Annotated in this window: 59 protein-coding genes and 7 pseudogenes (2 of these 66 cut by a window edge); 14 read left to right on the plus strand and 52 right to left on the minus strand. The window is 62.1% G+C overall.

Annotated elements, in window-relative coordinates; translation table 11 throughout:
* On the plus strand, positions 1 to 730 hold the 3' portion of the coding sequence (locus tag G6P99_RS33970) for a helix-turn-helix domain-containing protein (RefSeq protein ID WP_165125091.1). 215 nt of this gene lie to the left of the window's left edge; the window shows 730 of its 945 coding nt (coding positions 216-945); its start codon lies off the left edge, out of view; it ends in the stop codon at positions 728 to 730.
* 162 nt (positions 731 to 892) lie between these two features.
* Here the strand turns inward: G6P99_RS33970 and G6P99_RS33975 are convergent, their stop codons facing one another.
* Positions 893 to 1,363: a hypothetical protein gene (locus G6P99_RS33975; protein ID WP_205751525.1), complete on the minus strand. Its 471-nt coding sequence runs from the start codon at positions 1,361 to 1,363 to the stop codon at positions 893 to 895.
* Positions 1,315 to 1,917, minus strand: a complete 603-nt coding sequence (locus tag G6P99_RS33980; protein ID WP_205751526.1) for a hypothetical protein — start codon at positions 1,915 to 1,917, stop codon at positions 1,315 to 1,317. Before G6P99_RS33980 ends, G6P99_RS33975 begins: the two co-directional genes overlap by 49 nt.
* A 137-nt stretch (positions 1,918 to 2,054) precedes the next feature.
* On the opposite strand from G6P99_RS33980, the pseudogene G6P99_RS33985 reads away from it, so the two are divergent.
* The 5 genes and pseudogenes from G6P99_RS33985 to G6P99_RS34005 form a co-directional block, all read left to right on the plus strand.
* Positions 2,055 to 3,062, plus strand: a pseudogene (locus G6P99_RS33985) (IS1380 family transposase); the annotation flags it as partial.
* Between the two features lie 1,330 nt (positions 3,063 to 4,392).
* Complete coding sequence (locus tag G6P99_RS33990; RefSeq protein ID WP_256434709.1) at positions 4,393 to 4,515, plus strand: hypothetical protein; 123 nt, start codon at positions 4,393 to 4,395, stop codon at positions 4,513 to 4,515.
* A gap of 434 nt (positions 4,516 to 4,949) precedes the next feature.
* On the plus strand, positions 4,950 to 5,141 hold the full coding sequence (locus tag G6P99_RS33995; protein WP_165125094.1) for a hypothetical protein: 192 nt from the start codon (positions 4,950 to 4,952) through the stop codon (positions 5,139 to 5,141).
* Between the two features lie 513 nt (positions 5,142 to 5,654).
* Positions 5,655 to 6,086: a hypothetical protein gene (locus tag G6P99_RS34000; RefSeq protein ID WP_165125097.1), complete on the plus strand. Its 432-nt coding sequence runs from the start codon at positions 5,655 to 5,657 to the stop codon at positions 6,084 to 6,086.
* Positions 6,087 to 6,171: 85 nt separating this feature from the next.
* On the plus strand, positions 6,172 to 6,417 hold the full coding sequence (locus tag G6P99_RS34005; RefSeq protein WP_029085257.1) for a DUF768 domain-containing protein: 246 nt from the start codon (positions 6,172 to 6,174) through the stop codon (positions 6,415 to 6,417).
* Positions 6,418 to 6,469: 52 nt separating this feature from the next.
* Here G6P99_RS34005 and G6P99_RS34010 read toward each other — a convergent pair whose 3' ends face one another.
* Together G6P99_RS34010 and G6P99_RS34015 are read right to left on the minus strand one after the other, a co-directional pair.
* Entirely contained in the window at positions 6,470 to 6,715 is a 246-nt protein-coding gene (locus G6P99_RS34010; RefSeq protein WP_029085258.1) for a DUF6894 family protein, read from the minus strand.
* 263 nt (positions 6,716 to 6,978) lie between these two features.
* Positions 6,979 to 7,182, minus strand: a complete 204-nt coding sequence (locus tag G6P99_RS34015; protein WP_165125100.1) for a hypothetical protein — start codon at positions 7,180 to 7,182, stop codon at positions 6,979 to 6,981.
* Positions 7,183 to 8,226: 1,044 nt separating this feature from the next.
* On the opposite strand from G6P99_RS34015, the gene G6P99_RS34020 reads away from it, so the two are divergent.
* From G6P99_RS34020 to G6P99_RS34030, 3 genes and pseudogenes are all read left to right on the plus strand, one after another.
* Positions 8,227 to 8,394 carry a hypothetical protein gene (locus G6P99_RS34020; protein ID WP_165125103.1) on the plus strand — a complete coding sequence of 56 codons (168 nt, stop codon included), beginning with the start codon at positions 8,227 to 8,229 and terminating at the stop codon, positions 8,392 to 8,394.
* Between the two features lie 694 nt (positions 8,395 to 9,088).
* Positions 9,089 to 9,292 (plus strand): hypothetical protein, encoded by a 204-nt coding sequence (locus G6P99_RS34025; protein ID WP_210292686.1) that lies wholly within the window; start codon positions 9,089 to 9,091, stop codon positions 9,290 to 9,292.
* A gap of 500 nt (positions 9,293 to 9,792) precedes the next feature.
* Positions 9,793 to 9,990, plus strand: a pseudogene (locus G6P99_RS34030) (transposase); the annotation flags it as partial.
* Positions 9,991 to 10,069: 79 nt separating this feature from the next.
* Here G6P99_RS34030 and G6P99_RS34035 read toward each other — a convergent pair.
* Positions 10,070 to 15,079, minus strand: a complete 5,010-nt coding sequence (locus tag G6P99_RS34035) for a Ulp1 family isopeptidase (RefSeq protein WP_246709690.1) — start codon at positions 15,077 to 15,079, stop codon at positions 10,070 to 10,072.
* Positions 15,080 to 15,337: 258 nt separating this feature from the next.
* Between G6P99_RS34035 and G6P99_RS34040 the strand changes: the two are divergent.
* Positions 15,338 to 15,517 (plus strand): annotated as a pseudogene (locus G6P99_RS34040) (transposase); the annotation flags it as partial.
* A gap of 170 nt (positions 15,518 to 15,687) precedes the next feature.
* Here the strand turns inward: G6P99_RS34040 and G6P99_RS47940 are convergent.
* A pseudogene (locus tag G6P99_RS47940) lies at positions 15,688 to 16,248 on the minus strand (transposase); the annotation flags it as partial.
* Positions 16,249 to 16,700: 452 nt separating this feature from the next.
* On the opposite strand from G6P99_RS47940, the pseudogene G6P99_RS34050 reads away from it, so the two are divergent.
* Positions 16,701 to 18,067: pseudogene (locus G6P99_RS34050) on the plus strand (HlyD family secretion protein).
* The gene (locus G6P99_RS34055; protein WP_165125106.1) at positions 18,064 to 20,010 is read left to right on the plus strand and encodes a glycosyltransferase; all 1,947 of its coding nucleotides are present in this window, start codon (positions 18,064 to 18,066) and stop codon (positions 20,008 to 20,010) included. Before G6P99_RS34050 ends, G6P99_RS34055 begins: the two are co-directional and overlap by 4 nt.
* Positions 20,011 to 20,108: 98 nt before the next feature.
* On the opposite strand, the pseudogene G6P99_RS34060 reads toward G6P99_RS34055, so the two are convergent.
* A pseudogene (locus tag G6P99_RS34060) lies at positions 20,109 to 20,361 on the minus strand (ACT domain-containing protein); the annotation flags it as partial.
* Positions 20,362 to 20,673: 312 nt separating this feature from the next.
* Positions 20,674 to 20,817: a hypothetical protein gene (locus tag G6P99_RS34065; protein ID WP_224497165.1), complete on the minus strand. Its 144-nt coding sequence runs from the start codon at positions 20,815 to 20,817 to the stop codon at positions 20,674 to 20,676.
* A gap of 193 nt (positions 20,818 to 21,010) precedes the next feature.
* Here G6P99_RS34065 and G6P99_RS34070 point away from each other — a divergent pair.
* Positions 21,011 to 21,220, plus strand: a pseudogene (locus tag G6P99_RS34070) (transposase); the annotation flags it as partial.
* Positions 21,221 to 21,230: 10 nt separating this feature from the next.
* Here G6P99_RS34070 and G6P99_RS34075 read toward each other — a convergent pair.
* From G6P99_RS34075 to G6P99_RS34275, 41 genes are all read right to left on the minus strand, one after another.
* The gene (locus G6P99_RS34075; RefSeq protein ID WP_224497164.1) at positions 21,231 to 21,488 is read right to left on the minus strand and encodes a hypothetical protein; all 258 of its coding nucleotides are present in this window, start codon (positions 21,486 to 21,488) and stop codon (positions 21,231 to 21,233) included.
* A complete protein-coding gene (locus G6P99_RS34080) occupies positions 21,485 to 21,889 on the minus strand; it encodes a helix-turn-helix domain-containing protein (protein ID WP_029085690.1) in 405 nt (134 codons plus the stop codon). The genes G6P99_RS34075 and G6P99_RS34080 overlap by 4 nt, the downstream gene beginning before the upstream one ends.
* Positions 21,890 to 22,255 carry a hypothetical protein gene (locus tag G6P99_RS34085; protein ID WP_156929198.1) on the minus strand — a complete coding sequence of 122 codons (366 nt, stop codon included), beginning with the start codon at positions 22,253 to 22,255 and terminating at the stop codon, positions 21,890 to 21,892. It lies immediately after the preceding gene.
* Positions 22,248 to 22,913, minus strand: a complete 666-nt coding sequence (locus G6P99_RS34090; protein WP_156929197.1) for a hypothetical protein — start codon at positions 22,911 to 22,913, stop codon at positions 22,248 to 22,250. Before G6P99_RS34090 ends, G6P99_RS34085 begins: the two co-directional genes overlap by 8 nt.
* A gap of 335 nt (positions 22,914 to 23,248) precedes the next feature.
* Positions 23,249 to 25,147, minus strand: a complete 1,899-nt coding sequence (locus G6P99_RS34095) for a collagen-like protein (protein ID WP_051346915.1) — start codon at positions 25,145 to 25,147, stop codon at positions 23,249 to 23,251.
* Positions 25,144 to 25,488, minus strand: coding sequence for a hypothetical protein (locus tag G6P99_RS34100; RefSeq protein WP_029085687.1), 345 nt, complete (start codon positions 25,486 to 25,488; stop codon positions 25,144 to 25,146). The genes G6P99_RS34095 and G6P99_RS34100 overlap by 4 nt, the downstream gene beginning before the upstream one ends.
* A gap of 3 nt (positions 25,489 to 25,491) precedes the next feature.
* Entirely contained in the window at positions 25,492 to 26,076 is a 585-nt protein-coding gene (locus G6P99_RS34105) for a DUF4376 domain-containing protein (protein ID WP_029085686.1), read from the minus strand.
* A 12-nt stretch (positions 26,077 to 26,088) separates the two neighbouring features.
* Entirely contained in the window at positions 26,089 to 27,384 is a 1,296-nt protein-coding gene (locus G6P99_RS34110) for a hypothetical protein (protein WP_029085685.1), read from the minus strand.
* Positions 27,385 to 27,399: 15 nt separating this feature from the next.
* The gene (locus tag G6P99_RS34115; RefSeq protein WP_051346914.1) at positions 27,400 to 28,167 is read right to left on the minus strand and encodes a YmfQ family protein; all 768 of its coding nucleotides are present in this window, start codon (positions 28,165 to 28,167) and stop codon (positions 27,400 to 27,402) included.
* Positions 28,167 to 29,279 (minus strand): baseplate J/gp47 family protein, encoded by a 1,113-nt coding sequence (locus tag G6P99_RS34120; protein ID WP_084518904.1) that lies wholly within the window; start codon positions 29,277 to 29,279, stop codon positions 28,167 to 28,169. Before G6P99_RS34120 ends, G6P99_RS34115 begins: the two co-directional genes overlap by 1 nt.
* A gap of 3 nt (positions 29,280 to 29,282) precedes the next feature.
* On the minus strand, positions 29,283 to 29,801 hold the full coding sequence (locus tag G6P99_RS34125; RefSeq protein WP_051346913.1) for a phage GP46 family protein: 519 nt from the start codon (positions 29,799 to 29,801) through the stop codon (positions 29,283 to 29,285).
* Between the two features lie 3 nt (positions 29,802 to 29,804).
* Positions 29,805 to 30,569, minus strand: coding sequence for a phage baseplate assembly protein domain-containing protein (locus G6P99_RS34130; RefSeq protein ID WP_029085683.1), 765 nt, complete (start codon positions 30,567 to 30,569; stop codon positions 29,805 to 29,807).
* Positions 30,570 to 30,580: 11 nt separating this feature from the next.
* Positions 30,581 to 31,651, minus strand: a complete 1,071-nt coding sequence (locus G6P99_RS34135; protein ID WP_029085682.1) for a phage baseplate assembly protein — start codon at positions 31,649 to 31,651, stop codon at positions 30,581 to 30,583.
* Between the two features lie 5 nt (positions 31,652 to 31,656).
* Positions 31,657 to 32,325: a hypothetical protein gene (locus G6P99_RS34140; protein ID WP_029085681.1), complete on the minus strand. Its 669-nt coding sequence runs from the start codon at positions 32,323 to 32,325 to the stop codon at positions 31,657 to 31,659.
* Positions 32,322 to 32,873, minus strand: a complete 552-nt coding sequence (locus G6P99_RS34145) for a DNA circularization N-terminal domain-containing protein (protein ID WP_029085680.1) — start codon at positions 32,871 to 32,873, stop codon at positions 32,322 to 32,324. Before G6P99_RS34145 ends, G6P99_RS34140 begins: the two co-directional genes overlap by 4 nt.
* The gene (locus G6P99_RS34150) at positions 32,870 to 35,269 is read right to left on the minus strand and encodes an N-acetylmuramoyl-L-alanine amidase (protein ID WP_165125111.1); all 2,400 of its coding nucleotides are present in this window, start codon (positions 35,267 to 35,269) and stop codon (positions 32,870 to 32,872) included. The genes G6P99_RS34145 and G6P99_RS34150 overlap by 4 nt, the downstream gene beginning before the upstream one ends.
* On the minus strand, positions 35,269 to 35,463 hold the full coding sequence (locus tag G6P99_RS34155) for a hypothetical protein (protein ID WP_165125113.1): 195 nt from the start codon (positions 35,461 to 35,463) through the stop codon (positions 35,269 to 35,271). The genes G6P99_RS34150 and G6P99_RS34155 overlap by 1 nt, the downstream gene beginning before the upstream one ends.
* Positions 35,433 to 35,837 carry a phage tail assembly protein gene (locus tag G6P99_RS34160; protein WP_165125115.1) on the minus strand — a complete coding sequence of 135 codons (405 nt, stop codon included), beginning with the start codon at positions 35,835 to 35,837 and terminating at the stop codon, positions 35,433 to 35,435. Before G6P99_RS34160 ends, G6P99_RS34155 begins: the two co-directional genes overlap by 31 nt.
* Before the next feature lie 26 nt (positions 35,838 to 35,863).
* Positions 35,864 to 36,229 carry a phage tail tube protein gene (locus G6P99_RS34165; RefSeq protein ID WP_051346911.1) on the minus strand — a complete coding sequence of 122 codons (366 nt, stop codon included), beginning with the start codon at positions 36,227 to 36,229 and terminating at the stop codon, positions 35,864 to 35,866.
* A gap of 32 nt (positions 36,230 to 36,261) precedes the next feature.
* Entirely contained in the window at positions 36,262 to 36,663 is a 402-nt protein-coding gene (locus tag G6P99_RS34170) for a phage tail sheath C-terminal domain-containing protein (RefSeq protein ID WP_165125117.1), read from the minus strand.
* A 6-nt stretch (positions 36,664 to 36,669) separates the two neighbouring features.
* Positions 36,670 to 37,830 (minus strand): phage tail sheath subtilisin-like domain-containing protein, encoded by a 1,161-nt coding sequence (locus G6P99_RS34175; RefSeq protein ID WP_165125119.1) that lies wholly within the window; start codon positions 37,828 to 37,830, stop codon positions 36,670 to 36,672.
* 25 nt (positions 37,831 to 37,855) lie between these two features.
* Positions 37,856 to 38,173, minus strand: coding sequence for a hypothetical protein (locus G6P99_RS34180; RefSeq protein WP_156929196.1), 318 nt, complete (start codon positions 38,171 to 38,173; stop codon positions 37,856 to 37,858).
* A complete protein-coding gene (locus G6P99_RS34185) occupies positions 38,170 to 38,814 on the minus strand; it encodes a hypothetical protein (protein WP_029085677.1) in 645 nt (214 codons plus the stop codon). The genes G6P99_RS34180 and G6P99_RS34185 overlap by 4 nt, the downstream gene beginning before the upstream one ends.
* 1 nt (position 38,815) lies before the next feature.
* Complete coding sequence (locus tag G6P99_RS34190; protein ID WP_029085676.1) at positions 38,816 to 39,172, minus strand: head-tail joining protein; 357 nt, start codon at positions 39,170 to 39,172, stop codon at positions 38,816 to 38,818.
* Complete coding sequence (locus tag G6P99_RS34195; protein WP_029085675.1) at positions 39,163 to 39,531, minus strand: hypothetical protein; 369 nt, start codon at positions 39,529 to 39,531, stop codon at positions 39,163 to 39,165. Before G6P99_RS34195 ends, G6P99_RS34190 begins: the two co-directional genes overlap by 10 nt.
* A complete protein-coding gene (locus G6P99_RS34200) occupies positions 39,524 to 40,168 on the minus strand; it encodes a phage head-tail connector protein (protein ID WP_029085674.1) in 645 nt (214 codons plus the stop codon). Before G6P99_RS34200 ends, G6P99_RS34195 begins: the two co-directional genes overlap by 8 nt.
* A complete protein-coding gene (locus G6P99_RS34205; protein WP_205751527.1) occupies positions 40,168 to 41,637 on the minus strand; it encodes a hypothetical protein in 1,470 nt (489 codons plus the stop codon). Before G6P99_RS34205 ends, G6P99_RS34200 begins: the two co-directional genes overlap by 1 nt.
* Positions 41,564 to 43,018: a phage portal protein gene (locus G6P99_RS34210; RefSeq protein ID WP_051346909.1), complete on the minus strand. Its 1,455-nt coding sequence runs from the start codon at positions 43,016 to 43,018 to the stop codon at positions 41,564 to 41,566. Before G6P99_RS34210 ends, G6P99_RS34205 begins: the two co-directional genes overlap by 74 nt.
* The gene (locus G6P99_RS34215; RefSeq protein WP_029085673.1) at positions 43,015 to 43,362 is read right to left on the minus strand and encodes a hypothetical protein; all 348 of its coding nucleotides are present in this window, start codon (positions 43,360 to 43,362) and stop codon (positions 43,015 to 43,017) included. Before G6P99_RS34215 ends, G6P99_RS34210 begins: the two co-directional genes overlap by 4 nt.
* 32 nt (positions 43,363 to 43,394) lie before the next feature.
* Complete coding sequence (locus G6P99_RS34220; RefSeq protein ID WP_165125121.1) at positions 43,395 to 45,494, minus strand: phage major capsid protein; 2,100 nt, start codon at positions 45,492 to 45,494, stop codon at positions 43,395 to 43,397.
* Between the two features lie 63 nt (positions 45,495 to 45,557).
* Positions 45,558 to 45,836, minus strand: coding sequence for a hypothetical protein (locus G6P99_RS34225; protein ID WP_165125123.1), 279 nt, complete (start codon positions 45,834 to 45,836; stop codon positions 45,558 to 45,560).
* Positions 45,776 to 45,901: a hypothetical protein gene (locus G6P99_RS34230; RefSeq protein WP_256434713.1), complete on the minus strand. Its 126-nt coding sequence runs from the start codon at positions 45,899 to 45,901 to the stop codon at positions 45,776 to 45,778. Before G6P99_RS34230 ends, G6P99_RS34225 begins: the two co-directional genes overlap by 61 nt.
* 13 nt (positions 45,902 to 45,914) lie before the next feature.
* Positions 45,915 to 46,226, minus strand: a complete 312-nt coding sequence (locus G6P99_RS34235; protein ID WP_165125125.1) for an HNH endonuclease — start codon at positions 46,224 to 46,226, stop codon at positions 45,915 to 45,917.
* Positions 46,223 to 47,722, minus strand: coding sequence for a terminase large subunit (locus G6P99_RS34240; RefSeq protein WP_224496649.1), 1,500 nt, complete (start codon positions 47,720 to 47,722; stop codon positions 46,223 to 46,225). The genes G6P99_RS34235 and G6P99_RS34240 overlap by 4 nt, the downstream gene beginning before the upstream one ends.
* Positions 47,723 to 47,774: 52 nt before the next feature.
* Positions 47,775 to 48,266: a phage terminase small subunit P27 family gene (locus G6P99_RS34245; protein ID WP_165125129.1), complete on the minus strand. Its 492-nt coding sequence runs from the start codon at positions 48,264 to 48,266 to the stop codon at positions 47,775 to 47,777.
* Positions 48,187 to 49,014 carry a hypothetical protein gene (locus tag G6P99_RS34250; RefSeq protein ID WP_205751528.1) on the minus strand — a complete coding sequence of 276 codons (828 nt, stop codon included), beginning with the start codon at positions 49,012 to 49,014 and terminating at the stop codon, positions 48,187 to 48,189. The genes G6P99_RS34245 and G6P99_RS34250 overlap by 80 nt, the downstream gene beginning before the upstream one ends.
* Positions 49,011 to 49,208: a hypothetical protein gene (locus G6P99_RS34255; RefSeq protein WP_165125131.1), complete on the minus strand. Its 198-nt coding sequence runs from the start codon at positions 49,206 to 49,208 to the stop codon at positions 49,011 to 49,013. The genes G6P99_RS34250 and G6P99_RS34255 overlap by 4 nt, the downstream gene beginning before the upstream one ends.
* Positions 49,205 to 49,900 (minus strand): ParB/Srx family N-terminal domain-containing protein, encoded by a 696-nt coding sequence (locus tag G6P99_RS34260; RefSeq protein WP_165125133.1) that lies wholly within the window; start codon positions 49,898 to 49,900, stop codon positions 49,205 to 49,207. Before G6P99_RS34260 ends, G6P99_RS34255 begins: the two co-directional genes overlap by 4 nt.
* Before the next feature lie 528 nt (positions 49,901 to 50,428).
* Positions 50,429 to 50,668 (minus strand): hypothetical protein, encoded by a 240-nt coding sequence (locus G6P99_RS34265; protein ID WP_165125136.1) that lies wholly within the window; start codon positions 50,666 to 50,668, stop codon positions 50,429 to 50,431.
* A 76-nt stretch (positions 50,669 to 50,744) separates the two neighbouring features.
* Positions 50,745 to 50,978 (minus strand): hypothetical protein, encoded by a 234-nt coding sequence (locus G6P99_RS34270; RefSeq protein WP_165125139.1) that lies wholly within the window; start codon positions 50,976 to 50,978, stop codon positions 50,745 to 50,747.
* A gap of 115 nt (positions 50,979 to 51,093) precedes the next feature.
* On the minus strand, positions 51,094 to 51,699 hold the full coding sequence (locus G6P99_RS34275) for a hypothetical protein (RefSeq protein WP_165125142.1): 606 nt from the start codon (positions 51,697 to 51,699) through the stop codon (positions 51,094 to 51,096).
* Between the two features lie 149 nt (positions 51,700 to 51,848).
* Between G6P99_RS34275 and G6P99_RS34280 the strand changes: the two genes are divergently transcribed.
* Entirely contained in the window at positions 51,849 to 52,844 is a 996-nt protein-coding gene (locus tag G6P99_RS34280) for an AraC family transcriptional regulator (RefSeq protein WP_165125145.1), read from the plus strand.
* On the opposite strand, the gene G6P99_RS34285 is transcribed toward G6P99_RS34280, so the two are convergent.
* The 3 genes from G6P99_RS34285 to G6P99_RS34295 all read right to left on the minus strand — a co-directional run.
* Positions 52,832 to 53,047 (minus strand): hypothetical protein, encoded by a 216-nt coding sequence (locus G6P99_RS34285; protein WP_165125148.1) that lies wholly within the window; start codon positions 53,045 to 53,047, stop codon positions 52,832 to 52,834. The genes G6P99_RS34280 and G6P99_RS34285 overlap by 13 nt on opposite strands.
* Before the next feature lie 12 nt (positions 53,048 to 53,059).
* Positions 53,060 to 53,560 (minus strand): hypothetical protein, encoded by a 501-nt coding sequence (locus G6P99_RS34290; RefSeq protein WP_165125150.1) that lies wholly within the window; start codon positions 53,558 to 53,560, stop codon positions 53,060 to 53,062.
* 176 nt (positions 53,561 to 53,736) lie between these two features.
* Positions 53,737 to 53,937, minus strand: the 3' end of a protein-coding gene (locus G6P99_RS34295; RefSeq protein WP_165125153.1) for an AAA family ATPase. Its footprint extends 1,041 nt past the window's final position; only the last 201 of its 1,242 coding nucleotides appear in the window; the start codon falls outside the window, past its right edge; its stop codon occupies positions 53,737 to 53,739.

Below are 53,937 nucleotides of genomic sequence, written 5' to 3' on the forward strand. Positions count from 1 at the left end.
AGAGTGGATTATCCAAATCCTGAACTCCAAAATCCAGCCTCGCATTGACCGCGTGAGCGTTCAGCGGATTCCGTTGAGCGACAAAGGCCACGGATTTGTCGTTTCCGTCGAGCCGACCTTGACCGGCCCTCACCAAGCCCCGGACAAGAAATACTACAAGCGCTTTGAACTCCATGCCGTGCCGATGGAGGATTATGAAATACGAGACGTCCTCCGGAGGTCCACTATGCCTGACCTTGCGCGTGCGCTTCACGCTGAGCTGGCCGATCTAGTCGCGAGATGCTGCTTCGATTCGGAGAACAAGTGGCGTCAGTATTGGCCAGCGAGTGCGCAAGGCACTACCTTGGAAAAACATGAACTGCGGAGCTTTGCACCGGCAGAACCAACGATATTTGCCAACGCCTCGGGCGAGCTGGGGTTACTGGGCAAAGATGCCCCGTTGCGTCTGGTTCAATTCTATAACAGCTTAGCTGCGCTGCGACGGGATATCCGCGACATTGCCGATGGTCTAACTGGCAACCCGGCAAACGCGAGGCTCGTTCGGCAGGTCGCGCAACGCTTCCTTTTCACCCTTCAACCCGGGCTTGACGCCCTTCGCGCGCTGGAACATTTGGTACCGGATGCGGAGAAGGTCGAGGAAGCCGCGATTAAACCTTACGACGCCACTCGCCAGATTGGACCGGCGCCCGATGGGACTCTTCAGGATCGTATCCATCAACTTCTGCGATAGAAAGAACTTCCAATCTTTGCGCCGATGAGTCTCTTCGAGATAACCATTACGTCCCGTGCTGGTACCACCGTCTCGACCGCGTTCGACCAGCTTGCGGCACACGGCCGAGCTTGACTGTGCCTATTTATTGAGGGAGGAGCGATGGCTGATTTGCCGACGTTATCAGTCATCCTCCGGTATCGTTTTCAAAACGGCCTCGGCGTTTTCTGGTACTGTCTTAAATAGTGTTTGGAGGTCACTCAAGCCCAACACCGGAGCGGAACGCATTTGATCCTTTGCAGTAGCCTTCGAAACGTCGATCTCGTTGAAGCGGGCCTCCATCTTTCTGAAATGGGCGTAGCAGCCAATATCGATCGCAAATGCTTGGAAGTTTCCTGTCTGTGATTTGTGCGTGAGAGCGCTTCCGGCTTGATGGATGATGCGATAGTCAACGAGGCGGCTGAAAAGCGTTCTCCAGTTCTCGTCCTGCTGGAGCAGTTGCTCGGGTATTAGAAAGATGTTCGTTTTTTTTGCTAAGCAGAACTCCCTTAAAACATAGATACCGGCAATCAAGACGTTTTGTTCGTCGATTTGCGAATCTTGCTTTAGCTCCTCAATTCGCCGCTCCAGATTCGATCTACTGAGAACGCGCACCTCGTCTTTTCCAACTCACTATTCAACGCATTCTCATTAGCAGTCGTCTGTCTGATATCTTCCTCTTGAACATCTGGTGACTGGTGCATCGTCGCCAGTTTGGCGCGGATACTCTTGATGATTTCCTTGGTTCTCCTCTTCCTACCGAACCAACCGGAAAGATGGGAATCGATTTCTTCGAACAAGGACGACAGGATTTCGATCAGGACATTTGGAAATGTGTGCTGTTTGAAATCCTCACAATTCAGATAGATTGCTTTGATCTCTGGCGGAAGCTGCTTCGCAGAATCATGAAGCAATAGCGTCTTTCCACAACCGCGCCGAGCAAAGACGGTGTGATTTTGCCTTGCGCTAATATCCTCCATCGCGTGCCCGACGTTAATGTAAGTAATGGCCTCGTGCCCCAACTGGACACGTAAACCCTCAGTTATCAGCTGACGCAATTTAGCGAGCTTCTTTTGGTCAACCACTAGACCCCCCACCGACATTCCATTGCTGGTTGTAAGATGGCGGAATTGTCCGCGATCGTCGAGAGAAACGTTGCGCGAACTCATTACACTTTCCTCTAGCCCGCCTTATTCGTCAGAGTGCGCCTGAGAGGCTGGCGAGCGTGGTGTAAAGCGCTAATGCGGCGTAGGATTTGGTTGCAAAGCCAACCCCATCACCTTCAGCCGCGAACACCACGCCCGCCATGACCGACGATACGATTCCGCCCTTCTCGTTTCCAGCCGTTCACGCCAAGAAAGTCACAGCCGCCTTCGATGGCGGTCGGCTGGCCTCGAACGGGGGCGTGATGCTTCTGGCGATGGCCGAGCGGCGTCTCGGCTTGGCCGACAATCTGGCCCGGGTGTTCCCGGATCGGCGCGATCCGACGCGGGTCGTGCACAGCCTTGTCGATATGTTCCGCGCGCGCATGTTCGCGATCTGCTGCGGCTACGAGGACGCCGACGACCTCGATCATCTGCGGTCCGATCCCGCATTCAAGCTGGCCTGCGGACGGCTGCCGGACACGGGTCGCGATCTGTGTTCCCAACCGACGCTGTCGCGGCTGGAGAATGCTCCGCGCCTGCGCGACGTGATCCGACTGACCTACACTTTGGTCGACGCATGGATGGATAGCTACCCGCGCGAGCCGGCATCCGTCACGCTCGACATCGATGATACCTGCGATGTCGTCCACGGCCATCAGCAGCTCTCGCTGTTCAACGCTCATTATGACGAACGCTGCTTCCTGCCGATCCACGTCTACGACACGGAGAAGAGCCGGCCCGTGGCGGTCGTGCTGCGGCCCGGCAAGACGCCGGGCGGCGTCGAGGTGCGTGCCCATCTGCGCCGCCTGATACGGCATATCCGGACGCGGTGGCACAACACGCGAATTACATTCCGTGGCGACAGGCGCTATGCTCGGCCGGAGGCAATGGCGTGGTGCGAGACCAACGGCATCGACTACATCTTCGGTCTGTCCGGCACCAAGCCGCTCGCCAGAAAAGTCGACGAGGCCGCCGACGACATCCGCACGCGACGCGCCATCGAGAACCTGCCGGGTCTGCGTGGCTATACCGAGACGCGCCACAAGGCAAAGTCCTGAGATCGCGAACGACGCACCGTCGCCCGTATTGAGGCGACGATGCTCGGCCTCGACATCCGTTTCGTCGTCACCAGCCTCGATGTCGGCTCGGCCGAGTGGATCTACGACAGCCGGCGGGCCTTTTCCTGTTTGAGCGCTCCCCTCAGCGCCACCAAGCATTATTCAGCTTGGGGGCGTTGTTTGATTCGGTGGCCTATTTCGCGTCTGCGAGTGGCAAATAGAAAATCCCAGCGCTCCGGCGTGAAGGCGCTGGGACTTTAAGGGTGAATGGAACGGGGCTGGGAAAAGTTCATCCACCCGATTGTCCAATTTCCCTGACCCGGATTCGTTCCTGCACAGTGGCCTGTTTTGATTTGGCGAGTGGGACGCTATTCGTTCTTTCCAAATCAACGAGTGGCGCGACAAAGGATTCAGCGTTCACCCCATGAAATGGGACGGGATAACGATAGCCGGTTGCGCCTCAATCGCACTTTCCGTGCTGATCCTAATTGTCATCTTTACGATGTAGTCGAGCGCTCCCCTGCAAGAGAGGAAAAGTGAGCAATTTTGCTCAGACCCCACGATGAGGATATGCAATTCGTGCCTTACCGGGGTTTTGCAAACCCACCCGGGGCGGGAAGCCGCCGCCCGCGATACATTTAAGCGGGCGGCGTTTTTATGTGAAGCGAGGCCGCCTCAGTTGGGTAGTGGGGGCGGTCATTCCGCAGCCTTCTTCGCTAGTTCCAGTCCTTGCTCACGCCCCTCGGAGATGCCTCGGGCGATTGCACTTATGATGCGGTTCGGGCTCGCCCCGCCCATCCCTTGGAAGGGCCGCAAGGCGTTATGAATCTCCCGGGCGCGCATCAAATCTGCTTCTGTGACGTTCGGCTTTGACATGATCGAAAGATGCGCCGTTGGTAGTCAACATTCCAGCCCAGAACCCCGCCACAATTTCGGGAAGCCCGTTCCATTGCAGGCCGGGCAGATACATCCTTTGATCTTCGGCTGCAGTTGAAGTTTTCCGGCCGCCTCAGTTGGGTGGCACTATTTGTCAGGCGCGATCACCGCAGGCAGCGGCTGCGTAGGCAGGATATCCGTATCGGTCTGGCGCCCACGCGACAAAGCCAACGCGAACGCCAATACGACTGCTGTTATGATGATCGCCCCACGCATACGAACGTCTTTGTTCCCTCCGGGCAATATGCACAATCTGACAGAAGTCGAAGGCCGCCCCAGTTGGCGGCCTTTTTCCACGGTATCAGGCTTGGTTCAATTTTTCCCAATTTGAATCCGGGAACGCCCCAATTCGCTAACGACACGTCAATTTCTTTTGGCACGTGAGCAATATTGACCAGCCTTGGAACGTCGGCTGTTCCAACCTCCGGCCATCACCGCCCTGTAACGGCGTCTGCCGGTGACTGAGAGCGTTCGCGCTCCCCGCCCAGAGACAAGGGAGCGTGGCATGATCGAACAACCCCATTACGATTCATATTCAATCCCAGCACGCGTCAGTCTTGGCATCGCTATTTTCGGCGGCACTCTGCTTATCGCGGTGATGCTTACGGGTGCCTTCATCGTGCACTGAGGCCGCCGCAGTTGGCGACCTCTTTTACAATCAGACAACCGCCGCGCCGCGTGCTTTGTCCGCCAGTGAAAGAGTCTACACGATGCAACGCAGCGATCAGTGGACCGAGTTAGTTTCATGCCCGAACTGTGGAATGTCAGGGGCTGCCCGTCTTTCGAAGGCCAAAAAGGGAGCCTTTGATTATAGGGTGGAGGCCATTCCTGCGGGCTTTAAAGTGAGTCGCTTGGAATTCGGTAACACCTTCTTCTGTGGGGCATGCGATCAACCGGCGCGTACCCAGATAACAAAGCAATGAGGCCGCCTCAGTTGCGCCACTGAGAGCATCCCCGGCCCCGCGCTGGATGAGGCCACGGGGCCGGGAGCCAGCGGACCGGGAGAAAGGAAAACCGAAACCCCCGGTCCTATCCGATCAGAGATCAGTACGGGGACATGCCATGATCCATCGCGAAGCCGTGCCTGTCGGGCACACCTCACCCTACAAGCGCATCGAGATCGCGCACCTTGGACGTAAGACCATCATCACATCAGACGAGCTGGCAATCTCGGGTGATCGCCTGCCTGATCTTGCCGCGTATCGATACGATGAAGACTTGCGCGCCTATCTGCTCAAGGCCCGATACGGCTGAGCATCGGCTGCATAGACATTGAGGGCATTACGCAAAAGGTTCTTCCGGAGGCCCCCCGGCTTGAACGGGTCGTAGTTTGGGGGAGATGATCCCCGATCCCGCCCAAAAGAGCTGTCTTAAAAAACGGGACCGGAGACCATGCCCTTGTCCGTCCCCCGCCCCGGAAAGGTTTCGGGGTGCGAACGATGCGGCCGATCATGCTCTATACCCCGGCCGCACATTGGTTAGAGCGAGCCGGGACCGGGGTCACGTTCGCTCAATTGGATCGGGCGGCCCTCAGTGGCCCGCCCGTTGCGCGCGATAGACACGGTTGAATTCCTGCAGCCGCCCGGTGCCTTTGAGCGAATCCATGAATGCGTCGAGTTTCTGGACCGCGTCCTGCGCGCGCGAGATCGCTATATCGTGCGGCGTCAGCGTCTCGTGCCAATGTGCCGCCGCCCGTTCAAGCGCGGTTAGGCCGTCGCTGCACCGGGCCGCTCGCCTGCCTCTTTGCGAGCCTGCCGCGACACGGCGATGGCGTTTCCCTCCCGCACCCAATTCACCGAGACGGCGCGCGGGTCGATCTTGGTGCCAACGCGGAACGAACAGATGCCGGTCATGCCCGCCGGCGCGTCAAAGCTTAGCGCCGTTTCCTGCCCCAATGTCTTGATAATTTGCGTGCGCTCCGCAGCTGCGGAATCAATGCGCGATGCCCTGGCGCCGCAAGCCCGCTCACTTCCTCCGCTACTGGTCCGGTCCTGTCGATCGAAACGCCGGCTTCAAGACCGTTTTGGTGTCGCTTGCGATCACCCCAACGGCCGGCTGAAACTCGCCGATCTTCCGGATTGGGACTGGTCCGATATCTCGGCGCACCTCAAGTGCACCGCGTGCGGCAAGGTTGGTTGGGTCGATACCCGGCTAGACTGGGGCGAAGTGATCAATTTCGCCAAAGGCGTCTCTGGCTGACTGCCGAACGTCGGGTCTGCTGGCCTTGCTGCGTTTGCTCACCGGCGCTAACGCTGGTCTTGGGGGTTGGCGGAGAGGATGCACGATGAGCAAGGCGCGCGAGTTTATCGATTTCTGGATCGAGAATAGCGTTCACGCTGTCGAACAATATCGGACTAACGGCGCGTCGCAGGATGTGGCTGAGCTGAGCCGGCGCCTCATCGATGCTGCCAAGGAACAAGGTATCCCGGAAGCGGACCTGCAGGCTGAGATCGGCGATATCTCCGACTACATCGCAAGCCAGCTAAAGGCGGCGAATAGAGCTGAGAGCGAACGGCGTAAGCCTACCTAGACGCTTGTGGCAAGGCCAAGGCCGCCAACTGAGGCGACTCTGGGTTGCGAGCTTACTGCAACTTCTTTTCGATCTCGAAGGTGAACTTGAGCTGCATCACAGGGCCCTTGTCGTCTCGGACCTCTATCGCCATGCGGTGGTTGTGTACGCGCTGAGACTGATACACGGTGTCACGTACCATATCCGCCACCGACTTAGCAGCCTCCATTTGCGCGGCCTGCATGCTGTTGAGTTCCAGGCCCTCCTCATCGGGGGCCAACTCCTCACCGTCGCGCAGATCAAAATAATAGCGCGTCATGCTTCGCCTCACTGCTTTACTTGTCAAAGCAGGCAGGCAGAACAGGTTCCTGACGCGAGGCTAATGCCTTTTAGGGGCTGGAACCGTCTCTATCGCTATCATGTCAGCATCCCGAAGTGTCACGCGCCGCCCGGTCGCAGCGGCGATTTTTCGAGCCACCATCCTCGCGGTTTCATCGTCGGCAAGGTCGAGAGCGAACAGTTCCCGGGGCTTAATGTCGGGACTTACAACGTCTCCGATGATGGGACGCTGGTTCGTCCGCTTCACTTCGAACTCTGCGAGCCAGCGGAGGAAAGCCATTCGTCTACATGTGAGGCGGTTTCCATCTGCCGGGCCTTTTCGAGCGCCGCCTCCTTGGCCGCGCCAACAGGCAGTTCGGTGGCCATCGCCCGCAGGCGCTGTCCTTCGTCACACAGACGTTCTTGAAGGGATTGGTCTTGTTTGAAACGCCGCCGCTTGATGACCATGGGGCGCTCCTTTCCTGTTCGAGGAAGGCGGGAGCGCTAACGGGGCGGTCTCATCACCGATAAAAGCCACTGATCCGGGCGGTGATAAAGGCTAACGTACGCCCCTTGGCTGCAGTTCCAAAGGAACTTCGTCACGGCTACGTGTCCCCGCCGCGGTGTCGCGAATTGGATGGGATCGATTCCTCGGACGCCCGGGATGGCTAGTCATTTGGTCTATTGTCTGAGGTGATTGCTGACACGTCGCATCGTTCGCAAAACAGATCGATGCTAGCGAGATTGCTAGGCTGATTCACGACTTTAAAGCCTCGTGGAAGCTGCTCCACCATGGTTGTCTGGCCCGGCTCATCAAGTTCGGCCAAGTTGGCAACGCCGGTAAGCCCACAACGCGGGCACTTTAAGTAAGCCTTGAAATGGTCCCTCGCGGTCATCCGCCAAATATGCGGTTCGAGGCATAGATTTTCCAGCCCCGGCCGCCATCGCCTCATGCCGCGATTGCTAGCGACTCCCATTAACCGGTGCCCATCCTCGGGGGCGCATCAACCGAACGAATGATCGAGCCTCGCTTGCCGCAAGCTGTGCAGGTGAAGCGCGGCTCGAGATCGGACAGCCGCAGCTCGTCCGGCCATGGCTGCGGTCGACGAAGCCGCGGCGGAAACGCTGCATTGAAAAACGTTCTGAGCAGAACTGATTGCGGCTCGAGTGGAATTAGGAACGTTCAGTACAGCGTCCAGTTGGCGAAGGGGTAAGGTTGACGCGCATAGGAACGAGCGCAGCGCGCCGCGGGTTGTCAACGCGTCCGGTGCCGTCTCTCGCGGCGACGCCGGGATGCCCAACTCGGCTCCAGCTTGCCCCCCTCGCTGGGGCCGTTTTTTTTTTGAATTGGTTGCTCATGCCCGACATTTTGATCCGTTGCCCTGAGACCGGAAAGCTCGATAGCTTGGGTCTGGCGGGGGAAACCCGGTGCCGCACTTAGGGCCTGTACTCATTGGGGGGAGCGCTACCGAACTCGCAGTCACCGATAAATGCCGAAGGCCGCGCGGTGATATGCATGTATTTCACCTCGACAAATGCAGAGGCGTCGACAAGGACGGCGCATCGCCGGCCGAATACAGCGCCGGCCTCAAATATGCCATCGAGCATGGCTGGCTGGAGAAGCACGAGAGCGGGACCTACGTGAAGATCCTGCACGCGGGGAGCGACTTGCTCGCGTGAGATGCCCCAACTGAGGCGGCCTTCGTCTTCCGTCAAATTTGATCGTTAAGCTACCCCAGCAACCATAGGGGCCTGTGCATTGAGGGAGGCTGGCTGCTGGGGCCTTCTACCGGCCCGTTGGTGCATGTGGGCCAATGCCGATTTACTGCCCATACATTGCGATGCCGATGACAACGAGTGGGCTCAGCCCCAACAATACGATGCAGATGCTTCCAAGGAGACTGTCACTGCCCATGACACAACCTCCACTCCGAAGTTGAAATTTGATCTGCCAAAACAAAATCGTGATCGATTAAAAAACCGGCCTCAGAGCGGTACACGCCGTTTGGCGAAGCCGAAAGTCCTCTCATCCGAGCATTAGCCACGCCACGCTGGCGATCAGGGCGACAAACGACACCGCCGCTGTGCCTCTCTGATAAATAGTGTACGTGTCCCTGAGGCGGCCTACCGCGAAGCGCCGACTGGTAGACGTCCTCAAGCACGCACATTTCGGCAATATATTAGCAGCCATCCGTCAGCTCTCCAGCTTAAGAAATTGTGCGCCATGCCGACCAAGCGCCACCCGAATTAAGGGGGCGCGGCATGAATTGTGCTGATGATTAGCTGCTGGGAATTTCAATGTCCCGGTTCGGGAACAAACGGTCATCAGGTGTGTATTTTTGAGACCGGTGACCGCTCATTTTGGGAGGTATCGTTGCATTACACAGCGCTCCAACAAAACAGGTTCCTCGTTCGGAGAGGAAGCGGTGACGACTGGATGGTTTATGATCGGGAACTCAAGGGGCCAGCGCAGCCAAAGAAAAATGGCCCATTCGCCGAGAAGCTAACCAAGGACCAGGCCCAACAACTGATGCAGATGCTGACTGACGACCTGACCGGCGCCATGAAGGCGGTATAGTCATATCGGATACCGGTCCGCAGCAAAATCTGAAACGGACCGCGAACAGATGACAGCTGTGTTACCTACTAAGGTCTATGAACAGAGTTGGGCACAGCGAACGAGGCGCGGCAAAAAAGCGGCGCCCCGGTGGGTTAAAACTTAGCCGGCTCAAATTCGACATTGGCTACTGGGCCTTAAGCGCGAGCCACCCCGGCAGCCGTCGCGGAACGATCGGCGAACAGCTCAAATGCCGGCGCACTTGAACGCCTATCACGCTGAGCAGGACGATGTTCGAGGCGATCGAATCGCGGTCGGTACGCGTGATGGTTCTTTTAATCTTGACGCTCCTCAGGACCGCTCTGCCCTTTTGGCACCACATCCCTATCCCTCTCGGTTGTGCGCGGGCGTGGCGTAGACTTCGGCATACCGGCCTGACCGCCGTGCTTTCCGCCCTGATCTTGGACGCCCTCCGCGTCATTTTCTTTAGACATCACGCTCTCCTCGGTAAGAGCAATGGGTGCGCGCGCGGCCAAGCCGAGAATCTGATCAAGCTGCATAAGACACAGCTCGCCTCCGATCGCACCAGCTGCCGTTCGGCGCTCGCCAATCAAGTCCGCCTCGTTCTCCACACCGCCGCTTATTGGCTGATGCTGACCGTGCGCGACGCGATTCCCAAAGCCCGGGAATTGGCCACAGCCGAGTTCGCGACGCTGCGCTGGTTCCGGTCCTTCGTGCCCGGGGGCCCAGGCCGTCGGCGTGAGCCGCTCCAGCCTGAGCTATCCGCCCATGGCGACATCAGCCCCTGAGTCGGTTCTGCAGTGCCTGCCGATTGGCAACGAGGTTGCTGAGGTTCAGCAGGTCTGGTTCCCGTCCTTGCTCCAATTGCCTAACCAGCGCCCGCGTGCCGTCCACCACGAAGACGCCGCAATCATACCCGTTCCGCTGCCGGGCCATGCCGGCTGGCTCCAGGCGGAGGTCCAGCCGACCTGCGAGATGTTCTGCATCCTTGTGGTTGAGTCCCCCGTAGGAATCGTAGTGATAGGCGACCGGCCGCCCACGGTCTCTGCGATCAACGAACAGCAGCGACCAATGGTTGCCGAGACTATTAGGATCTTGAGGATCGGCATTAATCACGGGCAGGAACAGGAAGTCGGCTGTATCGTTACCATTATCGTAGACGATGCGCTGGAATTCGGTTCGCACGAAGCCATCGTCGTTAGAGCGCAGATAATTTAGGACGATGAGGGGATTCACGAACCGCGTCCGGGCGGCGAGATCCGGATGGTTCCTCTGCAAATCCTGCTCCTGGAGCCGGTAATCCCTGTCGATATGCTCGTCGCCCAGCCATTCCGTGTCCTCGAGCATCAGCCCGCGGCCGTGGGACGAGGCTGTCGGACCTAAAGCCCCGATCTGAGCATCAGCGGAGGTGCTCGGAAACGGCCGTACAGAATTAGCATCGTCGCGTGATTCGGACGGCGTGGCCGCAGTCAGATCAACCAATGGAAAACCACGGTAGGTGTCTGAGCGAGCCCCGGCAGCGGGCGCCGGCGCAAAGTGAGCATCGTCGCGCAACTCGGACGGCGTGGCCGCATCCAGATCAACAAAAGACTCAAGACCGCCGTAGGTGTCTGAGCGAGCCCTGGCAGAGGGCGCGGGCGCAAAGTGAGCATCGTCGCGTGATTCGGACGACGTGGGCGCATCCAGATCAACAAAAGACTCAAGACCGCCGTAGGTGTCTGAGCGAGCCCTGCTGGTTGATGGTGAGGCCGGTTCTTGCATCTGCCGCAGCGCCAGCTCCTCGCGCAACCACGCCAAAGCTTCATCATCCGAGAAGGCTGGCGCCGGAGAAAGCCCCTGCGGCGAGCCGGGCTGTCGAGCGCCCTGGTGATGACCCGGTACTGGCCCGGCAAACGGCGGCGGAAAGTCAGGCGCCGGGCTCCAAGCATTGTCACGCAACTCGAACGGTGCGGGCGGATTCGGATGAACCGCTGCCTCAAGACCGCCTTCGATGTCTGAAGGAGCCCTGGCAGAGTGCGCTGACGCTGCTTCCAGGGTCGGCCACATACTCCAATCAAAGTTGAGCGGCATCTGCGGCGACCAGGTTGAGGTGGACCTGGCCGGTTCCTGCTCTCGAGCTTGGACTATCTCCTGCGCCTGCTCAGGGGGAACCCCGGACCACGGTGGGCCGTCTTCCACCATCAAACGCAGATCCTGATCGTAACCTCCCTGCGGCGCGCTGTGCGCAGGGGCGCCTCCGACGTACGTCGCGACCGCATGCGGCGCCGTGGCATCTTCGTGCCCGCTCGCCTGCATCATCGGCTGCGCCTGCCATGGCGATGCACCCTGTTGATGGGTGGGGGCCACCGACGTCAGCAGGCGACCGCCTGAATTGGCGATCTCGCTCAGCTGCCGCTCGCCGGCAAGGCCGTGCAGATTGTCTAGGGTCCTCGGCCTCTTCGCTGGCCGCAACTCAGCTGTGTCATGCTCATCGTTGATGAGGACCTCCTCGCTTGGCAGGAGGTTGCTCCTGGCAAGTGCAGCCATCGGCTCGTCCAGGAACGGCTGGCGGTGGTCGTAGCCCCAGTTCAAGGGACGAATGGTCTCTCCGGGATCCGATGACTGGTCATGGCGCGCGGCTGGCTCGAGAGATGACGACGGGCCGGGTTCGTCCATCAGCCCCAAAAGCAAATCCTGATCGTAGCCTTCTGCAGGAAGCCGCTCCTTTGGCCAACTGCCCGCGTCCTGCGACGCGCTGTGCTGCGCAGCGGCGCCGCCGACGGGCATCGGCTCCATCAGTGCCGCGTCTTCGGGATCAGGAACGGGGGAAATATGGCGCTCGAACTCCATCGCTTTAGCGCCGGCCTGCGATTTTCGGAGATCGGCCAGCGCGGCACCGATACGCCGATTACCCCCGGCGTCCTTCCTATAGCGCTTAACATCTTCATCCAACGTGTTGCCGGAAAGCCGACCAGCAATGCCCTTCTTGTTGTTTTCACGCAGGTAGTCACTGAAACGGCGTAGAGCAACTGCATACGTCTTGCTGGTCCCTGTCGCTGCTTCGTTTTTGTACTCTTCGATGAGAGCCACGTCCTGGGGGGGAGGATTTAGCTCAGCGCGGCCTGTGATCGGCCCGACTCCGCCCGTCGACTGGAAGGTCCGGAGATGGTCTATTGCCGGACGGAGTCTCCTGTTATGACCCTTTTCGATGGCCTCGCGCGCATCATCGGTCAGCGACTGGTCGTCGAGCCGAGCAGCAATCGGATCTTTGTTATTTGCGAAGAGCCAGCGGCCAAAGCTGCGAAGAGAACTTACATAGGCGTAGGCGGTTTGGTTGGCGGCGTTGCCATTGCGGAGGGCCTCCTCAAGCCCCGAAATAAGGCGAGCGTCCTCGGAATAAAGAGGCTCCATGCTCCGCCCTATCAAAACCCCAGCTGACTGAGCCGGCTGCAGCGCCGAGGCGGCCGGCATTGCTCCACCACCTCCATTTGAATTGGCGATCTCGCTCAGCTGCCGCTCGCCGGCAAGGCCGTGCAGATTGTCTAGGGTCCTCGGCCTCTTCGCTGGCCTCAACTCAGCTGTGTCATGCTCATCGTTGATGAGGACCTCCTCGCTTGGCAGGAGGTTGCTCCTGGCAAGTGCAGCCATCGGCTTGTCCAGGAACGGCTGGCGGTCGTAGCCCCAGTTCAAGGGACGAATGGTCTCTCCGGGATGATCCGATGACTGGTCATGGCGCGCGGCTGGCTCGAGAGATGACGACGGGCCGGGTTCGTCCATCAGCTCCCAAAGCAAATCCTGATCGTAGCCTTCCGGGAGGACCAATGGCCGACTGCCCGCGTCCTGCGACGCGCTGTGCTGCGCAGCGGCGTCGCCGACGCGCCACGGCTCCATCAGTACCGCGTCTTCGAGATCAGGAACGGGGGAAATATGGCGCTCGAACTCCATCGCTTTAGCGCCGGCCTGCGATTTTCGGAGATCAGCCAGTGCGGCACCGATATTCCGATTACCCCCGGCGTCCCTATAGCGCTTAACATCTTCATTCAACGTGTTGCCGGAAAGCCGAGCAGCAATGCCCTTCTTGTTGTTTTCACGCAGGTAGTCACTGAAACTGCGAAGAAAACCTGCATAAATCTTGCTGGTCCTTGTCGCTGCTTCGTTTTTGTACTCTTTGATGAGAGCCACGTCCTGGGGGTGAGGATTTAGGTCAGCGCGGCCTGTGATCGGCGCGACTCCGCCCGTCGACTGGACGGTCCGGAGATGGCCTATTGCCGGACGGAGGTTCCTGTGATGACCCTTTTCGATGGCCTCGCGCGCATCATCGGTCAGCGACTGGTCGTCGAGCCGAGCAGCAATCGGATCTTTGTTATTTGCGAAGAGCCAGCGGCTGAAGCTGCGAAGAGAATATACATAGCCGTAGGCGGTTTGGTTGGCGGCGTTGCCATTGCGGAGGGCCTCCTCAAGCCCCGAAATAAGGCGAGCGTCCTCGGAATAAAGAGGCTCCATGCTCCGCCCTATCAAAACCCCAGCTGACTGAGCCGGCTGCAGCGCCGAGGCGGCCGGCATTGCTCCACCACCTCCATTTGAATTGGCGATCTCGCTCAGCTGCCGCTCGCCGGCAAGGCCGTGCAGATTGTCTAGGGTCCTCGGCCTCTTCGCTGGCCGCAACTCAGCTGTGTCATGCTCATCGTTGATGAGGACCTCCTCGCTTGGCAGGAGGTTGCTCCTGGCAAGTGCAGCCATCGGCTTGTCCAGGAACGGCTGGCGGTCGTAGCCCCAGTTCAAGGGACGAATGGTCTCTCCGGGATGATCCGATGACTGGTCATGGCGCGCGGCTGGCTCGAGAGATGACGACGGGCCGGGTTCGTCCATCAGCTCCCAAAGCAAATCCTGATCGTAGCCTTCCGGGAGGACCAATGGCCGACTGCCCGCGTCCTGCGACGCGCTGTGCTGCGCAGCGGCGTCGCCGACGCGCCACGGCTCCATCAGTACCGCGTCTTCGAGATCAGGAACGGGGGAAATATGGCGCTCGAACTCCATCGCTTTAGCGCCGGCCTGCGATTTTCGGAGATCGGCCAGCGCGGCACCGATACGCCGATTACCCCCGGCGTCCTTCCTATAGCGCTTAACATCTTCATCCAACGTGTTGCCGGAAAGCCGAGCAGCAATGCCCTTCTTGTTGTTTTCACGCAGGTAGTCACTGAAACTGCGAAGAAAACCTGCATAAATCTTGCTGGTCCTTGTCGCTGCTTCGTTTTTGTACTCTTTGATGAGAGCCACGTCCTGAGGGTGAGGATTTAGCTCAGCGCGGCCTGTGATCGGCGCGACTTCGCCCGTCGACTGGACGGTCCGGAGATGGTCTATTGCCGGACGGAGTCTCCTGTTATGACCCTTTTCGATGGCCTCGCGCGCATCATCGGTCAGCGACTGGTCGTCGAGCCGAGCAGCAATCGGATCTTTGTTATTTTCGAAGAGCCAGCGGCCGAAGCTGCGAAGAGAACCTACATAGCTGGAGGCGGTTTTGTAGGCGGCGTTGCCATTGCGGAGGAGGACCTCCTCAAGCCCCGAAATAAGGCGAGCGTCCTCGGAATAAAGAGGCTGCTTGCTCCGCCCTATCAAAACCCCAGCTGACTGAGCCGGCTGCAGCGCCGAGGCGGCGGGCATTGCTCCACCACCTCCACTTGAATTGGCGATCTCGCTCAGTTGCCGCTCAAAGGTCGCCGCATCTGCGGACGGCGCCGCGGGTGAACTCTCTTGCGGGCCCGTGCTGTCCGATTGTTCACGCACCCACTTGATCGAGGGGAAATCCATCCCTTCTCCCTTTCAAAATATGAACCGAGCCTTCGATCTGACATGCTGGGAATCGGCAACAAACCACCCTTTACAGCCCTCGACAGGCACGCACCGTGAGCATCGGCAGCCGATGTGCTTCCAGTGCGACCAACCCTGTTAAATGGGGAAGCTGTCGAGAAACTGATGACGACAACGTGCCTCGAGCATGGTGCATGACCTGCGCGCTTCGCCGTCAACAGCCGATAGACCGAAGATTCAGAGACAAAATACTGCTTCTCAATTCCCAAAGTCCGGGAATTGGCCACTGCCGAGTTCGCGACGCTGCGTCTTCGGCTCTTGAAACTCGCTGCCCGTGTCGTCGAGACCACGAGCCGCATTCGCCTTGCGTTTGCCGCGGCATGTCCCGAAGCCGACCTGATCCGCGGCTTGCCAGGCGCGCTGCTGCCGCTCGGTCCTGGACCGGCGGGGCGTCCGCCCCCCGTTCGCCCAACCCTACACCTCAAGCGCGTTGCAAAGTACGGGTCGTCAGGCGGTGAAAAGCCGAAGGCAATCCCGCGCGCCTCGTCAGAGCAGATGTGCGGCCACATCAATCGGACTAAAAAAAGCACTCTCACGAATAGGACGGGCTAGCCCTGAAGGAGATCGAGCTTAGCGCGCCCGTACATCTGCCGTTTGACCAGCTTGAGTTTGGTGATCTGAGCTTCCACTTGGCCATTGGACCATGGTTGCGTGATAGCCGCGTGCACCGCGCCCTTATCTTTGGCGATGCCATTCGCGAACGAGCCAATGAGGCTCCGCTAGGATTCATCTATCCAAGGTTCGAGCTCGATCTCGCCCCTCTTTCTGATCATCGCGTGGAAGCGGCCAACGAGAGCGTGGGCATCGGCCAGCATAGGAACGCTTTGTTCAATAGCGGCAACCGTTACGGTCTCGGCCTTGCTTAGGTGGTCGCGCTTCGTCGTCAACAACTGCGCTATCGTCCTGGCGGCGGGGACCTTCTGCAATTGTTGACGGCTGATAGTCTCGGCGCGTCGCCGTCGCGTGGCCCATTCCGCCACCACGCGCAGCGATCCCTTAAAGCCTTGCCCTCTCAAACGGCGCCAGAGTTCGGCACCGTTGCGACAGCCGCCTGACCACTGCGCGTCCAGGAACGGCAGGTGCCCATCCAGGGTGCTTTGACGTAATCGAGAACGGCCGCTGCAAGTGGCATCGAGCGCGGCACGCTCACAGGTGTGAGGGAGACGACAAGCGCTCTGCCTGTTTGTGAATCGACGCTGAACATTGCCCCCGCACGCGCGAAGTCAATCAAGCACTTGGGACGCCGATCGGCGTCCGGACCCCACGCCGATTCACAGTGTCTTCCGTCAGCGTCGAGCCTTGCAACCGCTTTACGAGAGCGCGCGGTTTCGTCGCACCCTAAGTAGAAACTGACTGCTGCAAACGTCTAGGTTGTTTGCAACCCTCGGCTTGGGCCCCAGAAACCCAAGATAGCATCAGTGGCCATCAATGGGCCAGCGTATAACGCCCCCGTTCGGTGGGACGGTGCGCCTATGTCGAAGGGGCACCCCAAAAGCACATTGGCCGTTCAGGATTACGGTTTCTGAACCCCGCGCGCACTGACAGTTCAGGTCCGGTCATCATGAATCAGGAACAGCAGAAGCCCGTTCCCGAAGATCATACGTCCGTCAGCAAGGACGAGGAATCGGGCGCACGGGGGTTGCAGCGCGATTTGCAGGACCGCTTGCAGCCGGCGGACGACGAGCCGGTCAGCGAGCCTGTCAATGATAGCGCCCCCCATCCCGAAGCGCCTGCAGGCTCGGGCCGGTGGGTTCGGCGCCTGCTCAAGGTCGGCATTGGCCTCGCCCTCGTCGCGATCTTCGGATGGCTGCCGCTGAAAGCCGTGCTGCAGACCTCGAGCGTCGAGGCCGTGGTCAATGCCAGGATCGTAACCCTGCGCTCGCCGATCGACGGCACCGTGAGTGCGAAGCCGCAGAGCTCCACGCAGCTCAGTGTGGTCCACGAAGGCGATACGATCCTTCATGTCGTCAACGCGCGCGGCGATCGGGTGCGGCTCGACGATCTCCGGCGGCAGATGTCCCGGATGGAGAATGAGCGCCCGAGTCTCGCCGCAAAGCTTGCGGCCCGCCGAGACGTCGCAACAGGACCTCGCGCGCCAGGCGGCCCAGTTCCGCGACGGCCGCATCCTCCAGCTCGAGGCGCGGATCGCCGAAATCCAGACCGCGATCGAGGCCGCGGCCCGCGCGACGGGAAGAAGCGACGGCGGCGGTTGAACGCGCCTCGTCGCTGGTCAAATCGGGCAGCGTCTCGACGGTCGAAATGGCCCGGCTGACGCGCGAGCAGGCGATCGCCCATCAGACCGAGATAGGCGCGCAGCGCCGGCTCGACGCCGCCAAGGTCGAACTCACCGCGGCAAGGAACGGCACCTATCTTGGCGACAGCTACAATGACCGGCCGAGTTCCGTGCAACGCGAAGAGGAGATGCGCCAGCGCGTCAGCGATCTGCGCGCCGATCTGGTGCATTCCGATGCGGAGATCGACTGGCTCACCCACGAGATTGCCTCGGAGCAATTGCACTACATCAACCGGGCGGAAGCCGACATCAAGGCGCCGGTCGCCGGACGCATCTGGGAGATGATGACGTCGCCGGGCGAGGACGTCAGGGCCGGGCAGCCCCTGCTCAAGCTGCTCGATTGCACCGGCGCAGTGGTCACCGCCAATGTCACCGAAGGCGTCTATAACCGCCTCAGGCTTGGTGAGCGGGCGAGCTTTGAGCCGAACGACGGCAGCGCTTCGATCAAGGGTGAGATCGCCAACCTCACCGGTGCATCGGGGGCGCCCGCGAACCTTGCGATCAATCCGGATGCGCTGAACAAGGAACCGTACCGGGTGACGGTCTCGATGCCGGAGCTCGACACCACGGGCAAGGATTGCGTGGTCGGCCGAACCGGGCGGGTGGTGTTCAACACGGACGCGGCAAAGTCATGATGGCGGCATTCGCGCCCGGGCTGGTCGCCTTAGGCGCCTGCCTTGCGATCCTGCCGCTGCTCCGGCGCGAGCAGACGCTGGGGCGCGTCATGATGACCGGCATATCGTTCCTGCTGCTGTTGCACTACTTCGTCTGGCGGGTGACCCAGAGCCTGCCGCCGTTGGGGCTCACCGCCGACGCGGTGGTCGGCTATCCCTTCGTGGCGGCCGAGGCGGCCTCGATGATCGCGGTGTGCCTGTCGCTGCTGTTCCTCAGCCGCACCATCGACCGCTCGCCCGCGGTCAATGCCATCCTGCGTCAATCCAAGGCGTTGACGGATGCGCCGCGCGTCGACGTCTTCATCTGCACCTACAATGAAGAGAAGGCGATCCTCGAGCGCACCATCATCGGCGCCACCGGGCTGAACTATCCCGATTATCGCGTCTGGGTGCTCGACGACGGACGGCGGCTCTGGCTGCGCCGGCTCGCCCAGGAGCTCGGCTGCAACTATCTGACCCGTCCGGACAACCGCCATGCCAAGGCCGGCAACATCAATCATGCGCTCCAGCACGTTTCCGGGCTGCCGGACCGGCCGGAGTTCGTCTCGATCCTCGATGCGGATTTTGTCCCGATGCCGGACTTCCTAACGCGGGCGATGAGCCTGATGCAGGACGGCACCGTCGGCGTCGTGCAGACGCCGCAGCACTTCATCAATCCGGATCCGATCCAGACCAATCTCGCCGCAACCGACGTCTGGCCCGACGAACAGCGTTTCTTCTTCGACATCCTGATGCCGGCCAAGGACGCCTGGGGCACGGCATTTTGCTGCGGAACCTCATCGCTGATCCGCTTTTCCGGCCTGATGCAGATCGGCGGCTTTCCGACCGATTCGGTGACGGAGGATTATCTCGTCACGCTGCGCCTGAAGGAAAGGGGATTGCGCACGGTCTATCTCAACGAGCGCTTGACCATCGGTCTCGCGCCGGAGGGATTGAAGGAATACATCACCCAGCGCGGGCGCTGGTGTCTCGGCTTCATGCAGATCTTCAGGGGCCGCAGCGGGCCGTTCTCGCGGCAATCGAAGCTCGCCTTCATGGACCGGCTGTCGCTGGTCGACGCCTTCATGAGCTGGGCGGCGCTCTATGGCACCAAGGTTTTCGGCCTCGTCGTGCCGTGGCTCTATCTGCTGTTCGGCATCAAGGCGGTTCACGCCGATCTGTTCGAGCTTCTGAAGTACTTCATGCCGTTCTATGTCTGGCACGCCTTCACCATGGCTTGGATCTCGCGCGGTCGCTCGCTCGCGATCATGACCGACGTGTCGCAATGCATCGCAGCCCCCGCGGTCCTGAAGGCGGTCGTGATCGGCCTCGCCAAGCCGCAAGGCCACAAGTTCAAGGTGACGGCCAAGGGCGGTGACCGCGATCGCCGCTTCATCGAGTGGCCGCTGCTGCGGCTCTATGGCAGCGCCTTGCTCATCACGCTGCTGGCGATCGCCTACGCATTCATCCTGCATGTGCGCGGCGACAGCATCGCCTATGGGGGGCTGGCGCTGGCCTGGAGCCTCTATAATTGCGTCGTGCTCGCGATCGTGTGCTTCATTTGCATCGAGCAGCCGCGGCGTCGCAAGGCCGAGCGCTTCGAGCGTGACGAGCCGATCCTGATTCACGAAGGTACGGAGCCGCGGCTGGTCCGGATGGTCGACATTTCGATCTCGGGCGCGCGCTTCATCGATCCCGCCCCTCCCGCAATCGGCGCCTCGATCAAGTGCAATGTCTACGGACAGAACGTGGCCGCGCTCGTGGTCCGCCGCACCCGCGATGGCTTCGGCGTCCGCTTCGAGGACGCGGTTGCGACGCGGATCAATGTCGTGCGCGCATTCTATGCCGGCGAATATGTCCGCGCCTTCCGCAGTGTCCGCGCAGCGCCGGTCGGCAAGGCCCTGCTGATGCGGCTGTTCGGCTAGAGCGGCATGAATGAGGTGGGCCTGCAGCAGTCCCATCCGTCGTCATTCCCCGATGCGCAATTGCGCATCGGGGAATGACGACGGAGAGAGGCGACGCGTCAAGCCGCCGGCTTCGCCGCCTGGTCCTCGGTCGACAACAGATGCAGCAGCGCGCTCTTGATCGCGGCCTGCCGGGTCGGCGCGGTGATCTGGGCGCCGAGCAGGTCGGTGACATAGAACACGTCGCGGGCGCGCTCGCCGAAGGTCGCGACATGCGCCGAGGGCGATGTTGAGGTTGAGCTTCGAGATCGCGGTGGTGAGCTGATAGAGCAGGCCGGGGCGATCGAGGCCGGAGACCTCGATTGTGAATCGACCCTGAACATTGACCCCGCACGCGCGAAGTCAATCAAGCACTTGGGACGCCGATCGGCGTCCGGACCCCACGCCGATTCACATCCGACGGCACAAGCGCTACCGTCGTGCCGTTGGCGAGTTCAAAAGGGGGGCTTGACAATAAACTGCAATTAAAGGGCCGAATGACAAATGGCGGCCAACTCCTCTCAGTTCGCGTTCTATGGGCCTGTACGGCTTCGTACCCGATTCCGTGACAGCCGAGGCAAGACTCTATCGAGCTGAGCCATAGACCAGCATCTTACGCATCCCGACCTCTGCTATTTTCTATGGTCATCGAAGTGTGACCATCGATCGCGCACGGTTCGACGACGAGTGCTCGATGTTCACGCCAATGGCGCGAAACCAAATCGCAAACGCGAAGATCGCTAACAAGGCGACGGCCGCGATCGCTTCAGGGGGCGACATCCGCTTCATGGCGAGGGCCTCCGCGCGGGCAGAAAGACAGATCGATCCCGATAAGTTTACATGCCTCACCGACGGTTGCCGCCTACCGAAAAGGGTAGGCCACGCGGATGCGCAGATGTCTGCACATCCGGGCGGCCCACGTCATGAAATCAAAAAGGGGTTTGTACCGCTACTTCACCTTGCCGCCATCTCGCGCCGACGTCTGCGCAGACGCGATATCGTCTTCAAGGATAACCTGCGCACCCACAAGATCGACGGCGTTCGCCAGGCGATCGAAGCGGTCGGCGCCAAAGTGCGCTATTTGCCGGCCTACTCGCCGGACCTCAATCCGATCGAAATGGCATTCTCAAAGCTGAAGACGGCGCTGCGCAAGCGGGCCGCTCGCACCGTGACAACGCTGATGAAGTTGATCGGCAAGCTCATCAGGGCTGGATCATCCGGTGCAGCGTCCATGCTTCGCCGATGTAGACGTAGCGGACCACATCGCGCAGATCGAAGAAGACGCGCATCATCGCCGCCGCCATATCCTTGCCGAGAAAAGTCGGGTGCGGCTCGATCAGCGTCTCGCCATCGGATGTGATCGCGTGCCACATCGGCGCGATCTCGGCGCGCTTGGCGAAGTGGGCCTCGCAAAATTGCGAGGCCCGGTCGAACATTATACGCAACTCTTTTTCGCTCATGCTTCGACTCCGTAGGCGGTGCCAAGCGTGCGCGCCAAGGCGATCACGGCGCGGCGGTGCGTCTGATCGAGCCGCAGCATCGCCTCGTTGATCTCGACGCCATCCTTGGTTGCCAAGAAGCCCGCGAGCTTCGTCACCGTCGGCGGCTTTTTGCTGCCGACCAGATCGCCCATGAAGAACGACACGTCGCTTTCGAGCACGGTGGCGATCTGCTGCAGGCGTCCCGTGCTGACGCGGTTGACGCCCTTCTCGTATTTCTGGACCTGCTGAAAACTGACGCCCAGCTTATCGGCCAGCTCGGATTGGCTGATATGCAATTCCAGTCTGCGTTGCCGCAGCCGGTTGCCGATGATCTTGTCGATCCCGGTGACCGTGCGCGGGTGGGTTTTGCGTGCTGGCATCTACTTTCTCCTTGAGTGACCGTTGGTACGCTTCTTCGGTTTGGATTGCGCTTTGCGCTCTTGCCGCGCCAGCCAATCGGCGGCCACCTTGCGCTCGGACTCGACGTCGATCTCCTTTTTCTTGACGAACTCTTCCTCGTAACCGAGCGAGGTGATCACGGCGGCGATGGTCGCATGCTGCGGCGATCTCGTCGTGCCGTTGAACCAATTGTCGAGCGTCGAAGTCGAGACGCCCGAGATTTCGTGAACGATCTTCAGCTTCTTGATCAAACCCTCGTCCTGTATCAGCGTGCGCATCTTGTCGATGACCGGATTTTTGTCGATGTAGGAGTACGTCCGGTAAGTTCGCATAAACCCCCTAGCCATTGTGCGCTGCTCCCATCATCTCGATCTTATGTCCTTTCGCCGTCAGCTCGTAGCCGCTGCCGTTCTTCTTGATCAGACCGCCGCGCTTGGCGCGGTCCAGCACACCTGCAACACTCTTCGGCGACATGCCCTTCGCCGCCATGTGCTTGCGCAGATCGGCAGGCGACACCGGGCCTGCTTCAAGCGCAGCACGCAGCAAGATGTTGCCTGAGCCGGGAGAGGCGCGGCCCACAGGCCCATGCTTCACATCAGGAGCTGGCAGCGCAGGCACTGCGCCGCCGAGCTGAGCCCGCGCCTGGGCGGTGAGTTGGTGCACGCCCTTATTCGCACCAGCTTCAGCAAGGCCTTTCTTGCGCAGCTGATGCACAGCCCCGTAAGCGCGCGTCTTGTTTCCGCCGAGTGCGGCGCTGATCTCGCTGATGTGCTTCGGCCCCTCCAACAACAGCTTGACGGTGAGCTCCTCAGCGCTCTCGCCGTTGCGAGCCTTCGCAGCTGCTTCCTCTAGCTGCTTCCGTCCAGCTCCTTGACCGCCGTGGCCGAGGTCGAGATGCAGGTCTACTATTCCGGGCATGTCATTTAGTTTGCGCAGCACGGGGCCGAGCGCGATCTCTTCTACTTCGAGTCTGATAGGAAACGTTTTAGGCATCGCTTTGATCACCTTTGCGTTGATCAGGTTTCAGGTCGGCGATGTGAGATTGGGGCAGAAGGGTAGAGGCAGCTTGAGATGCCGCACGAGTTTTTCCTCGCCTTTGTCGCACACACTTTTTGCCCAAGAGCGTCTCGTGCTGCCCCAGCGAGAACGAGACCGACCCCGAGGAGCTGTTAAAATAAGTGACACCGTGGCGGTTGTATAGCGGAGCAAAATATCGTCGGTCGTGGGCGAGTACACACTGCCACCAATGCGTGATTTCAAAAAACGAGCCCCGCCGAAGCGGGGCCAAGGTTAGGGAGAATATGCGGTTTGTGACAGGCGTCATCCCGGTGCCGCAGCTCTCATGAGCTTGCTGCTTTCAGCGCGTCGATCTCCGCGCGCAGCTCATCGTTCTGCGTCGATAGCCGCTGCACCGCCGACCACAGTGTCGTCAGCATGTAGCGGTCGTTGATCGCCTTGATCGACATCTCCTCTTCGCCGAGCGCTTCGGCTTCCTTGCTGTCCAGCTCCGGGATGTCGATGTGCTTGAGCGCCGCGCGCATCACACGGTCCACAGCCGGGATGCCAATGTCGCGAACGGCAATCGGCACGAGCAGTTCGACATCCTGTGCAGTCCAGCCGTACAGCGTTTCGTTGGCGACATCACCGCGCCCGAAAAACATCTCGCGCGCCGCTGGGTTCGCTGGCGTGAATTCGTTCACCGGCAGCGCATTGACGATGGCGAGCGCGGCAGCGGGATCAGTCTGTCTGGTGACGCTCTTGACGCGGGCATCCGATGTTTGCCAAGCGCCTGCAGCAAGGAAAGCGCCGGTGTTGCCGTAGAACGAATAGGTGGTGCCGGACAGGTTCTCGCCGCTCATGCCGTAGAGGCTGGTGCCGTTCGCCCATCCGACGACCCCGGCGAAGCCCGGCCCACTGGCTCGAAAATCGGCGGCATAGCTTGCGGTTGCGCCCGTCACGTTAAACGCGGTCACATTGGTGGCGGACGGCTGGTTGATCGTCAGCCCGCCAGTGTTCTGAAAGACCGCCCTGACGGTGCCAGAGAAGCAGATGTTGATCGGTATCGTGCCATTGCTCAGATTGATGTTGTAGCCGCTCGCATCGACGCCAAGCGATCCGTAGGTCACGCCACCTGTACGGTAAAGCGTGATGGCACCGAAACCATTGTCGCCGGTCATGGCAATCGACTTCGGCTGCCACTGGCCCTGCTGCGTCAGCGTCGCGGTCGTATTCAGCGTCATCAGACCGCCAGCGGCGACCGAAGCGGGTGACGCAAAGAAATTCAGATTGCCTGTCGGTGGATCATCAATGATCGCGACACCATAACCGGCGCTCTGCGCTAACCATTGCGAGCCATCGGCGCTCACGAAGACATTGAACCCCAAGCTGGCATCAATCGACATTGAATAGCTGCCGACAGACGCGGGGTAGGCCGGTGCAGGTCGCACTGAGCCGACGCGCAGCGCGCCGGTCATTCGGTCGCCCGCCTTGATGACACGCGAGGTGTCGGATGGGTGAACGTGATCCTCGCGCGAGAAGTTACCCGAGACGCCGACAGCGCCGACGCTGGCCATGATCGGCGTAGCGGTGCCTGGACTGCCTGCACCGGGCACGCCTTGAACGCCCTGCGGGCCTTGCGGACCAACCAGCGACGTGCCTGACGGCCACGCGCCGCCAGCCTTCGGCCCATAGATGAAGTTGGTTGCGGTGTTGATGTAGAAGTTGCCGTTGACGCCGATCCCGGCAGTCGGCGCAACGGTGCCGTACAGCACGGTGTTGCCATCGACGCCCGGATTGCCCTGCGGCCCTTGCACGCCCTGCGCGCCTTGCGGGCCGGTATTGCCGATCACGCCTTGCGGGCCGGTATTGCCCTGCACGCCCTGCGGCCCCGGCGGCCCCGGCACTGTCGAGGCTGCGCCGGTCGGGCCGACAGGGCCTTCCGGGCCGACAGGGCCTTGGATGCCTTGCGCGCCCTGCGGCCCCTGCGGGCCTGTCAGGAGCACAGGCGCAGGCCAGATGCCGCCTTCCTTCGGCCCGTAGAATTGATGGGTCTCCTCGTTGTAGTAGAAGTCGCCATCGACGCCGAGCGAGCTGGTGGGATCGCTGGTGCCGCTCAGCACCGAATTGCCGCGCGCTCCAGGCGGGCCCTGATCGGGTGAGATGATGATCGCAACATCGTCCTGAATGATCTCGACCTCGCCGGTCACATCCAGCGTCTGCGTGATCGAAAAGTCGTTCATCGCGATGGTCCGGGGTTGACGGTGAGCACGCCAGACCAGAGCTGCTGCTTGACGCCGTTCAGCGTCATCACCAGCGACTGGTCATAGGGGCCGATGGTCATCTCCAGCAGCCGCTCGCGCGTGATCAGCACGGTGAAGCTGCCGCCCGGTCCATCGGCGATGTCGATCTCTCCGGTGTCGGTCGAGAGCGTTAGGAAGGCGGTCGCATCCTGCGCATGCCTGCGCGCCTTCATCACGAACGCTGCGCCGGTCAGGTCGATGGGCTCACCGCTGAGCGTGCGATAGAGGAAGCTGCGGAAGAAGTCCGCATCGTTCGCAACGGTGATGTTGACCGTGGCCATCGCTCAGAATCCCTGATAGGCCGCGTCGATTGCCGCCAGCGTTGTGATGCTGCCGCCCGAGATGCCCGCGCTGGTCTGCTCAAAGGCCATGTAACACTGGTTGGTGTGCTCGGCGACCTTGGCCGACATCTGGATCATGGTCGGGGCATCGACATCGTAGAACAGCCCATCCGAGCCGAACCACTTCGTGGTGTAGGTGCTGTCGGCCAGAGCCAAGGCACGACCATCGGAGATCAGGCCGCGCGAGCGATCATCGGTCTTGACCGGGATGCCCGCCGCCGTCATGCCGCCGTTGACCTTGTTGAGGCGCGCGGTGCCGTTGTAGTTCTGCAGTTGCGCCTTGCTGTACTGGCCTGCCGCAGGCTGCGAGAAGTTCGCGCCGTCCCATAGATACAGCGGCAGGAAGTCGCTGACATAGTGGTAGATGTCGGCTTCATCCGGCACCGAAGGCGCGTCAGCCATGCCGTTGCTCGTGAGCCACGCCGCATAATCGCTGTCGCTGGTCGGCACATAGATGTTGCGCGCCGACGAAAGCACGTTGGCTGCATCGCCCGCGACGTGCCAATACCAATCTTTCGGGTTGAACATCGAAGCGCTCCCTTAATTGTACTGGCCGCCGCTTGTGAGGACGCCCGGTTGGTTGCCGGGGAAGTAGCTCGCGCCAGACCCCTGCGTGTTGATGACGCCGTTGAGGGCGGCGAAATACTTCTGGCCGGTGACGAAGCCTGCGCCGGGGAAGGTCGGTGCGCCTGGCACCGGCACCGCAATCGATCCGTTCGAACTGGCGACGGCAATCGCCGCCGTGACGTTCATTGAACCGGCGAAGTTGAACACTGAACCCTGCTGCAGGCCGATGAAGCCACTGAAGAAGGCCGCGAAGAGTTCCTGACAGGAGCTGCCCGTGTTGAAGGTGTGGCTGCCGGGATAGAGATAGCCGCCATACGCTTCGAAAATATAACCGGCAGTCGCGCCCTGCGATGCCGTGTTGATCGTGGCGATCGAGCCGCCGCTTGATGCGGCGAAATTGCACGGCGGGCCTTGGCCGGTGCCGGTCTGGGTGCAGAGATCGCGCACCACCATGTTGTTGGCGCTGGTGCAGAGGAAGGTGTGCTGGTTGTTGGCTCCCATCACGAAGGTCTGGGTTGGACCGGCACCCTTGACGATGATCGACGGGCCAATCACGTTCGGCGTCACGCACGGCTCATTGAAGGTGCCAGCCGACAGATTGATGGTCATCGTGTAGACCGAAGGCCCGTACTTGAACGTCTCCTGCATCGCGCGAACGATGGTCCTGAACGGGCCGTGCGGCGCGGCGACAACCGCCTGCGAGCCATCGTACAGCGCGTCGTCGCCGGTCACTGGGTTGACGTAAAGATTGGTGTTGGCGGCGAGGATCGGCACGAAGGCCGCAGGCGCGAACGATGCGCCGTACAGCTCGAAATTTCCGTGCGGTCCATTGTAGACAAGCAGCGCCCAGTAGCCACCCGGAAGATCACCGGCCTGCAGCGCAGGGCCGCCGCGCCGCACGATGTTCTTGCCGCTCAACCCGTTGATCGAAAGCACCGCAGGGCCGGTGTTGGTGATCGCGACCCGCACCCAGACGAACATGCCGTCGATGTACGCGGTCAGCGCCGGGGTCAGCGCAATCGAAAGAATGTTCACCGCGCCGCTGTCGATGCCTCTGATCACGCCAGCGGATTGCACCGACTTCGATGTCTGGTGCAGGTCCGCATTGTCAGGCACCAGCCCCGCATCGGTGAAGAAGTTGACCAGCTCGCGCTGCGGATACTCAATCGAAGCCGCTGGCGGGATCGAGCCCATCTGCCCGGTGGAGGGATCGCCGTTGATGTACGGGCCGTTCGGATCGCTCACGCCATATGGTGCGTTGTACTTCATTTGCTTTCCCCGCCGCTATGGCGTCCCAGCCATCGGATCGCCCGGATCGCTGAGACCGGAATAGTCGAAGATGATCTGCGTGTGCGCTGGCTTCCAACGGTTGAGCAGGCACTCAAGGTCATCGGCCAACTTGATGCGCAGATGAGGATCGGCGCCGCACTGGCTCGATGCGCAGCGAAACCAGACGAGGCCCGCCTGATGCACATGCACCGTCCAATAGAAGCGGTTGGTGTCGGGGCCGAGCCCGTAGTATGACCATTCCGACAGCTCGCCGAGCGCGACGTTCTCGCCGTCCGGATTTTTGATCGGCTGGCCCCACTCGTTGTACATCGGGTTGGAGCCGTCGCCGTGAACGCGATTGTCCCCGACGCGGTCGAGGCCGACCACGAAGGTCCGGTATTCGGTGATCGTGACCGAGTAGCCGATCTGCGCGGCGATGCCGATGAAGAACTCGCGCGACTGCGCGCCCTGCATCGTCATGCGCATGATCAGCGCCTGCTGCCGCTCTGCGATACTTTGCGGGCTTTGATAGCAGGGATCGGGCAGGCCCCAGTTGCGCTCCCAGTCCCGCAGCAGCTCGACGGTCTGGCGCGGATCGCTCTCGCGCTCCAGCAGATCGGCGGCGCGGCCATCCACGAAGCCCCAGTAATCGCACAGGCCGGTGATCCCGCGCACCGTAGTGCTGTCAGGCGCGTGCCTCGGCCATGCTTGGCCCTGCGGCAGCAACGCGAGATAGGCCTCGGTGTAGTCGCTGCCGCTGCGCCGGATGTGACGGTCGCTCATCAGACGTAACTGATGGTGCCGAGCACCGCCATGCTACCGACCGATGCCATCACGTAGTCGCTGGTGGAGACCAGCCGGAAGGACTGCACATGCGGGGCGCTCATGATGGCGAAGCTGACCCACGCCGCGAAGATGGTTTGTCCAGGCGCGGCTTTCAGGAACAGCATGCCGCGAATGCTGGCCTCGATCTCGGCCTTGGCTTCATCGGTGTCAGGCATCAGCTCGGCAATGTTGACATCAATGAACTGCTTGATCGGCGCGACCACGTAGCAATCCTTGACGGTGACCGGGCGCATCTTGTCGATGTAGTCGGCAACCCGCTGGATATCGTCAGGCTGCGGCCAGCCGTCGTCATCGGGATAGAGATCGTCCATCAGGAAGCGCACGGTGATGGTGCCGACGCCTTGCTCTGGCGCGGCCCATGCGCGCGTCACGCCGGGGACCGCAAGCGCCCATTGCTCATAGTCGGCGATGCTGCCGCCCATCGGCGGGTTCTGGATGCGGTGCAGGATGCGGGATCGCAGCTGCGCATCGGTCTCGATGTCGGTGCCGCCGCTGACGTGGATGGTCGAGGCCGAGCCGACGCTATTGACGGGCGGCACGATGATCAGCGAGGAGCCATCGGGAATATTGCCGAGCGTGCCGGAATCGAGCGCGCGGATGTTGGCGACGACAGGCGCGGCGACCGAGACGGTGATGTCCTCCAGAGTCTCGAAGGTCAGGCTCTGGTTCGGCGAGTCGGTATTGGCAGGCATGCCGAATCCGCTCTGCAGCTGCGTGAAGGCTGGCAGCACGGTGCCATTGGTGGTGCCGATGATGTTGGCGGTGCCGGTCGCCAGCGCGGGCATCTTACGGCCTGTCGATCCATCGGAATTGACCAGCCAGATATCGCCATGGCGGTCGAGCCATTCGGTCTCGGCTGTGTCAGGCAGCAGCTGCAGCGAGAGCCAGTCGATATACTGCAGGGTCAGATGGCAGAGCGCGCCCTGGTTGTCCGATAGCACGCGCAGCACGCTGTTGGGCACATTGGCATCGGCTCCAGGCAGCGATGCATTCACGGCATCGCGCACCAGCGAGCGGACTTCTCGCAGTGTTGGTGTTGACCAAGGCATCCGCTACGGCCCCATCGCGTCCCAGAGCACCTCGTAACGCAGATCAATCGGCTGCGCGGGTCCTCGATAAACTCTCAGCAGTGCGTCGATGCGTTGCGTGTCCACGCGGTTCACCCAGACATCGAAGCTGGAGCAAACCTTGCGATCCACGAATGGCTGCATGGCGACGCGAATGTAGTTCTCGACCATCATCACGGTGGAGCCCTCGCGCGCCGATGCCGGGTTGATCTTGGCGCGGCGCAGCAGCCACAGCTTCGAGCCGATGGGCCAGCCGTTCCAGATCAGCTCGGCGTCGAGATCGCCCCACCAGCCGCAGCGATCGTTGCTGTCAGGATCGGGCAGCACATCATCAGGCGCGGCCAGCGCGTTGGTGCCGAGCGCAACGCAGACCGCTGTCGCCAACGCCTGCGAGTCGTCCAGCGTGCCATCGGGCAGCAGCAGCCAGTCCAGCGTGACGGAATATTTCGGAAAGATATTGTTCTGGACCAGCCGGATGTCGGGGACATTCGCGGCGCTGCTCATCGCTCACCCGACCTTGGCGTAGACGTTGACCGAGAGTCCTGCGTCGGTGCCGACGCGCCCGAAAGTGGCTTCGCCTTTCTTGGCCCCGAGGTAGACCTCGCCGCCGACGACATGCACATAGATTTTTCCGTCATCGAGCATCAGGTGCGCTTCCTTGCCCGCGAGGCGCGTGGCTCCAGCGGTGACATCGACAAAGCGGCTGGCCTTCTGGTTGTCCTTCTTGAGCGATTCCTGCCCGCGCTTTTGCTGGCCGCCCTGCGATCCGCCAGCGCTGCCATCGAGCGCCTGCACGCCCGCGCCACCGCTGCTCTGGCTGGAATTGCCTTCGCTGTCCTGATCGACCAGCGCCATGCGCACGGTCTTGTTCTGCGGCGCGCTCCAGAATCCACCATCCTGCGTCATGTGGAATTGCTGCTTGTCGCCGCGCCCGCGAAACATCGCGGTGTCGCCTTTGTCCAGCTTGTAGAGCCGATGCCGCCGATCATCCATCGGGCCCGATGCCGGGAAGGATCGGTTGCCGCCCATGAATCCGATGAAGGTCTCGGCGCTCGCGGTGATCTTGCCGTCCTGCCCCTTCTCGGCATCAAACACCACGCTGGTGAAACCATAATTCTGCGCGGCCTCGATCTCGGAGCGGGTCTCGTTGGCCATAAAGTTGCCGCCCATCTCCTGCATCAGCTTGGTGTCGTCCACCTTATCGACGACGCTGCGCGCCCCGCCTGCGGTATAGGCGCGGATCGAAGTATTAAGCGGCGTGGCCCGGTGCATAGTCTGCTCCTCTAGCCGGGGTTGAAGTTCGCGCGATCTCGCAGCAGCTCGGGGTTCACCAGATCGAGCGTGGTCAGCGTCCCGGTATTGTTGTCCTGGGTGAATGTGCAGTTCTGAATTTTCATATTGTTGTTCAGCATCGCCATCGGCGAGTAGACGAAGACATCATCGCCTGCGCGCCAGAGGCTGGAGCCATCGCGCAGCCAGCCTTGCACCACGATGGTTGCCTGAATCGTGGTGCCTTCATGCCAGACGCTTTCGTTCTTCGCGCGGGCCTGTATCTCGGCCTGCGTCTTCACCGGCTGCTCGGCGGCAGTGATCAGCTTGCTGAACACCGGGGATGAGCCGCCGACCTTGCCGGTCAGCTCGCTGGCGGCAGTGCCTGAATTGTCGTCGCTGGCTGGTGCCTGCCCATCGACCCGATATTCGGTATAGGTATGCTCGTGCGTGATCACGCACTGGCATGATTTGATGTTCTGGCCTTCCACCAGCTGGGCCACGACAGCCCCGGAATGATCGCCGATCAGCAGGAAGTTGCCCTGACTATCCGAGCCCATCACCACGCCGCGAGGTCGCGCGATGCGTTCAAGGAAGTCCCAGACCAGCTCGCCCTTTTCGTTCTGCAGCTTGTCGAACGGCGTCATGTCGGGCAAGCCGATCACTTTCAGCCCGACGCCATAGGAGGAGATCACCTCCTGCGCCACCTGCACGATGTTCTTCTTGTCGAAGTTGCCGGTCTTGGTATCAACGCTTGAGCGCGCCGCCCAGGCGGTGGCGCTCTTGCCGATCAGCATCACGCCGTGCGCGTGCGCGTCATAGGCGACCTGTCGCGTCTCGATGTAGCCGCTGACCGCGCGCTGCCCAGCCAGATCGATGGTGCATTGATCACCCGGCTTGAACTGCAGCTTTGCGATCAGCGGGAAGGGCCCGCCCTTCTTGTTGATGATCGGGTCGCGCTCGGCTGCAGTGAAGCGGAAATAGGTGAAGCTGTCGGCCCAGCGGTGCTGCACCCAGACCGATTCCCAGTCTTCGAACTTCTGGCCGTTGACTTCAAGAACGGCGACTTCTTGCGGTTTCGGCATGATGATCAGGCCGACAGCGCTTGGCCGCTCGGCTGGCAGAAAGCCGGATGCACGACCTTGTTCTCGGCGCGCAGCTCATCGCTGCGCGAGGCGTCGGCATAGAGTTTGTAAGCCATCACCAGACTCGGCAGCGGCTCGTAAAATCTGAAGTTGACCACGCGCGGCAGCGGTCGCGCGGTCGCTGCCAGATGCTGAGTGACGGCACCATGCAGCGCCACCAGCATCTGGAAAGTCATCTGGTCCATATCGTCGGCGGCGATCTCCTCGGCGTCCTGGAACGGCTGCTGCAGCTGCTGCTTGATCGCGGTGACATCCTGTCGGCTGACAAAGGTCATGCTGGCGATGATGCGGCACTGCGCGGCGAGGCAAAGCCGGATGCCCGCGTCCATCACCAGCGCGCCGCCCAGCGTTACCGGGGCCTCGCCCTCGATCTGCTGGCGGACATACTCCAGCTGCTGCGCCTTCGCGCCAGCCTGCCGCGCCAGCTCGAAGCATTCATCGAGCGGCGGGCCCAGCGCGTCATCGATGCAAAGTTTGTAAGCGTTTGCCCGCGTGTCGCTGATGGCGGTGCGGGCTTCTGATCCGGCGCGGCCCTGCGATGGCACGGTGCCAAGCAGATTGGTCAGCATCCGGTCAACTATCGGTGCGGCTTCATTGGCGTCGAGCCGCTTCATCGGTTGAGCCCAATCGCTGGCGGCAGCGGCAGAGCTGACAGCGAGCGCAGCACCTGAGATCGCAGCGCCTCGCTGGTCTGCACAATCGCGGTGGCAGTGGCGGCGGCTGGCGCAAAGGTCTGCGGATCGAGCCCGTACTCCATGAACGTCATGTCGATCACGCAATAGCCGCCGAAGCGCTCCTCTTCGGTCAGGCGATAGCGCGGGCAGACCACCAGCTGCGAGGCCTGCGTCGGCAGCTGCAGCGTGCCTGGACCTTCGGCCTCCAACTGCCTGACCAGCTGATCGCGCGGCTGGCGGTAGTCGCGCTGATAGAGCGAGTCGCCGCTGTCGTAGGGAAACACGATGCAGTAGCCGCGCACGTTGAACTCGCGCGCAGCTCGGCCCATGTCCTCGGCATAGGGCAGGTCCTTTTTCGGGAACTGATGCTGCACGATCCTGCGCCCGCTCTCGCGCCCGTTGGCCTCGCAATGGAAGCGAGCGCCATTGAACGAGGCGGGCATCAGGCTTTGCCGCCACAGCGCGGGCAGATCGAAAATGTTGCTCATATCGGCGGGCTCTCCATTCCCGGCCCTCGGCGCGCGGGCTCCATCTGCGTCTGGCGATTGATCTCGACATTCTTGAACAGGCCGCCGCCTTCAGCGCCGACGCTGGTGCCCTTCGGCGCGTTGACATCGACACTGATCTTGCCGGTGCCTTCGACCTTGGTGGATGCGGCCTGCGTCTTGTCGATCTGCTGGCGATCCCGAACCGCCAGCGCGGCGCGCTTCGCGGTCAAGCCTTCGTCGGCTTCCTTGTGGCCCGGATTGACTTCGCCATGTCCGAAGATCGGCGTGTTCGGATATCGCAACGCCATAAACTTCGCATAGGCCTGCGCCTGCTGCGGCGTGACATCCTTGTCGTCCTTGGCGATGATCTCCATGCCGACGACATTGCGGTTCGAGAGGCCTGCACCCTTGCCCCAGCCGGTTCTCATGTGCGACGCGCCGGGGCTGCCGGTCTGGACGATGTTGCCTTCGCGATCCATCACATACTGAACGCCGAGGCCGCGCTGGCGCAGCGTGTTCTGCACGCCCGCAACGCTGCCGCGCCCGCCAGTATGATGGGTGATGAAGGCTGCAGGATCACCGCCGCCGACTGCGCTCACTCTCGGCGGCAGATCGCCCGCTGGTGTGTCGCCAGCGCCAGCGCCGCTACCTGGGCCAGCGGTCTGCCCGTTCGGTGCTGGACCTCCCGGCAATCCCTCGCGCGGCCCGACGCCGACGCGTGCTGCACCGTGGTACGGACGCCAGCCGGTCTTCCCCACATTCGACAGCGCGTAGTCGATGGTCGCTTTCTCGTTCGCCGGATCGAGCGGATCGAGGCCGGTCTTTTTCTGAAACTCGTTGCCGAGCCCGCCGCCTGTATAGAGCTGGAATGCACCGCCGGACTTGCCGCGATCACCGAGGAAGGTCCGCAGGCCTTCCGACTTCGCCACGCGAACCGCTGTATCGGGATCGACGCCATACTTCTTTGCGGTCTCGCGGATATAGGGCTCCATCCCGCGCGGATCGTCGCCCTTGCCGAGCGAGATCGGTCCCTTGGTGTTCGGCGTGCCGCCACCGCCGCCGCCATGCGCTGGTGTCGATCCTGCGCCTGCGCCCGAGCCTGCACCGACATCGCTGCCATAGGGCGCGCTCCGGCCGAGGTCGGCATAGCCGCCGCCGCCGAAGGGGCGGCCCATGCCGCCGCCACCGCGCGGCCCAAAGGGCCCGCCGCCGCCCGGACTGTAGGCTGCAGGGATGATGCCGCCGCCGCCAGCGCCGCCACCGAATCCGGTCGGCTGGTAGCCGCCGCCGCGCAGCAGCTCGGTCAGCTGCTTGGTGGCCTCGGTGTTCTTCTCCAGCTCCTGCGGGACGCGATCTTTCCATCGATCCTCGAATGACCTTCCGCCACCGCCGCCGCCGATGCCGAACTTGTCGAACTTTTCCTGAATGCTCTCCTTGGCCTTGTCGGGCCGCAGCAGGTGCTCCTCCTGCACTTGTGTGATCTTCTTGGTGAGGGAATCGAGCGCGCCCTCGGCCAGCTTCAGCGCGGTGATCAGGTACGGGATGAAGGGCTGCTTCATCGACTCGACCAGATCGTCGTACTTCTTGGTGACCTGTCCCCACTGGTTGGCCAGCGCCACCGCGTTGGCCTGTCGCGCATCGGCGAGTTTCTGCTCCTCGGCGCTCAGCTTGGTGAGCGCGCCAGCCGCAGCCAGCTGCGCGTTGTAGCCCTGCAGCTGCCAGAAATTGTTGCGGCGGTTGGCGGCTTCCTGCTCGCTGGCTCCCGCCCTGATGGCGTTGCGATAGACCTGCTCGCCCCCCTCGCGGATGATGTTGAGCTGGGTGGTGATGTCCTTCGCATGCGTCAGGCGGTCGAGATAGGCCTGCATGTTGGCGACCGACTGCGCATCGGGCCCTGCGTTCTTCAGCAGCTCCAGCCGCAGCTGACTGCCTTGGCGCTGCAGGTCCGCGATCTTCGCCGACACCGCGCTCACCGAATTGGCGGCGGTCTCGCCCGAGATGCCGAAGGCCTTCAGCTGCTCGATGACATCCTTGTATTGCGAGGGGCTCACGCCGATCTGTTTCGCCTGCTGGTTCAGCGTCCTGATCTTCTCGGCATATTCGACCAGCGCCTTGCTCTGCCGCATGATCTCGAAGCCGAACAGCGCGAGCCCCGCGGCGCCAGCGGCCAGCCCGCCGCGTAGCATGCCGAGCCCCTTGAAGGTCTCGCCGATCTCGTTGCCGAGGCCCTTAATCTTTTGCTGCAGCTCGCCGGTTTCGCGCTTGAACTTTTCGAGATGCTGCTGACCAGCGCCGCTGCCGAGCAGCTTGACCTCTTCATTGAGTTTCGTCAGCCCAGCCGAAGCGTTGTCGGCCAGCGTAACTGTTAGGCGCAGCTCTTCCTGTTCAGTGGCCATCAGTCATCATCATCTGCTGCTGCCTGCTGCGCGCGGTCAATCTGCGCGGTGCGATGCAGGTGCAACCAGACATCGCTCAGCGGCATCGACAAAAACACTTCAGGGCTGACGTGATACCAGCGTGCCAGGCGGTAGCAGTCGAGGATGATCTCCTCCTCGCTGCCTACCAGGCCGCTGGATCGGGAAGAAAACAACGCCGCAGCCGGTAGGCGCAGCTGTTCCAGTCGCGCGGGTCCATCTCCTCGATGAACGGCGGCAGCACTCCCGACAGCGCTGCGATCATGTAGGACATCTTGCGCTCGTCGATCAGCACATCACCGTCTTGATTGACGCGGATCGGATTGCCATAGCGGTTGATGTCACCAGCTCGCGGCTCGCGCAGCGAGATTTCCCTGACATCCTCACCGCGATTGTTGCGGATCGGCTTATAGATCAGTTTGACGATGATGGGCCACTCATCCTGCTCCAGCGGCCCCACTTCATCCGGGGACGGCTCGATCTCGGGCGGCGGCACCGCCCGCTTGGTGCCGCTCGGCGGGATGATCTCGGGCTCGGGCTTGTCGTCCACGAAGCCCTCATGTCTCGGCTTGACGTTCACAGGGCCATCTCCTCACACGTCAGGCCTTCCCAGCGCACGCGGACCTGACCATCTCGGGTGTTGTTCTCGAAGCCGCCCTTGCAGGTCGCGCTGGTGAGCACGTACTGCATGCGGTTGGCAAGCTGCGCGACCACCGTGACATCGGTCTCGGCGAGCAGCGTCTCCAGCGACAGGCCGGGGACGGTTGACAGATCGCCCTCGATGTACGGCACGCGCGGCAGCTCCTGATAGCCATGCACGCCGTCCTGTCCCGCGATCATGGTGCGCTCGACGGGCGACGGGCTGACCGTGAAGTTGCCGCGCAGCGCCAGCTGATCGCCATCGACGGTCAGGAAGGCGATGCCCGCGATTCTTTGTGCCATTGTTCAGTCTCCTCTGGAGTTGCGGGGTGAGATCAGGAAGCGCCCGACGCGGCGTTGAACGGCGGCGACGGCTGGCCGATGATCTGGCTGTCGATGCCTCGGTCGTACTGCAGCCTGAACTGCGCCAGCACCGCGAAGATGCGCAGCTGGTTGATCAGGTCAGGCGGATACAGGACGTTGACGCGGTTCGGATCGTTGGGGTCGCGCTCAACGATCAGGTGCTGCTTGAAGGCCGCGAGGTTCTCGACAAGGCCGACATACATATCCTGCTGATACTCGGAGACCAGCTCGGCCTTGATGATGCCGGGAGTGACGATGGCCTGACCTGCGCCGAACTTGGTGCCGTCATCAGCCAGCTTGTGGCGCGGGAATTTCGACGTGATGGCGTGCTTCTGATTGCGCAGCAGCTTCGCCAGTGTCGCGAGCGTCGTCACCAGCTCTTAGGCATCATCGGGCTGGCCGTAGAGGTTGGTCTGATACGTGGTCTGCTCTCGCGCGATCATCGGCTGGTTGTCGGCACCGATCTTTGCGATGGCGAGGCCATTGGATGCCAGCGAGTTCAGCTCAACGAAGTCGAACCGCTCGTGGATCGGCGCGGCCTTGATCTGGTTCAGCGTCAGCGCCTGCAGCGGACGCGCCGGATCGTTGATCAGGGCTCGCTGCGCCTTCGCAGCATAGGCCGCCGCCCACTCGAATGAAGGCGAGGGCGAAGCGACTTCCAGCGCCATCACCGACTCGACGCCGCTGTTGTACTGGTCGCCGAACAGCACGAGATCGGCATAGGTGCCGCGCTTGGCCGAGAAGACATGGCCGAACAACTCGCGCTGCCAGCCCCAGCGGCCCTGATCGGTGAAACCATATTCCTGATCCCACGCGAACAGCGAGTTGCTGTCGGTGTACGGCATTGCGACATATTCGAACGGCTCTTCGCCGAGGTTGATGATCGCGTTGTCGAAGTCAGGCGCTCCGGTGCCGCCAGTCAGGAATGCGGTCGAAGGCAGATCGATGCCGAGCCCGATGGGAGTCTGCTCGCCGCCTCGGCTGCCGTAGTAGTTCAGCGAGACGCTGATGTCGTTGGCGTTGACGCTCTTGAACACCGAGGTGATGGTGACCGCGCCAGTGACGGATGCAGCAGTGACAGGAAGCGCCACGTCCGCATTGATCGCAGCGGCGATGGCGTCGGCGATCTCGGGGATGGTGTCAGTGGTCGAGACCTGCACCGGAACATGCTCGCCCGCGATGTACAGATGGATGGTGCCAGCAGCAGTCGGCACGGTGGTGATCGTGACGTCGCCAGTGGCAGCTGCCGCGCCGACCGGCTCGGCGACCGGCAAGCCCCAGACCTCGTTAGCGAAGTTGTTGGCGAAGAACGCCTTGAACATTCGCGCCAGCTCAGAGCCTTCACCGAAAGCCTGATCGGCCTGCGCCTGGCTGCCAATCGGAATCGCGATGTCCTCGGTGGCATTGCCTGCGGCGACTTTCATGCCGACCAGCAGCGCCCGCAGATTGATGGTCGGCAGGCCTGCCATCGACGGATCGACTTCGACCCAGTAGAGCGGCACCTTGATATTGGCGGGGATGTTGGCAAAGCTAATCGGCATAGCGTCCTCCTATGATCGCGCCTGGTTACGCAGCGTCGTTGCCGCCCTCGGGGCGTGCGCCGTGCTGCGGTCTGCGGCGCTCTTGCGGTTTCGATTGCTCTTGCTCGGCGGGCTCGTCGCGCGTGATCGAGCCATCGGCCAGCCTGCGCTTGGTGAAGCGATCATTCGGCCAGACCTTGCCGCCCTCGGCAGGGAAGCCGCCGCCCTTGGGATGCTTCAGCACCGCGCGGTATTCTTCCTTGGCCGGTGAGACGCGGATGCCGGGAGCGACGGTTTCGGCGATCATCTGCACGCGCTCGTTCTGGCGCTTTCCGCGAAGCGCGACCTTGCTCATAACCCTCATTGCTTTGTCTCCCTCTTCATGGCCTTGCGAAGTTGATCGAACTGGTACTGGACGTGAATCTGCTGGCGCTGATCCATGTCGGCCTGCGAGTCACCGGGCTTGATGCCGGTGACCACATCGATGGTGTTGAGATCGTCGGTGATGATCGGCGGCCAGCCGCTGCGGAAGAAAATTGAAACGTCGTATTGCAGCTCGGCGACCGGCGTTTCGTTATTGAGGCCAGCGGCTCCGAAGACATGGCGGCGCACGCCGCGTGGCAGGCTCTCGATCATGGTGTTGTCAGGCAGGCTGCTGAGCACCACGTTCATCAGCTTCTGATCCGGCCAAAGCCGGTTCATGATCCTCCACCAAGCCGCATCGATCTGCGCCTCGGCGGCAACCTGATCGTTATTCGCGACCACCACCGAGAAGCCGATGCGCAGCGTATGGCTGAAGCGGATATGTCCCGCGTTGCCATCACCATCCGGCAGCATCTGCTCCTCGATGATGTAGACGCCCAGGTACGGCAGCAACTGATGCTGCACGCTCAGCATCTTGGTCTTGCGCGCGGTGTAGCTGGCGAAGAACGGATCGGTGCTCACCGCATCGAACAGCCCGTCGCGAATCACCAGCGAGTAGGACTGCGTGTCGGTGAGGCCCATGTCACATGATCGTTTCGAACTTTCGGATGGTCAGCATGGTCTGGCCGCCGCCATCGCTCGATGCATCGGTGATCTGGTATTCGCCGCGCGGCACGTTGTTGCAGTCCTTGGGGATCACCAGATGATCGTCCTGCTGCGGCAGCACGCTGAACTCGCTCTCGCGGATATCGAGGATCGTGCGCTGGTCGGAATAGAGTTGCCCATCGAGGCCAGCGACATCGAGGCTGTAGGTATTGAGGATGCCGCGCCGCGTGTAGTCAGGCTGCCCCGGCTGCGACTTGATCGGCTTGAACACGACAGGCACCGCCCAGAAGTCGAAGATCGGCCCCTGCAGCAGCACATCGAGATTCACGGCCATTTGGTTGCCCCAGCGAGCAGCCTTTTCATTCGCTCAACGAGCTGATCGAACAGCGAGGCCCGCAGGATCGGGCGATTGCTGCGCACCACCGGGCCCGCCTGCTTGGGCCGATGCTGCTGCGGTGCCTGATGCCGCCGCTGCCTGACATCAGTGCGCGAGCGCGGCCAGATCGAGGTGGCTGCGACAGTCTGGTCGCTGCCTGCATCGACCTGCATATTCGGATACTGGCGCTTCATGTCCTCGCGCTGCCAGTTCTCCAGCTCCTGCGGCATGCTGGTGTGCAGCTCGGTGATCTGCGCGCTGTACTTGTTCAGCTTGGCCAGCAGCTGATCGACGCCCTCGATCCTGACCTCAAACATAGAAGCGCATATATTTGTAGAGCAGCGCGTTGACGGTCTCGGCGGCATCGCCGAGCATCCCCATCACGCCGCTGGTCAGGGCCTTGTTGGTATCCATGAACTGCACGCGCGACTCGCGGTGCGTGATCGATTTGATCCCGGCGACAGCTGCACGGACCCGCTGCATGCGCGCCGCCTGGATCAGCAGCGCGGTCGCCTGCTTCAGCGCGGGTGGGGCTTCGTCGGGCAGATTGTAGCCGCCGCTATAGGTGACGGTGATCGGCTCCGACCACGCGCCATCGATCCGCATCGTGCCGGATCGGTTCTCGATCTCATAAGCGGTCGGATCGACCAGCGCACCGCGCGGCGATTCCACGGTCGTCACATCGCCATCGGCGACCGGGTAATGCGTGAGGAAAAGCCGGGGACAATCGAATGGCATCGAGTCGCCGCGCCATGTCTCGGCGACCTTCTCGAAGCCGAAGACCCGATTGCACATCGTCGCGACCACATCGCTGTAGTGCTCGATGTCCTGCTGCAGCGCGGCGTCCTCGCTGGTGTCGCTGGGATTGATGTTCAGCATTAGCTTCAGCTCGTCGAGCGTCAGCAGATCGTAGCTCTCGGCCTCGGTGATCACCTTGACCCAGATGTCGGCCATCAGCTCGCCTCGTCCTGGAATTGCACGAACAGCTCGCGCAACTGCAGCGGTGCGGCCTCGCTGGTGTCCGACAGGATCGGCGTTGCGGTGTAGGCCTCGCGGTCGATTGTCCAGCCGATGATCGAGGGCGCAGGCAGGCCGCGCTCGCCGCGCGCTCCCGCTTCGCCACGCGCACCGGGCGGGCCCTGCTTGCCGGGGCGGCCAGCGCTGGCGATCAGCTGCCAGCCTTCGCCGGGGCACGGCCCCGGATCATCGCTGCGTGCGATGAAGCTGGAGCCGCCAAGGGCTACGATGTTGAGGAACGAATAGTTCTCTCCCTCGCGGTAGGTGCCGAGAATTTTCGGCATCACTGCATCGCGTCCCTTGGCGGCGATCAGCTGCCAGTCCTCGTGCGGCGGCGCTTTCGCGGTGTCGCATCGAGCCTGATAGGTCGAGCCCTGATGCAGGACGAGATCGCCATCGTAATGGACCGAACCGTCTTCATAGGCTCGCGCCGTCTTCAACTGCCCCGGTGCGCCCTTCTCACCGGGCGGGCCCGCTTCGCCGCGCTCGCCGGTTTCGCCTTTTTCACCGGGGACACCCTGATCGCCTGCAGGGCCCGACTGGCCTTGCTCGCCCGCTTCGCCTTTTTCGCCGCGCTCGCCGGTTTCGCCCTTTTCACCGGGGACACCCTGATCGCCTGCAGGGCCCGACTGGCCTTGCTCGCCCGCTTCGCCTTTTTCGCCGCGCTCGCCGGTTTCGCCCTTTTCACCGGGGACACCCTGATCGCCTGCAGGGCCCGACTGGCCTTGCTCGCCCGCTTCGCCTTTTTCGCCGCGCTCGCCGGTTTCGCCCTTTTCACCGGGGACACCCTGATCGCCTGCAGGGCCCGGCTGGCCTTGCTCGCCCGCTTCGCCTTTTTCGCCGCGCTCGCCGGTTTCGCCCTTTTCACCGGGGACACCCTGATCGCCTGCAGGGCCCGACTGGCCTTGCTCGCCCGCTTCGCCTTTTTCGCCTTGCTTGCCATCTTGGCCTCGCTCTCCGTTGTCGCCCCGCTCCCCTTGCGGGCCCTGCTCGCCGCGCTCTCCGCGCTCGCCCATGGGCCCGATCTCTCCGCGCTCGCCAGTATCCCCGCGCTCGCCACGCTCGCCCTGAAGGCCCTGCAGGCCCTGCAGGCCCGGATCACCATCGCGGCCATCTGCGCCGTCCTTCAGCTCGGCCAGCCGGTCGCTGACCTGCTGCTGCAGGGCGGTGAGCTGCTCGCGCGCATAGGTCATCACCAGCTGGCGCAGCTCGATCACTTCGCCGCGCAGCTTCAGGATCGCGGCCTCGCTCTGCGCCTCGATCAGCTGGCGCTCGCGCTGCCATTGCTCGCGCTGCTTGTCGAGCACATCGGCCAGTGCCTCGCGCCACGCCTCAAGAAGAAAGTCGGCGGCGTCCGATCCGGTCGGCACTGGCAATGAGGCTTCGGACTTCCCGTTGGATTGCATCGCGGTCGCCCTTTTCTGGAGGCGGTGGCTTGGCATCGTCATTCGCGGCAGCAGCAGCAGCGGGCGGTGCGGCTGGTGGAGCTGGAGCTGCCGGAATCTTGTCAACGGCACTGAGCGGAACGACTTGCTGCTGCACGCGCGGCTCGTCGCCAAATTTGACGGCATCGAGGCCCTCGGTCTGACGGGCTTCATTGGGCGCATAGATGCCGCCCTGAACACCACGCGCCAGCGCTTCGATGCGGTCTTTCAACGCCGAGCGCAGCAGCGCCGCCGTATCGAACTCGACATACTCGTCGGGCTGGCCTTTGAGACCGAACAGCAGCCCGATGGATTCCTCGATGTGGTTGAGCGCGAAGCCGAGGCCGGACGCGATCCAGCTCTGCATCAGCAGCTCGGTCGATGAAAGGTTGTTGCCGCCGATGCCGAGCACCTGCAGCGGAATGCGGAAGGCGAGCGCGATGTGCTCATTCGACAGCTTCAGCATGTCGGCAGTCGCAGCATCCTTGCCGCCCTGCGCCCATGGCTGCACCTTCAGGCCTGCGGTCAGGATCGGCGTGCCGCCCTGATGCAGCCCTCGCGCCTGCTCGTTCCAGCGGTCGCGCAGCGCCTGGACCTGATCCTTGTCGAGCACCAGATCGGTCGAGAGCACCGCCGAGGGCCGCGCCTCGTTCATGTAGAACCTGAGTTGCTGCTGCGCGATGGCCGCGCCCATGCCGACATCGCTATAGGCCGCGACAATCGGCGACTCGCCGACCAGCGGAGTCGGGAAGCGCTGGCGCTGGGTGTGCAGCCGGATGTGCAGCACGTCGCGCGCTGGCACGATCAGCGCCTCTTCGCCGAGCCGCCTGCTGATGATGTCATTGCCGCCGAGCTGATAGAAAATATCGCCGGTCGTCGCCAGCCGTGGATAGGACAGGCGCGGGTTCATCAGATGCAGCTCGTTGATCTCATAGCGGTCATTGCGCAGCGCCAGCGCATAGGCATTGCCGTCGAGATAGAGCGAGCGCGTGCCGTTCAGCAGGAAGTCGCTGATCGATTGATAGTCGTTGGGATGGCGCAGGATACGGGACAGGGCCGAATTGGTGATCCGGTCCCGCCCGTTTTTCGCATTGAGCCGCCAATGATCGCCGGGGCACATCGCGACCGTTTGCGCATAGGCCGAGACGCAGGCCTCGACCATTGCCGATTGCGACGACAGCGACAGAACATCATAGCCGTTCTGCCACCAGTTGATGGAGTTGCCGACATCGGCTGGCAACCATCCTCCGGTGACAGGAAGAAACCACGGCCCCGCATGCGCTTCGCCTTCGGCTTTGGACACAAGCGCAGTGCTGCGTCCTGCCTTGATTCGCACGCGAGGCTTGGCGGCGGTCTCGGTCATTCGTGCTTCGCACCCGCCGTGTCATGTTTCCCGGCAGGTGCCGGGGCCGATGTCCGCGTCGAGTAGTCGCCGCGCTGAGCAGGTTGCGGCGACGGCTTGGTCACGCGGGTCTGGTGATGCGGCGACGGCTGACCGGGCGGCGGCGCATTCGGATCGGGCGGCGATCCATCCGGCTCGTGCTCGTCGAGATGCTCGCCCTCTGCCGCGAGGTCATTCTCCTCCTGCGTCGGCGTCGGCTTTGCATTGGCCATCGCCTCGCGTTGCTCGGCCTGCTTCTTTTCGCGGGCCGCCTTCTCGTCAGCGAGCCGCTTCTTGGTGGCTTCGACCTTGTCGGTGTCGGTCATGTCTGAGGTCTCCTTTCGAGAGAGTGGACCGCTTACCAAGTGACGCCGCTGACGACAGCGACGACGCCGGGGCGGCGGATGGTCCAGTTGATCGGCAGGATCAGCCGCAGCGCGAGGCTGTCGGTCTGCCAGAGCGACTTGACCGGGGTTGCAGGGGTGCCAGGCGCAGCGCCACTGACGATGTCGGCGGGCGCGGTGTCTTCCAAGTGCAGCGTGGCTTGATCGCTGATCTCGAAGCGCGGGGCTTCGCCACCGACCGCAACGAAGTCTGCGGCATCGATCACGACCACCTCACCGAGCGGCACGGTGCCGGAATCGATGATCGGCCAGCCGCCGAGCTGGCCTCGGCTGACTTCCTCGCGGAACGGGAAGGCACCGACGCCCGGAGCCGCCGTCAGCGAGATGCTGTTGACCTGCTGCGGGTTCATCAGCCAAGCCGGATTGCGCACGTTGCCCTTGGTGCCAGTGAGCAAGGCACCAGTGAGCTGCTTGATGTCGCCGACCAGCGCACCGAAGCCGCCGCCTGCAGTAGGCGTCAGCGGGGTGATGCCGTTCAGGATACCGGGCGGCCGGATCAACGTCGCCGGGTTGGTGTCGAGCAGGATGCTATCGAGCGAGATCGCGGTGTCCTGCGAGATCGCATCGCGCAGCAGGCCTTCGATGGCGGGCACGGAGTGCTCATCGATCTCCTTGGTCCAAGTGGTGATGACCGCCATCTTCTTGGGCGTCAGGGTCTGCGACGTGAATGCGCCCTGACGAACCGGGATCGGCATGCCTTCGCCGACGAACGAGCCAGCGATGGTCGGCGTCAGCGAGCGGGTCGGAATGATGATCCTGCCGTTGCGGCCGAACTCCAGCGAGAGCCCGAGCGAGGACAGACGCGGGAAGACCGACTTCGGCATCAGCGTCTGCATGAAGTCGGTAACGATCTGCTGCAGCAGCTCGGCGGCCCAGCCGGTGACCGTGGTCATGGCAGGAGCCGTTGCCGCGCGGGTTGCCCAATCGAGCACGGCGCGCGTCTGCTCGTCGTCGCCGTAAATTTCGCGCATCATGGCATCGACAGGCTTGCGATGGATGTGAGCGAACAGCTGCACGGTGCCAGCGCGCACCAGCAGCTCAATCGGCTCGACCTTCTTTTTCGGAAGGTTGAACGGCCTCGCGGGCTGATGCGTCGTCGCCGCCGTTGCGCCGCGCGACAGTACGACAGTGCGGCCATCGTCGGACTGTTGGCCGAGGCTCTTCTCGGTACCGCGCAGGGCTTCGAGCGTTTTCTCTTCCCGCTCGATCTTCTCATTGAGGTCAGTGGCGATCTTCAGCTGATCGTCGCTGACATTGGTCTCGTCGGTCTTTTCCCAATGTGCAGCAAGCTGATCGCGCAGCGCGTTGACGCGCTGTTCGGCAGCGATAATCCTTTGAGCAAACGACATTGTCGTGCCCTTTCTACCAGTCGATGAATTGTCGGCTTGCCCGCCAGTGATCCCGCGCCGCTTGATGCCGTCCGTTGCGCCTTTCCCGGCGAAGACGAGATCGATTGTTGCGGGGGAAATTTTCAGAGCCTTGGCGACCGCGAGCGCATTCGGATTCGCGGGCACCGAGACGACGCTGGTCTCGACCAGCTCGCTCTTGGTGAAGAAAACTCCGTAGTCGGATTCGGCGCGCGGCTTGCTCTCCTTCGGCCTGAAGCCGACCGAGACGGCGCGCAGGATGTCGGCCTCGATCAGCCGTCTGATCTCATCGATGCGATCCGAGGTGCCATCCGGGGCCAGCTCCAGAGTGCCGCGCAGCTGCTTGTCCACGACGCGGACATTTTTCCACTTGCCAATCGGGAAGCTGCTTTGATGGCCGAACAGCGCAATCGGATTTTTCTTGAAGTTCGACAGGTCCCAGCCGTCCGACATGATGACATCGTCCATGCGGTCGGGCGTCTCATCAGAGAGCACGAACTCGAGACCGTTGACCTTGGCGGCGGTGGTCTTGAAGCGGATGCCCTCGGCGGCGCGGTTGTCCCAGATGATCTGACAGACATCCTCGTCGCCGATCTCGTCCGAGCAGCGATCCATGAAGTCCTCATAGGACTCGTCGTCGTCGGGCTCGATGTCCTGCCGCGTCAGGTTCTGGTTGCGCTTCAGCATGGCTCGGCCCTCCCGCAGGCTGCAGGTTGGTTGGATCGATGGGGTGCGAAGGATGAGGAGCGGCTAGGCCGCTGTTTCGACCGCGATGGCGAACTTGGTCTCGGTCTTCTGATCGATTGGATGGGCGCGCGTGCCCGAGCGCAGCTTCAGCCAAGCGATGGCGCGGGCCCAGTTCTCGTGGATGATGATGGTGCTGTTCGGCCTTGCGACGATGGTGATCTCCTCGCCGTTGGCACCGTAGAGATCGTTGTAAAGATTGCCGTCGCTGGAGGCCTGCAGCGTCAGATTCGCAGGCGTGACTCCTGCGGCACGGTGATGCGGACGATCTCGCCAGCGGAGCAATCCACGCCATCGGAAAGCGCTTCGCCTTCGGCAATGGTCGGGCCGTCGATGACTTGCAGCGGCATAGCGGTCTCCTTTTCAGCGGTGGCGATTGGCGGGATGGTTCGGATCGGTCGGCCAGCCATCGGCATCGACTGCGATGTCGAAGCCGCGCGCCTCGATCTGCTGCTTGGTCGAGCTATGGCAGGGCGAGCAGAGACTCTGCAGCTCGCCCAGGCAGAACAGATTCCAGCTTCCGCGATGCGGCTTGACGTGATCGACATGCGTGGCCGCCGTGACGATGCCGTCTGCCGCGCAGAACTTGCACAGCGGATGCGCGAGCAGCTGCTGCCTGCGGCGGCGCTGCCAGAAAGCGGTGTCGTAGAAATGTTTCCAGCTCTCGCGGCTCATCCGATCAGCGCCTCGATATCGACTGGCTTGATGTTGCGATCTCTCGCGCGCAGCCCGAGCAGCATCGAGAGCGCTACCGCGCCGTCGATCCGAAACCGCGCCTTGTCCTTGTCCAGCTTGCGATTGCCAGCGGGATCGCTGGTGGCGACCGCGTTTGCCATGTTCCAGTTCAGCACCGGATTGTTCGGATGGATCAGCTGGCGCTCGATCACGGCCAGCTCCAACGCATCGATAGCGGGGCCCATATCCCTGTAGCCTTGGCCCCAAGGCACCAGCCGCAGGCCGTCGCCGCCTTTTTCGCAGTCCTCGTAAGCCTGCAGCCCGATGCGGTCGAACTCGCGCAGGATGTAATCCATGTGCCAGCGATCATAGGCCATGCCCTTGATGCGATAGCGCTGCGACATCTCAGCGATGAAGAGCGCGACCGCTTCGGGGTTGATCGTCTTGCCGGGGCTGTCATGCAGGCGGCCAGCTTCGGCCCACTCGCGGTAGCGATGCGAGCCCGAGCCGAAGTCGCGGCTTGAATGTTCGATCAGCTTGTCGCGCGGCTTCCAGAAATGTGGCTCGATGCGGCAGGGATCGCTGACCGAGCCGATCATCAGCGCGGTGAGATCGACGGTGCTCGACAGATCGAGCGAGAGATAGACTTCCTCGCCATCCTGCAGCTTGCTCTCGCCCGCGCAGGCCTTCCATTCGGCGCGGCTGATCAGCGAGGCGTGCGGCGAGACGCGCTGATTCAGGAAAAGGTTGCGAACCTTCGGCTCCTCGGCGGGCATTCTGATCGCCTTGCGGATCGATGTCGCAAGGTCCTCATAGTCGCGGAATTTGGCGAGTGCCGGATTCGCCTTGTGCCATTGCTTCTCGTCGCCCAGCTCGCACTCCTCATCGGCGGCGTAGAGATGGCAGACGATGGCCGGATCGACGCCCGAGATTCCATCGTCGATCAACTTCGACATGATGTGCTCGGGATCGTTGCTCTGCGTCGAGATCACGATGAACAGCGGCTCATCGCGAGCGCCGAAGGAAGTATCGAGCACGTCATAGAGGTCGCGGTTCTTCGCCTGGGCCAGCTCGTCATAGATCACGAGGCTCGGCAGATAGCCGTGCTTGGTGCCAGCCTCGGCAGAGATCGCGCGATAGACCGAGCCGGTGCGCCGCGCGATCATGGTCTTGGTCGAGGGCACCAGCTCGATCATCTGGCCCAGCTCGGGATCGAGATCGACCATCTGGCGCGCAAATTTGTAGACGATGGCGGCCTGATCCCGATCATTCGCGGCGGAATAAATTTCGCCGTGGACGATAGCCTCGGGGCCGACCAGATGCGCGAGCACGATGGCCGCGATCAGCGCGGTCTTGCCATTCTTGCGCGCCATCGAGAGGATCGCGCGCCGCACTACGCGCCGCAGCTTCAGCTGGGGTTCATAGACGGCGCGGATGAACAGCTTCTGGAACGGCTCCAGCTTGAAGGGCTCGCCTTGGCCCTTGCCCGAGGGCACGGTAAGTTTCTCGATAAACTTGATGACCGCCGTTGCGCGAGCCCTGTCGCGCTTAGCCTGCGATGAGTCCTGCAAATTTGCTCTGCGAATTGGTAGCCTGCGAGCCCGCGCTGATGCGGCTGCGCGCCGCTGGCGTCAGGCCGAACTCGGCGGCGAAGCGCACCACATCGCCCGCATGCTTGCGCACGATGGAGACCAGCGGATTGACGGCGGCATCGCCGTACTTGGTCTTGATGATCATGCCGTTCATCAGCGGATCATTGCTCTGCATCCGCGCCAGCGATTCCGAGGCCATCCGCCATTGCCCGAAAGCGTGGCAGTAGCAGGCGAGCGCGGGGACATCGACTTTCGTCAGCAGGCCGAGCCGATGCAGCTCGGTCGCGGTGATCCACCACTCATCGGCGGCATAGCCGGTGATGAAGGTCGGCGGCTCGGGGACATCCGGCAGCTGCTCGGGCTGCGGCTCATCGTGCAGCTTGCGCTGGCCTGGATTCCCGCGCAGCAGCTTCAGATGCGTCGGTAGCGGTCGCTTGCCGGGTTTCATTTTCCATTCCTCTCTGTCGCTGGAGCGTGGGGATCGGTGCTGCGCCGTCGCTGTGCCGGTTGGAGCCAGCCATCGCCTGCTTCCCACGCACGCCGCGATACATGGTTGCGCCGCGCGCCTCGATTGCGCTGTAGGGCAGCGGCTCGCCGACGAGGCGAGCGCGAGCTGCCGGATTGAGAAAATAGATGTAGCGCAGCGTGTGGCCTTCGAGCGTCGGGCCGGTGCCGCGCCATCGCCCGCCCGTCGCCGCCAGATGCTGCAGCTTATTGCGCCCGGTGATCTGGCTCATCTTGTGAATGATGCTGCCGTCCTCGGCGATGTGCAGGTCCTTGTTGATCTTGATCGCGGTGAGCAGGAAGCCCGCCGCGCGATAGATCGTGCCGTCGCCGCATTGGCAGGCATCGGCGAAGCTGATGATCCATTCGATATGCGGGTAGTTCTTCCTGATCATGCGCAGCGCGATGCCGAGCGCGCGGCTTTCCGAATTGCGCGGCAGCGCATCGGTGAAGGCGAGCCGGTTCAATTCGAGGAAGCCGTTCCAGCCGGTATCGCGGACCAGATGCACGATGTTCGACTTCTGCAGGCTGGGCCCGAATTGCATCGCGCCCTCCAGCATGCCGTGCAGGAAGACGCCGAGCGACAGCTTCGAATTGCGAACGACCTTGCAGCTGTAATGGACGCGCCGGATCAGCGCGTCAGCATCGCGCTTGGCGATGGGGCGGACCTCGATCTCTTTCGCGCTGGTCATTCGCGCCGCAGCACTTCAAGGGTCATGCCCGCGCCGAGCACGATGAGGCCGACGCTCTCGGGGATCAGCTTGCGGAAGTGATCCTCGATCCATCTGGCCTGCTCGCGGCTCAGCACCTGATCGCATTTCACGACCAGTCGGTCGCCCTCGCGCAGCTCCAGCTTTGCAATTTCAAATCTGGTGGTTTCGGTCATCGGTCGTCCTGGTACGCGCGGCAAATTTCCGCCAGCGCGTTGCCGTTCTGGTTTTTGTTTTCCGAGGCCTCGCTCGGCGGTCCGAGGATCGCCGACGCGCGCTCTATCGCCTTCGCGACCAGCTCGGCCTGCGTCTCGTGCAGGATGAAGGTCATCTGCTGGAAGGGCGAGCGCTCGCCGTCGCTGATAATCGGCATGCCGCCAAGGCCTTCGACGCCTATGCCCATCTCGCGCAGCTCGGTCTCGCTGAAGCCAGTCAGATCGGCGAGGCCGAGCGAGGCGAGGTCGTTCAATTCGACGCGCAGCAGCGCATCGTCCCACTTGCCGTTCTCGGTCAGCTTGTTGTCGGCGATCAGATAGGCCCGCTTCTGCGCATCTGACCAGCCGTGAGCTACCATCGTCGGCACCTGATCGATGCCCAACTGCTCCGCAGCCAGCACTCTCCCGTGGCCAGCGATGATCGTCCCGGCTTCATCGATCAGCACCGGGATGGTCCAGCCCCACTCGCTGATCGAGGCCGCGATCTGCTCGATCTGCTCCTCGGAATGCAGTCGCGCGTTGCGGGCATTGGGCACCAGCTCGCGGATCGGGCGGCGCGATACCTGATCCGCAGGCCAGTTCCGGGCTATTTCGGACGCTCCGAAATGGCTGTTTTTGTCGGGAAAAACGCCCTTTTTGCTCGACTGCTGCATTCCGGCTCCCATGGTCAAGCCCCTGAAAATGCTGCGGTTTTGGCGTTAAGAAGGATCTTCCACCCGGCAACGGGGTACCGATGAAAAGGGCCGTTTTGATCAATAAGTTAGCCTGGACCGCTTCCGCCTAACTGCGTCAGGTTCGGAGCGGTATTTTCGGAACAACCCCATGATCGTATTGCCGAATTTGCAGGCGGAGAACTTTCGTCCTTGAGCGTTTTCTGAATGTGCAGGCGCTAATTTTGGAGCGCCGCCAGCGCTCGGACCCGTCTCGCCAACGGTTAGCGATCCTCCCCCCCGGCCCGTGGCATATTATTCCCCCATGGTTTCAATTGGTTAGATCGCATTCGGGGCACGAACGATGCGAATGCATGGTCAAATTCGGACTACCGGAAGGCCCCGACCGGGCCGAAACGGCCTGATCTGGCTCTCCTTGCGCCCCGTTCACTCGCAATAGAACTAACTTCCACGCAAATAGCGTCGCTGTATCAATGGCGTGTGGCGCCCTTAGCGGCACCCGATGGGGCTTCAGCGCGGGGCCGCCAGCTTGCTGCGGACCTCCTCGCAGCTCTCTGACACGCTGACGAACTTGCCATCGGTAAGGCCGATCATGCAGCGGACTTCGCTGGTGAAGAACTTGCTCTGCTGATCGCCTTCGCGAGCGCCGCGCAGGCTGGTCACCTGATCCGGGTTGATCTCGACCGGATACCCATCAGGGCCATGGAACGAGACGAGGCGCAGCGCGGCAACGACAACAAGCTGGATCATCTCGGTTCAGCAGCCCTTGCAAATGTCCGGTGGTGGCGGCTCAGCTGGCGGCAGCGCATCGAACCGCGACTGCTTCCTATCGGTAGGCCCAAAAGTGCGGCAGGCAACCGCCCAGGCCCAGCACGCCAGCGAGCCACGTCACGATGGCGATGATGCACAGCAGGCCAACGATGATCTGCGCCCATTTGTAGACCATCGGATCGATGCTCCAGCCGAGGAAGCCGGTGATCAGCCAGCGCATCGCATAGGCGACCACGAAGATGATCGCGAGATAGAGCAGCAGGCCCAGAAACGAGATCAGGATCGACATGCCGCGCCTCCACAAAAAAACCGGCCTCAGTGTGAAGCCGGTGAAAGCAATGTTGTGTAGCGTCTGGACACAGGGGCGAGTCACACTTCGAGCCGCACCTGCGCGCGTGAAGAGATCACTCTGGAACTGGAAAATCAATTCCCGGCAGCGGCGGGAAGATGTGATGTGGACCTGTCTGGACCTCATTGGTCAAAATCTGTCGAAAAATATTTTGTCGCAGGCGGGCTCGAGCCTCGGCATAGGACATGCCGCGCCCTTGCTGCTTGGCTTCCAGCCGCCACGCGCGATAGGCCGAATTGAACCACGCCAGCTCGCCTGCGGCTTGCGCCTGCGCGATCCGCTGCTCGATGTATGCGACCGCCGTGCGCGCCCGCGCGAGCACGGTGTCGTGCTCGGTAAGCGCAATGCCCATATGCGCGGCGACGTTCTCGACCTTGCGCTGCGCGGTCCTGGCGGTGGCTACCAGCAGGCCATCGTCGCCTCGCGAAAGGCTGGCGTTGACCTCGCGGCAGATCAGCCTCGCGTCGGTTTTATCCTTCACCCAGTACGCGCAGGTGATCTGCAATGCGGGCCATCTGCGGCGCAAGGCCAGCAGGCTGTGCAGCAGATCGCGCGAGCATGAGACGAAAGCACCTGCAGGCAGCGCGGCAACATAGATCGCGACCACACCGTAGATCGCCAGATATTCCCGCACAGCTCCTCTCGGCAGCATCAGTGCCATCGGGTGCCTCGATCTTATGCGGTTTGTGACAGAACAGCGCAGATCAAAAATATTTCATCGGGAAAAAACGGCAATGTGCACAATGTGACACCGATCACGTTCACGCATCTGAGAAATCGCCCCAATCCGCTCATCTAAGAAATTCTGCGATGACGACGCTTGAGTTCGGGGTGGAATTGTTGAGTTCGGGTGGAATTGTCAGGGTTCAGCAGCAACTTGAGTTTGCCGACTTCGAAGTGCTGCGCAACGCCGTGCAAGATGCGCCAACACCAATGGACATCGTGCAGCTTGGGCAAGGCGAGATGGCCGGGACGCTGGCTCACCTGTCGGTTGGCTCGGTCGGCATCTCGACTGGCTCCTTCACGCGCGGCGTGCGTCAGCGCGGCGTTCTCAGCACGAACCGATGGACTTTCGGCATGCTGCTCGGCAGCTCGGCCTTGCTGCAGCATTTCGAGGCGACACCGGGCGATCTCATTGTGATCGCGCCCGACCAGGAACTCTATTCGCGCTTCATCAACGGCAACCATTATGCAACGACGCTCGTCGCGCCGGACGAGCTGTTCGCGTTTCTCGCCACCCAACCCGGTGCGCAGGATGTCGCGGCGTGGCACCAGCCGACTACGATGCTGGCCAGTGATCGGGCGACGACTGCTGCCAACGTCAAACAGATGTCGATGATATTGGCTGCGCTCACTGAACATGGGCCGAAGCTGTCGGTTGACGCCGCCGATTTTTTCAAGCGCAACATTCTGGAGCTGGTGACCGCGCCCGTGCGCGACACCGTCCGCTATAGGGGTGCGCGGGTGCTCGCGGCAGCAAAGCTGGTGCGGGAGGTGGACCGCTACATGATTGATGCAGGCTCCAGACCCATCCACATTTCCGAACTTTGCGCGCACTTCAGCGTGGGCCGTCGAACGCTGCATCGAGCTTTCAACGAGGTGGTTGGCATCTCGCCGATTGCTTTCATGCGCCGCAAGCGGCTCGGTGACGTGCACACTGTGCTGCTGACGGGCGGGCCTGACGCGACGATCAAGGATGTTGCAATCGAGCATGGCTTTATCGAACTCGGCAGATTTGCTGGCGCTTATCGACGGTTGTTCGGCGAGTTGCCATCGCAGACCTTGCGGCGTGCTCAACATCGCTGATACGCCCCCTTCATTTCGTAGACGACCGACACCCGCCAGCCCTTGAGCTGGCAATGCTCGCGGACCCTGCTGCGCGTCCACCTGCCGCGCTTCATGAAGTGCAGGATCGGCGCAGCCTCGACCACGATGTCATCCCAGAGCACGAGGCCAGCGACGAACTGCCTCGGCTTCGGTGCTCTGATCTGGGCGAGGACTTCGACCATGCGCGGGCCCCCTCAGAACACCGACACGCGGCAACTGCGCAGGCCTCGCGCGATGATGTCGCAGCCCTGATCGTGGCGCTCGCGCCATGTGTCGGCATAGCCGCCGCGCTTGGCTGCGATCCATCCGCTGTCGCGGTCCAGCGAGTGCGCCAGCGCCACCGCGTTGACAGCGCGCAGGAGATGCGCCAGCGGCGCGAGGTACTCGGCGGGCCAGCAGATCGCGGCTTCCATGCGCTGCACCTCGCGGCTTGAAGGCAGCAGCCGGATTCGGTTCTGCAGCGCCTGCGTCCGCTCCAGCTCGCCCTGCGCCTGCTGCGCCAGCAGGTCGTCCCACTCGTAGCAGTAGGCTGGCCACGCCGCCGATCCGCCGCCGCCCATCGGCAGCATCGCCAAGGTCCGCATCGCGTCGCACAGTCGGCGGCCGACATGCGGGCCGTTCCATCGCGGCGGAACCTCGTCCAGCAGCTCGGGCTGGAACTCTTCTTCGTTGATCCTGATCGCTGCTTGCTGCATCTCGTCCTCCTCGGTTCCATCCGCTCCAGTCGCCGGGGCGCACTTGGGGCTCCACTGCTCCAGTCGCGTAGCTAGTCAGCTCACCCCTTTAGGGGTGAGTGACTGGAGCACTGGAGCAAGTGCGCTGCTCCAGTGGTTGCTCCAGTCGTGCTCCAGTCGCATTGACTGGAGCAAAGTCACGGTTCCACATCAGAAACCTCCACGAATTTTCGGCTGCGCCGCTGCTCGTCCAGGCGCTCGACTACCGTCAGGGAACCGGACGAAACCCACACCTTGAGCAGGCCGATGATCTTGGCGCGGTCGGTCTTGTCGGCGGTGCTGAGATCGAGCGCCTTTGCGACAGCGACGCCGACCCAATCGGTCGAGCGCGGGTTCTC

The sequence above is a fragment of the Bradyrhizobium sp. 6(2017) genome, from assembly GCF_011058295.2.
GTDB classification, from domain to species: Bacteria; Pseudomonadota; Alphaproteobacteria; order Rhizobiales; family Xanthobacteraceae; genus Bradyrhizobium; species Bradyrhizobium septentrionale.

Excerpts from the sequence above, each read along its gene's own strand:
- G6P99_RS33980 (WP_205751526.1), bottom strand. The coding sequence starts at position 1,917 with ATGAGTTCGCGCAACGTTTCTCTCGACGATCGCGGACAATTCCGCCAT.
- G6P99_RS33990 (WP_256434709.1), top strand. The coding sequence starts at position 4,393 with ATGATCGAACAACCCCATTACGATTCATATTCAATCCCAGCACGCGTC.
- G6P99_RS33995 (WP_165125094.1), top strand. The coding sequence starts at position 4,950 with ATGATCCATCGCGAAGCCGTGCCTGTCGGGCACACCTCACCCTACAAG.
- G6P99_RS34000 (WP_165125097.1), top strand. The coding sequence starts at position 5,655 with ATGGCGTTTCCCTCCCGCACCCAATTCACCGAGACGGCGCGCGGGTCG.
- G6P99_RS34005 (WP_029085257.1), top strand. The coding sequence starts at position 6,172 with ATGAGCAAGGCGCGCGAGTTTATCGATTTCTGGATCGAGAATAGCGTT.
- G6P99_RS34010 (WP_029085258.1), bottom strand. The coding sequence starts at position 6,715 with ATGACGCGCTATTATTTTGATCTGCGCGACGGTGAGGAGTTGGCCCCC.
- G6P99_RS34015 (WP_165125100.1), bottom strand. The coding sequence starts at position 7,182 with ATGGTCATCAAGCGGCGGCGTTTCAAACAAGACCAATCCCTTCAAGAA.
- G6P99_RS34020 (WP_165125103.1), top strand. The coding sequence starts at position 8,227 with ATGCATGTATTTCACCTCGACAAATGCAGAGGCGTCGACAAGGACGGC.
- G6P99_RS34035 (WP_246709690.1), bottom strand. The coding sequence starts at position 15,079 with ATGGATTTCCCCTCGATCAAGTGGGTGCGTGAACAATCGGACAGCACG.
- G6P99_RS34055 (WP_165125106.1), top strand. The coding sequence starts at position 18,064 with ATGATGGCGGCATTCGCGCCCGGGCTGGTCGCCTTAGGCGCCTGCCTT.
- G6P99_RS34065 (WP_224497165.1), bottom strand. The coding sequence starts at position 20,817 with ATGAAGCGGATGTCGCCCCCTGAAGCGATCGCGGCCGTCGCCTTGTTA.
- G6P99_RS34075 (WP_224497164.1), bottom strand. The coding sequence starts at position 21,488 with ATGAGCGAAAAAGAGTTGCGTATAATGTTCGACCGGGCCTCGCAATTT.
- G6P99_RS34080 (WP_029085690.1), bottom strand. The coding sequence starts at position 21,889 with ATGCCAGCACGCAAAACCCACCCGCGCACGGTCACCGGGATCGACAAG.
- G6P99_RS34085 (WP_156929198.1), bottom strand. The coding sequence starts at position 22,255 with ATGGCTAGGGGGTTTATGCGAACTTACCGGACGTACTCCTACATCGAC.
- G6P99_RS34095 (WP_051346915.1), bottom strand. The coding sequence starts at position 25,147 with ATGAACGACTTTTCGATCACGCAGACGCTGGATGTGACCGGCGAGGTC.
- G6P99_RS34100 (WP_029085687.1), bottom strand. The coding sequence starts at position 25,488 with ATGGCCACGGTCAACATCACCGTTGCGAACGATGCGGACTTCTTCCGC.
- G6P99_RS34105 (WP_029085686.1), bottom strand. The coding sequence starts at position 26,076 with ATGTTCAACCCGAAAGATTGGTATTGGCACGTCGCGGGCGATGCAGCC.
- G6P99_RS34110 (WP_029085685.1), bottom strand. The coding sequence starts at position 27,384 with ATGAAGTACAACGCACCATATGGCGTGAGCGATCCGAACGGCCCGTAC.
- G6P99_RS34115 (WP_051346914.1), bottom strand. The coding sequence starts at position 28,167 with ATGAGCGACCGTCACATCCGGCGCAGCGGCAGCGACTACACCGAGGCC.
- G6P99_RS34120 (WP_084518904.1), bottom strand. The coding sequence starts at position 29,279 with ATGCCTTGGTCAACACCAACACTGCGAGAAGTCCGCTCGCTGGTGCGC.
- G6P99_RS34125 (WP_051346913.1), bottom strand. The coding sequence starts at position 29,801 with ATGAGCAGCGCCGCGAATGTCCCCGACATCCGGCTGGTCCAGAACAAT.
- G6P99_RS34130 (WP_029085683.1), bottom strand. The coding sequence starts at position 30,569 with ATGCACCGGGCCACGCCGCTTAATACTTCGATCCGCGCCTATACCGCA.
- G6P99_RS34135 (WP_029085682.1), bottom strand. The coding sequence starts at position 31,651 with ATGCCGAAACCGCAAGAAGTCGCCGTTCTTGAAGTCAACGGCCAGAAG.
- G6P99_RS34140 (WP_029085681.1), bottom strand. The coding sequence starts at position 32,325 with ATGAAGCGGCTCGACGCCAATGAAGCCGCACCGATAGTTGACCGGATG.
- G6P99_RS34145 (WP_029085680.1), bottom strand. The coding sequence starts at position 32,873 with ATGAGCAACATTTTCGATCTGCCCGCGCTGTGGCGGCAAAGCCTGATG.
- G6P99_RS34150 (WP_165125111.1), bottom strand. The coding sequence starts at position 35,269 with ATGGCCACTGAACAGGAAGAGCTGCGCCTAACAGTTACGCTGGCCGAC.
- G6P99_RS34165 (WP_051346911.1), bottom strand. The coding sequence starts at position 36,229 with ATGGCACAAAGAATCGCGGGCATCGCCTTCCTGACCGTCGATGGCGAT.
- G6P99_RS34175 (WP_165125119.1), bottom strand. The coding sequence starts at position 37,830 with ATGCCGATTAGCTTTGCCAACATCCCCGCCAATATCAAGGTGCCGCTC.
- G6P99_RS34180 (WP_156929196.1), bottom strand. The coding sequence starts at position 38,173 with ATGAGGGTTATGAGCAAGGTCGCGCTTCGCGGAAAGCGCCAGAACGAG.
- G6P99_RS34185 (WP_029085677.1), bottom strand. The coding sequence starts at position 38,814 with ATGGGCCTCACCGACACGCAGTCCTACTCGCTGGTGATTCGCGACGGG.
- G6P99_RS34190 (WP_029085676.1), bottom strand. The coding sequence starts at position 39,172 with ATGGCCGTGAATCTCGATGTGCTGCTGCAGGGGCCGATCTTCGACTTC.
- G6P99_RS34195 (WP_029085675.1), bottom strand. The coding sequence starts at position 39,531 with ATGTTTGAGGTCAGGATCGAGGGCGTCGATCAGCTGCTGGCCAAGCTG.
- G6P99_RS34200 (WP_029085674.1), bottom strand. The coding sequence starts at position 40,168 with ATGGCCGACATCTGGGTCAAGGTGATCACCGAGGCCGAGAGCTACGAT.
- G6P99_RS34205 (WP_205751527.1), bottom strand. The coding sequence starts at position 41,637 with ATGCAATCCAACGGGAAGTCCGAAGCCTCATTGCCAGTGCCGACCGGA.
- G6P99_RS34210 (WP_051346909.1), bottom strand. The coding sequence starts at position 43,018 with ATGACCGAGACCGCCGCCAAGCCTCGCGTGCGAATCAAGGCAGGACGC.
- G6P99_RS34215 (WP_029085673.1), bottom strand. The coding sequence starts at position 43,362 with ATGACCGACACCGACAAGGTCGAAGCCACCAAGAAGCGGCTCGCTGAC.
- G6P99_RS34220 (WP_165125121.1), bottom strand. The coding sequence starts at position 45,494 with ATGCTGAAGCGCAACCAGAACCTGACGCGGCAGGACATCGAGCCCGAC.
- G6P99_RS34230 (WP_256434713.1), bottom strand. The coding sequence starts at position 45,901 with ATGCCGCTGCAAGTCATCGACGGCCCGACCATTGCCGAAGGCGAAGCG.
- G6P99_RS34235 (WP_165125125.1), bottom strand. The coding sequence starts at position 46,226 with ATGAGCCGCGAGAGCTGGAAACATTTCTACGACACCGCTTTCTGGCAG.
- G6P99_RS34245 (WP_165125129.1), bottom strand. The coding sequence starts at position 48,266 with ATGAAACCCGGCAAGCGACCGCTACCGACGCATCTGAAGCTGCTGCGC.
- G6P99_RS34250 (WP_205751528.1), bottom strand. The coding sequence starts at position 49,014 with ATGACCAGCGCGAAAGAGATCGAGGTCCGCCCCATCGCCAAGCGCGAT.
- G6P99_RS34255 (WP_165125131.1), bottom strand. The coding sequence starts at position 49,208 with ATGACCGAAACCACCAGATTTGAAATTGCAAAGCTGGAGCTGCGCGAG.
- G6P99_RS34260 (WP_165125133.1), bottom strand. The coding sequence starts at position 49,900 with ATGCAGCAGTCGAGCAAAAAGGGCGTTTTTCCCGACAAAAACAGCCAT.
- G6P99_RS34265 (WP_165125136.1), bottom strand. The coding sequence starts at position 50,668 with ATGATCCAGCTTGTTGTCGTTGCCGCGCTGCGCCTCGTCTCGTTCCAT.
- G6P99_RS34270 (WP_165125139.1), bottom strand. The coding sequence starts at position 50,978 with ATGTCGATCCTGATCTCGTTTCTGGGCCTGCTGCTCTATCTCGCGATC.
- G6P99_RS34275 (WP_165125142.1), bottom strand. The coding sequence starts at position 51,699 with ATGGCACTGATGCTGCCGAGAGGAGCTGTGCGGGAATATCTGGCGATC.
- G6P99_RS34280 (WP_165125145.1), top strand. The coding sequence starts at position 51,849 with ATGACGACGCTTGAGTTCGGGGTGGAATTGTTGAGTTCGGGTGGAATT.
- G6P99_RS34285 (WP_165125148.1), bottom strand. The coding sequence starts at position 53,047 with ATGGTCGAAGTCCTCGCCCAGATCAGAGCACCGAAGCCGAGGCAGTTC.
- G6P99_RS34290 (WP_165125150.1), bottom strand. The coding sequence starts at position 53,560 with ATGCAGCAAGCAGCGATCAGGATCAACGAAGAAGAGTTCCAGCCCGAG.